51 protein-coding genes and 1 riboswitch (1 of these 52 only partly in view) are annotated in these 57,671 nt (G+C 38.4%); of the genes, 27 read left to right on the top strand and 24 right to left on the bottom strand.

The window, feature by feature from the left end; all coding sequences use genetic code 11:
* From BMW39_RS07075 to pckA, 9 genes are all read left to right on the top strand, one after another.
* Window positions 1-1,598: the 3' portion of a SusC/RagA family TonB-linked outer membrane protein gene (locus BMW39_RS07075; protein WP_051879820.1), read on the top strand. 1,258 nt of this gene lie to the left of the window's left edge; 1,598 of the gene's 2,856 nt are visible here — the last part of the coding sequence; its start codon lies off the left edge, out of view; the stop codon is at window positions 1,596-1,598.
* A gap of 11 nt (window positions 1,599-1,609) precedes the next feature.
* Entirely contained in the window at window positions 1,610-3,109 is a 1,500-nt protein-coding gene (locus BMW39_RS07070) for a RagB/SusD family nutrient uptake outer membrane protein (RefSeq protein ID WP_051879819.1), read from the top strand.
* Window positions 3,110-3,225: 116 nt separating this feature from the next.
* Window positions 3,226-4,590, top strand: a complete 1,365-nt coding sequence (locus BMW39_RS07065) for a T9SS type A sorting domain-containing protein (RefSeq protein ID WP_034973377.1) — start codon at window positions 3,226-3,228, stop codon at window positions 4,588-4,590.
* Window positions 4,591-4,686: 96 nt separating this feature from the next.
* The gene (locus BMW39_RS07060; RefSeq protein WP_034973375.1) at window positions 4,687-6,609 is read left to right on the top strand and encodes a putative porin; all 1,923 of its coding nucleotides are present in this window, start codon (window positions 4,687-4,689) and stop codon (window positions 6,607-6,609) included.
* A gap of 47 nt (window positions 6,610-6,656) precedes the next feature.
* Window positions 6,657-8,339 carry a bacillithiol biosynthesis cysteine-adding enzyme BshC gene (gene bshC / locus BMW39_RS07055; protein WP_311316404.1) on the top strand — a complete coding sequence of 561 codons (1,683 nt, stop codon included), beginning with the start codon at window positions 6,657-6,659 and terminating at the stop codon, window positions 8,337-8,339.
* A 37-nt stretch (window positions 8,340-8,376) separates the two neighbouring features.
* Window positions 8,377-10,389: a LysM peptidoglycan-binding domain-containing protein gene (locus BMW39_RS07050; RefSeq protein WP_051879818.1), complete on the top strand. Its 2,013-nt coding sequence runs from the start codon at window positions 8,377-8,379 to the stop codon at window positions 10,387-10,389.
* Between the two features lie 122 nt (window positions 10,390-10,511).
* Window positions 10,512-11,387, top strand: coding sequence for an ACP S-malonyltransferase (gene fabD, locus BMW39_RS07045; RefSeq protein ID WP_034973374.1), 876 nt, complete (start codon window positions 10,512-10,514; stop codon window positions 11,385-11,387).
* A 162-nt stretch (window positions 11,388-11,549) separates the two neighbouring features.
* Window positions 11,550-12,452 carry a GYDIA family GHMP kinase gene (locus BMW39_RS07040; protein WP_034973373.1) on the top strand — a complete coding sequence of 301 codons (903 nt, stop codon included), beginning with the start codon at window positions 11,550-11,552 and terminating at the stop codon, window positions 12,450-12,452.
* A gap of 118 nt (window positions 12,453-12,570) precedes the next feature.
* Complete coding sequence (pckA, locus tag BMW39_RS07035) at window positions 12,571-14,184, top strand: phosphoenolpyruvate carboxykinase (ATP) (protein ID WP_034973372.1); 1,614 nt, start codon at window positions 12,571-12,573, stop codon at window positions 14,182-14,184.
* 49 nt (window positions 14,185-14,233) lie between these two features.
* On the opposite strand, the gene BMW39_RS07030 is transcribed toward pckA, so the two are convergent.
* Both BMW39_RS07030 and BMW39_RS07025 read right to left on the bottom strand, forming a co-directional pair.
* Window positions 14,234-14,986 (bottom strand): hypothetical protein, encoded by a 753-nt coding sequence (locus tag BMW39_RS07030; RefSeq protein WP_034973371.1) that lies wholly within the window; start codon window positions 14,984-14,986, stop codon window positions 14,234-14,236.
* A gap of 12 nt (window positions 14,987-14,998) precedes the next feature.
* Complete coding sequence (locus tag BMW39_RS07025; protein ID WP_034973370.1) at window positions 14,999-15,637, bottom strand: MBL fold metallo-hydrolase; 639 nt, start codon at window positions 15,635-15,637, stop codon at window positions 14,999-15,001.
* Window positions 15,638-15,681: 44 nt separating this feature from the next.
* Here BMW39_RS07025 and BMW39_RS07020 point away from each other — a divergent pair, with 44 nt between their 5' ends.
* The 3 genes from BMW39_RS07020 to BMW39_RS07010 are packed head-to-tail and all read left to right on the top strand — an operon-like array spanning window position 15,682 to window position 17,763.
* A complete protein-coding gene (locus BMW39_RS07020) occupies window positions 15,682-16,893 on the top strand; it encodes a type IX secretion system plug protein (RefSeq protein ID WP_051879817.1) in 1,212 nt (403 codons plus the stop codon).
* 12 nt (window positions 16,894-16,905) lie between these two features.
* Entirely contained in the window at window positions 16,906-17,415 is a 510-nt protein-coding gene (locus BMW39_RS07015; protein ID WP_034973369.1) for a hypothetical protein, read from the top strand.
* A 54-nt stretch (window positions 17,416-17,469) separates the two neighbouring features.
* Window positions 17,470-17,763, top strand: a complete 294-nt coding sequence (locus BMW39_RS07010) for a GNAT family N-acetyltransferase (protein WP_034973366.1) — start codon at window positions 17,470-17,472, stop codon at window positions 17,761-17,763.
* Between the two features lie 77 nt (window positions 17,764-17,840).
* Here BMW39_RS07010 and rho read toward each other — a convergent pair whose 3' ends face one another.
* Window positions 17,841-19,622 (bottom strand): transcription termination factor Rho, encoded by a 1,782-nt coding sequence (gene rho / locus BMW39_RS07005; protein WP_034973365.1) that lies wholly within the window; start codon window positions 19,620-19,622, stop codon window positions 17,841-17,843.
* A 173-nt stretch (window positions 19,623-19,795) separates the two neighbouring features.
* Between rho and BMW39_RS07000 the strand changes: the two genes are divergently transcribed.
* From BMW39_RS07000 to BMW39_RS06990, 4 genes are all read left to right on the top strand, one after another.
* A complete protein-coding gene (locus tag BMW39_RS07000) occupies window positions 19,796-20,185 on the top strand; it encodes a DUF4293 family protein (protein ID WP_034973364.1) in 390 nt (129 codons plus the stop codon).
* A 141-nt stretch (window positions 20,186-20,326) separates the two neighbouring features.
* On the top strand, window positions 20,327-20,509 hold the full coding sequence (locus tag BMW39_RS19490) for a hypothetical protein (protein ID WP_245750462.1): 183 nt from the start codon (window positions 20,327-20,329) through the stop codon (window positions 20,507-20,509).
* Between the two features lie 103 nt (window positions 20,510-20,612).
* The gene (locus BMW39_RS06995) at window positions 20,613-21,248 is read left to right on the top strand and encodes a M28 family metallopeptidase (RefSeq protein ID WP_245750461.1); all 636 of its coding nucleotides are present in this window, start codon (window positions 20,613-20,615) and stop codon (window positions 21,246-21,248) included.
* 57 nt (window positions 21,249-21,305) lie between these two features.
* Window positions 21,306-23,144 (top strand): ABC transporter ATP-binding protein, encoded by a 1,839-nt coding sequence (locus BMW39_RS06990; protein ID WP_034973363.1) that lies wholly within the window; start codon window positions 21,306-21,308, stop codon window positions 23,142-23,144.
* Between the two features lie 11 nt (window positions 23,145-23,155).
* Here BMW39_RS06990 and BMW39_RS06985 read toward each other — a convergent pair whose 3' ends face one another.
* The 8 genes from BMW39_RS06985 to BMW39_RS06950 form a co-directional block, all read right to left on the bottom strand.
* The gene (locus BMW39_RS06985) at window positions 23,156-23,923 is read right to left on the bottom strand and encodes a hypothetical protein (protein WP_034973358.1); all 768 of its coding nucleotides are present in this window, start codon (window positions 23,921-23,923) and stop codon (window positions 23,156-23,158) included.
* A 73-nt stretch (window positions 23,924-23,996) separates the two neighbouring features.
* Complete coding sequence (locus BMW39_RS06980; RefSeq protein WP_034973356.1) at window positions 23,997-24,341, bottom strand: tRNA-binding protein; 345 nt, start codon at window positions 24,339-24,341, stop codon at window positions 23,997-23,999.
* Between the two features lies 1 nt (window position 24,342).
* Window positions 24,343-24,864, bottom strand: coding sequence for a hypothetical protein (locus BMW39_RS06975; RefSeq protein WP_034973354.1), 522 nt, complete (start codon window positions 24,862-24,864; stop codon window positions 24,343-24,345).
* Window positions 24,865-25,106: 242 nt separating this feature from the next.
* Window positions 25,107-26,414, bottom strand: coding sequence for a Fe-S cluster assembly protein SufD (sufD, locus tag BMW39_RS06970; RefSeq protein ID WP_034974218.1), 1,308 nt, complete (start codon window positions 26,412-26,414; stop codon window positions 25,107-25,109).
* Between the two features lie 39 nt (window positions 26,415-26,453).
* On the bottom strand, window positions 26,454-27,197 hold the full coding sequence (sufC, locus tag BMW39_RS06965) for a Fe-S cluster assembly ATPase SufC (protein ID WP_034973352.1): 744 nt from the start codon (window positions 27,195-27,197) through the stop codon (window positions 26,454-26,456).
* Window positions 27,198-27,229: 32 nt separating this feature from the next.
* Entirely contained in the window at window positions 27,230-27,646 is a 417-nt protein-coding gene (uraH, locus tag BMW39_RS06960) for a hydroxyisourate hydrolase (protein ID WP_034973349.1), read from the bottom strand.
* Window positions 27,647-27,655: 9 nt separating this feature from the next.
* On the bottom strand, window positions 27,656-29,104 hold the full coding sequence (sufB, locus tag BMW39_RS06955) for a Fe-S cluster assembly protein SufB (RefSeq protein ID WP_034963268.1): 1,449 nt from the start codon (window positions 29,102-29,104) through the stop codon (window positions 27,656-27,658).
* A gap of 95 nt (window positions 29,105-29,199) precedes the next feature.
* Entirely contained in the window at window positions 29,200-29,529 is a 330-nt protein-coding gene (locus tag BMW39_RS06950; RefSeq protein WP_034973347.1) for a HesB/IscA family protein, read from the bottom strand.
* Between the two features lie 229 nt (window positions 29,530-29,758).
* On the opposite strand from BMW39_RS06950, the gene BMW39_RS06945 reads away from it, so the two are divergent.
* Together BMW39_RS06945 and BMW39_RS06940 are read left to right on the top strand one after the other, a co-directional pair.
* Complete coding sequence (locus tag BMW39_RS06945) at window positions 29,759-30,709, top strand: GLPGLI family protein (protein WP_034973345.1); 951 nt, start codon at window positions 29,759-29,761, stop codon at window positions 30,707-30,709.
* A gap of 1 nt (window position 30,710) precedes the next feature.
* Window positions 30,711-31,535: a GLPGLI family protein gene (locus tag BMW39_RS06940; RefSeq protein WP_034973343.1), complete on the top strand. Its 825-nt coding sequence runs from the start codon at window positions 30,711-30,713 to the stop codon at window positions 31,533-31,535.
* A 34-nt stretch (window positions 31,536-31,569) separates the two neighbouring features.
* On the opposite strand, the gene BMW39_RS06935 is transcribed toward BMW39_RS06940, so the two are convergent.
* From BMW39_RS06935 to BMW39_RS06900, 8 genes are all read right to left on the bottom strand, one after another.
* A complete protein-coding gene (locus BMW39_RS06935; protein WP_051879816.1) occupies window positions 31,570-33,492 on the bottom strand; it encodes a tetratricopeptide repeat protein in 1,923 nt (640 codons plus the stop codon).
* A gap of 4 nt (window positions 33,493-33,496) precedes the next feature.
* On the bottom strand, window positions 33,497-34,048 hold the full coding sequence (lptE, locus tag BMW39_RS06930) for an LPS assembly lipoprotein LptE (protein WP_034973341.1): 552 nt from the start codon (window positions 34,046-34,048) through the stop codon (window positions 33,497-33,499).
* Window positions 34,049-34,071: 23 nt separating this feature from the next.
* Entirely contained in the window at window positions 34,072-35,370 is a 1,299-nt protein-coding gene (locus BMW39_RS06925) for a sigma-54 interaction domain-containing protein (protein ID WP_034973339.1), read from the bottom strand.
* 71 nt (window positions 35,371-35,441) lie between these two features.
* Window positions 35,442-36,239, bottom strand: a complete 798-nt coding sequence (locus BMW39_RS06920; RefSeq protein ID WP_034973337.1) for a tetratricopeptide repeat protein — start codon at window positions 36,237-36,239, stop codon at window positions 35,442-35,444.
* Window positions 36,211-36,714: a hypothetical protein gene (locus BMW39_RS06915; RefSeq protein ID WP_051879815.1), complete on the bottom strand. Its 504-nt coding sequence runs from the start codon at window positions 36,712-36,714 to the stop codon at window positions 36,211-36,213. Before BMW39_RS06915 ends, BMW39_RS06920 begins: the two co-directional genes overlap by 29 nt.
* 36 nt (window positions 36,715-36,750) lie before the next feature.
* Window positions 36,751-38,184 (bottom strand): tRNA (N6-isopentenyl adenosine(37)-C2)-methylthiotransferase MiaB, encoded by a 1,434-nt coding sequence (gene miaB, locus BMW39_RS06910; RefSeq protein ID WP_034973335.1) that lies wholly within the window; start codon window positions 38,182-38,184, stop codon window positions 36,751-36,753.
* 174 nt (window positions 38,185-38,358) lie between these two features.
* Complete coding sequence (locus BMW39_RS06905) at window positions 38,359-39,099, bottom strand: energy transducer TonB (RefSeq protein ID WP_034973333.1); 741 nt, start codon at window positions 39,097-39,099, stop codon at window positions 38,359-38,361.
* Between the two features lie 21 nt (window positions 39,100-39,120).
* Complete coding sequence (locus BMW39_RS06900; protein WP_131474270.1) at window positions 39,121-39,531, bottom strand: energy transducer TonB; 411 nt, start codon at window positions 39,529-39,531, stop codon at window positions 39,121-39,123.
* A gap of 188 nt (window positions 39,532-39,719) precedes the next feature.
* On the opposite strand from BMW39_RS06900, the gene BMW39_RS06895 reads away from it, so the two are divergent.
* Entirely contained in the window at window positions 39,720-40,142 is a 423-nt protein-coding gene (locus BMW39_RS06895; RefSeq protein WP_034973331.1) for an OsmC family protein, read from the top strand.
* Window positions 40,143-40,186: 44 nt separating this feature from the next.
* On the opposite strand, the gene BMW39_RS06890 is transcribed toward BMW39_RS06895, so the two are convergent.
* Both BMW39_RS06890 and BMW39_RS06885 read right to left on the bottom strand, forming a co-directional pair.
* Window positions 40,187-42,793: an MGH1-like glycoside hydrolase domain-containing protein gene (locus BMW39_RS06890; RefSeq protein WP_034973329.1), complete on the bottom strand. Its 2,607-nt coding sequence runs from the start codon at window positions 42,791-42,793 to the stop codon at window positions 40,187-40,189.
* Between the two features lie 429 nt (window positions 42,794-43,222).
* The gene (locus BMW39_RS06885; RefSeq protein WP_034973327.1) at window positions 43,223-44,029 is read right to left on the bottom strand and encodes a glucose 1-dehydrogenase; all 807 of its coding nucleotides are present in this window, start codon (window positions 44,027-44,029) and stop codon (window positions 43,223-43,225) included.
* Window positions 44,030-44,191: 162 nt separating this feature from the next.
* Window positions 44,192-44,299: riboswitch (SAM riboswitch) on the top strand.
* 52 nt (window positions 44,300-44,351) lie between these two features.
* Between BMW39_RS06885 and BMW39_RS06880 the strand changes: the two genes are divergently transcribed.
* The 6 genes from BMW39_RS06880 to metF all read left to right on the top strand — a co-directional run bounded on the left by BMW39_RS06880 (window position 44,352) and on the right by metF (window position 53,190).
* Window positions 44,352-45,299: an alpha/beta fold hydrolase gene (locus BMW39_RS06880; RefSeq protein WP_034973325.1), complete on the top strand. Its 948-nt coding sequence runs from the start codon at window positions 44,352-44,354 to the stop codon at window positions 45,297-45,299.
* Window positions 45,299-46,837 carry an ACT domain-containing protein gene (locus tag BMW39_RS06875; RefSeq protein ID WP_034973323.1) on the top strand — a complete coding sequence of 513 codons (1,539 nt, stop codon included), beginning with the start codon at window positions 45,299-45,301 and terminating at the stop codon, window positions 46,835-46,837. Before BMW39_RS06880 ends, BMW39_RS06875 begins: the two co-directional genes overlap by 1 nt.
* 134 nt (window positions 46,838-46,971) lie before the next feature.
* Window positions 46,972-48,138 (top strand): O-succinylhomoserine sulfhydrylase, encoded by a 1,167-nt coding sequence (locus tag BMW39_RS06870; protein ID WP_034973321.1) that lies wholly within the window; start codon window positions 46,972-46,974, stop codon window positions 48,136-48,138.
* Between the two features lie 306 nt (window positions 48,139-48,444).
* The gene (locus BMW39_RS06865; protein ID WP_034973319.1) at window positions 48,445-49,455 is read left to right on the top strand and encodes a homocysteine S-methyltransferase family protein; all 1,011 of its coding nucleotides are present in this window, start codon (window positions 48,445-48,447) and stop codon (window positions 49,453-49,455) included.
* A gap of 76 nt (window positions 49,456-49,531) precedes the next feature.
* Window positions 49,532-52,195: a methionine synthase gene (gene metH, locus BMW39_RS06860; RefSeq protein WP_051879813.1), complete on the top strand. Its 2,664-nt coding sequence runs from the start codon at window positions 49,532-49,534 to the stop codon at window positions 52,193-52,195.
* 38 nt (window positions 52,196-52,233) lie between these two features.
* Window positions 52,234-53,190: a methylenetetrahydrofolate reductase [NAD(P)H] gene (gene metF / locus BMW39_RS06855; protein WP_034973317.1), complete on the top strand. Its 957-nt coding sequence runs from the start codon at window positions 52,234-52,236 to the stop codon at window positions 53,188-53,190.
* A gap of 34 nt (window positions 53,191-53,224) precedes the next feature.
* Here the strand turns inward: metF and BMW39_RS06850 are convergent, their stop codons facing one another.
* Window positions 53,225-53,890: a hypothetical protein gene (locus tag BMW39_RS06850; RefSeq protein ID WP_034973315.1), complete on the bottom strand. Its 666-nt coding sequence runs from the start codon at window positions 53,888-53,890 to the stop codon at window positions 53,225-53,227.
* A 137-nt stretch (window positions 53,891-54,027) separates the two neighbouring features.
* Between BMW39_RS06850 and hutI the strand changes: the two genes are divergently transcribed.
* A complete protein-coding gene (hutI, locus tag BMW39_RS06845) occupies window positions 54,028-55,254 on the top strand; it encodes an imidazolonepropionase (RefSeq protein ID WP_034973314.1) in 1,227 nt (408 codons plus the stop codon).
* The gene (locus tag BMW39_RS06840) at window positions 55,251-55,874 is read left to right on the top strand and encodes an HAD family hydrolase (RefSeq protein WP_034973312.1); all 624 of its coding nucleotides are present in this window, start codon (window positions 55,251-55,253) and stop codon (window positions 55,872-55,874) included. The genes hutI and BMW39_RS06840 overlap by 4 nt, the downstream gene beginning before the upstream one ends.
* Before the next feature lie 58 nt (window positions 55,875-55,932).
* Here BMW39_RS06840 and BMW39_RS06835 read toward each other — a convergent pair whose 3' ends face one another.
* Complete coding sequence (locus tag BMW39_RS06835) at window positions 55,933-56,499, bottom strand: DUF2911 domain-containing protein (protein WP_034973310.1); 567 nt, start codon at window positions 56,497-56,499, stop codon at window positions 55,933-55,935.
* Window positions 56,496-57,659, bottom strand: coding sequence for a methionine aminotransferase (locus BMW39_RS06830; protein ID WP_034973308.1), 1,164 nt, complete (start codon window positions 57,657-57,659; stop codon window positions 56,496-56,498). The genes BMW39_RS06835 and BMW39_RS06830 overlap by 4 nt, the downstream gene beginning before the upstream one ends.
* Between the last annotated feature and the right edge of the window lie 12 nt (window positions 57,660-57,671).

Genomic DNA, 57,671 nt, shown 5'->3' with positions numbered 1-57,671 from the left:
CGGATGGTTTTGCTAACGGCGGTTATGTTTTGGAAAGCAGAACTAGTGCTTTTGACTGGAACTGGAACAACTCATTGAGCTACAAAAAAGTTTTTAATGACAAGCATGACCTTGAGGTTTATGGAGGTATGGAATATCAGGAACATAAATATTTTGTTTTAGGTGGACAAGGTAACAATCTTTCCCAGCCATTACCATATTTGACGTTTGCAACGCCGCCATTCCTTCAATCTTTTGAGGATAGATTAAAGTGGACTCAGATCTCGTATTACTCTAGACTAAACTATACATTCGATTCAAAGTACAATGTTTCCGCTAACTTTAGAAGAGATGGTAACTCTACACTAGGAACAACGAAATTTGGTAATTTCTGGTCAGTAGCTGGAGGATGGAACTTGGAAAAAGAAAGCTTCATTCCAGAATTTTTCGAACAATTGACACTTAGAGCGAATTACGGTGAATTAGGAAATATTCCTTATGCAGACCAATGGGGTCCACAGTACAATGCACTATCACTAATTAGACCTGCTTCATTGTATGCCGCTGATACTGCTGCAACCATCAGTAATCCAGGTAATGAAGATCTGAGATGGGAGGTTTCAAAGCAATACAATTTTGGATTAGACTTTACTATTCTTAACAATGGTATCAATGCTTCAGTAGATGTTTATCAAAGAAGAACTGTTGATGCGATCAACCCCTTCACAACAGCTACAACAACTGGTGGTCCAGATAGTTATTTGATCAATGTTGGAGACATCCTTAATAAAGGAGTCGAGGCGACTTTAAGTTTCAAACCTTTCAACAAAGAATTCAAATGGTTAATAGATGCCAACTTTGCTTACAATAAAAATACGGTTGAGAAACTTTCGTCACCTGATCAAATTGATCTGGATGGAGGAACTGGAAATAATATGAGAGCGCTTGCGCAAGGTCACTTACTGGGAGAATATTATACTTATGATTGGGCTGGTGTAGATCCTACAACTGGTGCTGGTTTGTTCTGGACAGATGCTTCGCATACAGCTACAACTACCAATAGAACAGAAGCAAAAAGAGTATGGCAGGGTAAATCACCTTTCCCTAAGTATACCGCTGGTATCAAAAGTGAATTCAGATACAAAGGTGTGTCACTTAGTTTGTTCTTTACAGGACAGTTCGAGTACTCTGTTCACAACAGATGGACGAACTATATCATGTCTGACGGTTCAGCGATCAATAACCAGATCACAGATGCATTGTATGACAGTTGGACTCCAAGTAATACAACTGCTTCCAATCCTATCCAGCTTGCAAACAATCCTTCAAATGCAGCAGGACCTTCTTCTAGATGGATGAGAGACGGAGATCATATCAGGTTGAAAGAAGCTAAATTATCTTACAGTTTTGGACCTTTGTTGAAAGATGCAGGAATTGATAACCTGACTATCTATGCAAGAGGGATGAATCTTTGGATCTATACATTTGACAAAAGTTTGACATTCGATCCAGAATCAAACTCCAATGCAGGTGGTGCATCTTGGGTAGGAAAAGGATTGTATGATTACACATCACCACTTTTGAGAAGTATTTCTCTTGGTGTTTCATTAGATTTTTAAAATTATACATTATGAAATTAGTTAAATATTTTATAGCGGCAAGTTTTGCTGCAACTCTATTTTCCTCTTGCTCAGAGGAAAGGTTGATTGAAAATCCGGTAGACCAATTTCCAATCGATCAAGCTATCACCAAGGAAAGTGATATGAGAAGTGTTCTGAATGGTATTTATGACCAATACTCTACTTCGCAAGGGTTTGGAGCCGACATATTGGCCTTTGGTGATTTGATTTCCGATAATGTTTTTATCACATCGACCAACACAGATGTAGCTTACAGGAACACAGGATTTTTGAACTGGTCATCTGATATTTCTGACTTTGCGATGCTAGACGAATTGTATGATGGGATCATCTTATCTAACTTGGTGATCAACAACAATTCTCTTGAAGAAACACCCAATGTTATAAATTATAAGGGAGAGGCGCGTATTGCAAGAGCTCTAGGTTACTATTATGCGGTTAGCTATTATTCTCCAAATCCTACATCTGGAGTAAATCAAGAGTATGGAGTACCTTTGAATCTAGGAGTGTATGATCCACGTATCAAACTACCTAGAGCGAGTGTAGCTGAAGTATACGATCAGATAGTTACGGATCTTACCACGGCGCTTTCAACTATGACTGTGGAGAGTGGTCAGGATAAAGGTTACTTAAGCAAAATGGCTGCGAGAATCTTACTATCCAGAGTTTACCTTACAAGAGGTGCTGCAGGAGATTATCAAAAATCGATTGATTTAGCTGATGAGGCTATAAATATGGCTAATCCAAATGTTGGCGTTTTTGATTTTGTGGGAACAGATCCAGATCCATTAGCAGATAACGCAGGCAGTTACTACAATTATTTTGCTTCTCCTGATAAAGCCTTATCAGCAAATCAAAAAGAAACGGTGTGGGAAATCAATATGGATCAAAACCCTAGTGAAAATCCAGGGGTAAACAATGCATTGTCATCATTCTATGCAAATAATGGTTCAAAGAAGAGATTCTTATTTACGGATTCATTCTTCAAATCATTTCCAACAACAGATTTTAGACAAAAGCTCTTCAATGCTGTTGGAACACCTAATGAGGGAGCAGGTGTACCAAGGGGAGTATGGACAAGAAAATATGTGGTAGGTGTAACAGTTGGAGGTTCCAACGCTCCGCATACACAGAACGTCAAAGTTTTAAGAATGTCCGAAGCGTATCTGAACAAAATAGAAGCTCTTTTCAAACTAGGTCGTTTGCCGGAAGCACTTACTCAGCTTAATGCTTTTGCTGCATCTAGAAAAGGTTCAACTTACACAGCAGCCACACTTGCTAATATTCTTACCGAAAGAAGAAAAGAATTTTTTGGCGAAGGACAAAGATTTTTTGATTTGAAGAGAAATAATTTAGGATTTACAAGATCTACAAATTGCTACAGCATCGTTTGTTCTGTGGAACCAAATAGCAAATTATTTGTAATCCCAATGCCTCTAAGAGAAATGAATGTTAATCCAAATATGGAGCAATATCCAGATTGGAGATAAAATCTATATCACAGCAAAATCAATTTTGCTGTGATATAATTATAAAAATATAGACCATAAGGTATATATTTAATTAAAAAAAAATCATATATTTGAATATTATAAATTATTATATTATGAAAAAAATACTATTTTCTTTAGCACTAGTTTCAATGGTAGGTGTTTCGCAAGCTCAGTCTTGGGTTACAAAAACTACCGGAGCTTCTAGCTTACACTTTGTAAATTCTTTGAAAGCTGTTAATGCAAGCACTATTTGGTTTAGCGATGCAATCAGTACTACTGCTCCGCCACCAGATACTGGTAGATATATTGGCTTGTCAACTGACGGTGGAAACACATGGGCGAACAAGTTGATCAGTGGTCCATCAGCATCAGCTACAATTGGTGACCTTCACCCAGTTTCTGCAACCACAGCTTGGATTGTAAGTTCTGGAAGTGGAGCTCAAAACGGTATTTGGAAAACTACAAATGCTGGAACATCTTGGACAAAGCAAACGACTGCATCTTTTAGTTCTGCAATATCTTTTGCAAACGTTGTACATTTCTGGGATGAAAATGCTGGATTCTGTGCAGGAGATCCTTTCGGAACTGGAGCAAACTTAAGATTCGAAATGTATACAACTACAAATGGTGGTACTACTTGGACCAATATTCCTACTGGAACAGCTCCTGCTCCTTTGAACGGTGCTGAATTTGGCTATACTGGCAAAATTACAGTGCAAGGTAACAACATCTGGTACGGGACAGATCTTGGTAGAGTACTTTACTCTCCAAATAGAGGTGCTTCTTGGCAAGCTTTCCAAACGCCTGCCGTTGATTTTGGAGGTGTAACAGTAACAGGATTTACTGCTGATGTTGCATTTAGAGATTCAACTAACGGATTGTTGATCTCTGACGAAGATGGAGTTTCTTTATTATACTCTTCTACAAACAGTGGAGCTAGCTGGACGCCAATTACTCCAAATGGTCCTTTCTACTCTAATAATATAGAATATGTTCCAGGAACTGCCAATACATATGTAAGTTCAGGAGGTGATCTAGGTTCTTCTTTCTCTACAGATGGTGGTTTGAACTGGACAGAGATCGGAAGTGATCCAACAACGCCAGGTAAATATTATGGAACTCTAGAATTCCTTAGCCCAACTGTAGGTTTTGCAGGTGGTGTAAGCCAGGCTCAAGTAGGTGGTGCTGCAGTACCAGCTTTCAGTGTATTATCAGGAAGTGTTTCGTTAGCTGTTTCTGAAGCTGATGCTAACAAACTGAAATTATCTGTTTTCCCTAATCCAGTATCTGAGGTGTTAAATTTGAAATCTGATAAAGAAATTACTGGTGTTACAGTGATCGATCTTTCAGGAAAGATCATCAAAAGAGAAAAAGGTGCTTCTCAAATCAACGTTTCTAACTTAGCAAAAGGAACTTATGTAGTTCAAGCAGCTTACAAAAACGGTTCTGTTGAAAACACTAAATTCATCAAAAAATAATCAACATTATTTTTAAATATGATCCCGTCTCGTTTTATAATGAGACGGGATTTTTTATTTAAGTTTAATTAGTATTTTTGTACTCAAATTTCCTCGATGAAATATTTATTAGTACTGTCGTTTGTTTTTAGTGTTCTTATAAACGGGCAACAGGTCAACAAAACAGATTCCAACACGATTTCTTCTGATACCCTCAAAGTGGATTCTGGAGAGAAAGATTCTTTAGAGATCTACAAACCCACGATCAATGATTATTTGGTAAAGACCAGATTTTCTGAGAAGAAGATCTACGATACCACTTTCACCATCGAGCGGTCCTATATTGCGACGCAGTACAACAAGAAAGATAATTTTGGGAAAATTCCGGCATCTAATATCGGGTCAGGATTTCAGAATTTGGTCTACGAAAAAAATGCTGAGCAGAACTTGACGTTGCTCCCGGAAAATAAGTCCTTCTACATCAAAGGCGAAAATGACATCAACTACTACGATGTCAAAACGCCAACCACCACCTTCTTTTACAACAATGCGATGAGAAATGGTGGACAACTGCAAACCACCTACACGCAGAATGTTGGAAAGAATTTCAACTTTGCGCTGGAATATATGGGACTTAGATCGCAAGGTCTTTACAGAAACAGTTTGGCGTCCAGCAACAACACTATTTTCAGTGGGAACTACACTTCACCAAATGGAAAATATGTAGCGTACGCGCATTACATTCATCAAAATGTCAACAATCAGGAGAATGGCGGGATTGCCGATATGGATGTTTTCCTCAGCGGAGATTCCAGATTCAACAACAGACAAAACATCGAAACCAATCTCGAAGGCGTGGAGTCGCGTTATTCTTACAGACGTTATTACTTCAGCCAGGAGTTTTCACCCTTTGATCCTGCAAAATATCCTTTCAAGCTGAGACATACCATTTTTCATCAGGGAAACAAATATTATTTTAACGAAACTGCTGCGAACACAGATTTTTTTCAATCCGAAAACATTACCAATTTTCCACTTTATAATAAAAAATTCACCAACAATCTGAGCAACACATTCAGCTTGCTTTGGGACAACGAGAAATTTAAATTGGATGCTGGTTTCCGCCATCAATATTTGGTATTTGGAAACAAAAATGCGTATCCGATCCTCAATATTCCAGGCTATTTCAAAGAACAAAGAATTGGCGCAGTTGGCAATTTGCAAATTAAACTATTAGACAAAATCCAGCTTAAGTCATTCCTAGAGATTTCCAAAGGCTCAGAGTTTGGCGATTACATCAAGACCACAAATCAATTGGTCTTCGAGCCGATCAAAGATTATTTGGTAGAAGGCCGCATCAATTTCCAGTCGGCTTATCCAAGCTTCAATTATTTGGTGAACTCGTCACATTACGTAGAACATAATTATTATCTTCAAAACCCTAATAACGAGGTTGTAACCCAGCTGGGAGGAACAGTAAGATTGGCAAAATGGTTTGACACAAAGGTGTTTGTAGATTTCTTCAAGATAGATAATTACACCTATTTCGACAACCTTTCAAAACCACAGCAGAGTTCATCAGCGCTCAATATTTCCCAGATTGGAGGAGAAAGCACCGTAAAATATGGCAAATTCAACCTGAACGGAAAAGTTCTTTTCCAAAAAGCCTTGAGCAATCAGGCACTTTTACCAATGCCGGATTTCATTGGAAGAATCAATCTGTTCTACCAAGCGCCAGCCTTCAAAAAAGCGGCTGAAGTGCAAGTTGGTGTCAAGTTGTACTACTTCACAAAATTCGATTCCAGAGAATATTCTCCAATATTGAACGAATATATTTTGCCCGGAACCAACTCGTACGCGATTGGTGGACAGCCTATTGCAGACGTTTATTTCAATATGAGGGTCAAAAGGATGTTTTTCTACATAGAAGGTCAGCACATCAATCAAACCTTTATGCAAAACAAATCCTTCACGTCGCCCAATTATCCAATCTACGATTTCAGGCTCAATCTGGGCATTGTCTGGTATCTTTTCCATTAATTTAATTATGGCAGCTATTTCCGCCTTCCGTTCCCAATCTTTTTGCCTTGCTTTTCCAGCAACAAAAAGGATTTCCACTCAAGTCGGGCTGCAGTTTCAGTATAAAAGAAGATTTGTCATCAGAAAGAACAATCAACCAACAACCACCAACCAAAATGACGATTGATTTCGAAAATATAACCAGCATTCCAAAACTCATCAAAGATTTTTTAGGAAAAAAGCTGGACGGATTTCAGAACAAAATTTTTGACCTGGAAAACTTCAAAATTCAAATTGCTGAAAAACAAAATTCATTTTCCGATGAGAAGAGGGAAGTTCTTTACAACACCATATTTTCACAAAATCAAGAATCGCAACTGTCACCCAAACAATTGGAATTTCTTTTCTCTCTGAAGGAAAGCAATACATTCACGATCACCACAGGACATCAGCTCAATCTTTTCACAGGACCGGTTTTCTTTGTGTACAAGATTTTGCAGACCATCAAAACCGCAGAGTTCCTAAAATCTAATTTCCCGGATCACAACTTCGTTCCCATTTTTTGGATGGCCACAGAAGACCACGATTTTGAGGAGATCGACCATTTCAAAACTCGCGAACATTATTATGAGATCAAAGGCATTTCTGGTGGCGATGTCGGAAATATCAAGATTGACGATCAATATTTCATTCAGGAATTCGAGAAAGAATTCAAAGACCATCTCTATGGAACCGAATTGATCCTTTGGGTCAAAAATGCTTACAAAAAAGGAAATTCCCACACGCAAGCGATTCGATATTTGGTCAATCAATTGTTTGCAGATTACGGGTTGTTGACAATCGATGGGAATGCGAAAGAATTGAAATCTCAGGTCAAAGATATTTTCAAGAAAGAATTGTTATCAAACCAACTCTTCGAAACCACAAAAACGCAAAGAGAATTTCTTGAAAAAGAATATCACAAAGTTCAGGTAAATCCGAGAGAGATCAATTTATTCTATCTTTCAGAAACCAGAAACCGCATTGAGAATGTCAGTGATGAATATCAAATTCTCGACACCGATTTGAAATTCACTCAAGAAGAAATTCTAAATGAACTGGAAAATCATCCAGAGCGATTCAGTCCCAATGCAGTTCTGCGTCCGGCTTATCAGGAATCAGTTTTGCCCAATCTCGCTTACGTTGGCGGTAATGCAGAAGTTATGTATTGGATTGAGTTGAAAGATTATTTTGAATCCATCAATCTTCCTTTTCCGATTTTGATTCCGAGAAACTCAATGCTTTTCCTTGAAGAAAAAACGTTTAAGAAAATTGAAAATTCAGGGTTGGAAATAGAAAACTTCTTCGAAAACTTCGCCGAAGTGTTGAATCAAAAAATTCTTGAGAACAACGATATCAAACTACTTCTGACAGAAAAAGAACTTCAATTGATCAGCTCATTTTCAGAACTTAAAAACAAAGCTTCCGAAACAGAAAAAACGTTCCTCAATCTTGTAGAAGCAGAAGAAACCAGACAACTGAAATCTTTCAAAAGAATGCAGAAACGCCTTCTGAAAGCCGAAAAAACAAAACAGTCGGAACGCTTTGATCAGATGCAAAGTTTATTTCTGAAAGTTCATCCAGGCGGAAATTGGCAAGAGCGGGTTTTCAATTTTAGCGTGTTCTACGCCGATCTGGGCAAACAATGGATCGACGAAAGCTACCAAAAAATGAATGTTCAAAAATCCGAATTAATAATTTCGCCCATTTAATCTGAAAGCATTATTTTTGTATCATTATTAAAAAAGAATGATAAACAAAATTTTCATTTTATCCGCAGTAGCTGCCTTTTTAGGCCTTTCAGCACAGAAAACGCACACCGTTGCTCCAAAGGAAACGCCTTATGGGATTTCCAAACAGTACGGATTGTCCATCGATGAATTGTACAAACTGAATCCTTCCAAAAAGGATAGTGGTTTGAAGATCGGAGATGTTTTGGTAGTTGCTAAAACTGGAAGCTCGCCTAAAACCGTTGCTACAACCGCAGCGCCAGTGAAAGCTGCGCCTGCAACTTCCGGGACTGGTTCTGCTAAAACAGGAACGATCACTTTGCAGCCAAAGCAAACCGTTTACGGCATCACAAAACAATATAAGATCTCAGAAGCTGACCTCAGAAAACTAAATCCTCAATTGGATTCAAATCTGAAGATCGGCGACAAGATCAATCTTCCTTTGGAAAATATCCTGAAATATGGTGATTCCTCTTCCACAGCTGGTGCCCAAACGACAACTGTTGTAGATAAAACGCCAGAAGTAAAAACGGTGACTAAAACTGAGACTGTTGCTTCTGAACCTGCAAAAGGAATGTACGTTGTCCAGACAAAAGACAATTATTATAAAATTTCCAGACAGTTCAATCTGACGCAAAAGCAGTTGTTTGCACTGAATCCTGGCTTGGAAGCTGCCGGTCTGAAACCTGGAGAATCGATTAGAGTTTCTGGGTCAGAATCCAATGCGATCAATGTTGAAGACAATTCTCAAAATAATTCTACTTCGACTCCAGTGACGAAAACCGTTACCACAACGCAAACTTCTGCGCCAAGTGCAACGTCTTCGGCTTCAGGAAATACTTCTACTTCAGAGGACGATTACGTGACCTACACGGTTCAAAGTGGTGACACGATGTTCAGCATCATGAATCATTTCAACGTGACTTTGGATCAATTGATCTCACTAAATCCAAATCTAGTTGACGGATTAAAGGCTGGAATGACCTTGAAGATCAAGAAACAAGATCCGATGTACTCCAAAAAAGCAGGCGATGTTTTGAGCGTGGTTTTGATGTTGCCTTTCGGATTTGATGCGAATGATGCGAAGTACAGAACAATGTCCATGGATTTCTTGACCGGAGCAAAATTAGCGGCGGAAAGAAATGCAAAATCAGGACAGAAGTTAGATATCAAAGTGATTGATGCAGGAAACGAAGTAACTTTTAAAAACAGCCTTTCTCAGATCAACCAAGATAATACGGACCTGATCGTTGGACCATTTTTCAAATCGAGTATTCTGGAGGTCCTCAATTACGTCAAACAAAAAAATATTCCTGTAGTAGCACCTTTTGCAAACTCTCCGGATCTTTTTGATTACAACAATCTAATTATCATCGAGACAGAAAATTCGGTTTATTCAGACAGAATTGTGAAGGAAGTTTCGCAGGTTTACCAAGATCAGAAGATCTTCATCGTTGCAGATAGTTCCAAAGCGAACGCCAATGCGATCAAAACAGGATTGGAGAAATCTTTAGCGAAAGCAAATATTGTAATTGTCAATTCAGCAAGCGAGATCCAGTTGGAAAACAACATGATGACAGGACAATCTGTTCCTGTGATCGCTGTTTTGGCAGACGATGATGATGCGGCAGGAAGTGCATTTGCATCCAAGATCATTGCACTCGGAAAACAAACCGAAGGAATCAAAGCCTTTAGTATGTTTTACAGTCCTAGTTTCGAGAAGAATGTGGATGACCTTTCCAGATCTAGTTTGGTTTATCTGATGGACAGAAAGATCAATTACGATGGCGATTTTGAAAAGCAAGTTCTTGCAGATTACAAAGCAAAATATTGCAAAGCACCATCCAAATATTCTGTCATCGGATTTGATGTGATGAATGACATGCTGACAAGAGAAAACAAAAAAGGAGAGATCTTCAAACAGATCGGTAAATCACAGACTCAGCTCGCTACGAAATTCGAATTTGTAAAAGCGAAACCAAACGGTGCGTACATCAACAATGGTTACCGAGTTGTCAGATTGATGCAGTAGATTATAGTTGATAAGCGATGAACGATAGACGATTCAGGATTCGTAATCTCAAGATCAATATTAAAATAAAATTTAAAACATTGATGAAATAATCATTCATCAATTATCATTTATATAAAAATATGAAAGCACTTGTATTTCCTGGTCAGGGTTCACAGTATGTAGGAATGGGAAAAGAATTGTACGATTCCCGAAAAGATGTGAAGGACTTGATGGATTCTGCCAATGAGATCCTTGGTTTTGACCTTGTTTCAATGATGTTCAACGGGACAGACGAAGATCTGAAAAAGACCAGCGTCACTCAGCCAGCCATTTTCCTACATTCTGTTGCAGCAGTGAAAGTGGTCAACGGATTGGGCGCCCAGATGGTAGCAGGACATTCTTTAGGAGAATTTTCCGCGTTGGTTGCCAACGGTGTTTTGTCTTTCGAAGACGGACTGAAGTTGGTCTTCGAAAGAGCTCAGGCCATGCAGATGGCTTGTGACATCAATCCAAGTTCTATGGCCGCCATTCTGGGTCTGGAAGATTCTAAGGTTGAAGAGATCTGCGCAGGAATAGAAGGGATTGTGGTTCCTGCCAATTACAACTGTCCTGGACAATTGGTGATCTCTGGCGAAACAACTTCTGTAGAAAAAGCGTGTGAAGCTTTGAAAGCAGCCGGTGCAAAAAGAGCTTTGATCCTGCCTGTCAATGGCGCTTTCCATTCACCTTTGATGATGCCTGCGCAAGAAAGATTGGCAGCAGCCATTGAGAATACGAAATTCAGAAATGCGACCATTCCGGTTTATCAGAATATTACAACCACAGCAGTTTCTGATCCAGAAGAGATCAAGAAAAATCTGATCGCACAATTGACTGGCCCTGTAAAATGGACTCAAAGTGTACAGAACATGATCAAAGATGGCGCAGATAACTTCGTGGAAGTTGGTCCTGGCAAAACGCTTCAAGGTCTGATCAAGAAGATCAATTCCGAAGTTTCCGTTGCGTCTGCGATTTAAAGTAATAATTTGACTACGTTGACACTTTGTTAGATTTGGGCAGCTTTTCCGCGCTCCGTTCCCGCTATTTTTGCCAAGCCAAGGCCACGCAAAAAATGAGCTCCACTCAGCTCGGGCTGCAGATCCAACATTGAAAGACGTTATCACTATAATTAGAAAGATATGAACAGAATATTTTCACCCGGAAAGCTGATGCTGACCTCAGAATATGTTGCTGTTGATGGTGCTCTTGTCCTGGCTGTTCCCACAAAGCTAGGACAAGAGCTTTTTTTTACTGAGGAAAATAATGAGAAATCATTGATCTATTGGAACGCTTATCACCAAGACCAATTGTGGCTGGAAACCACCATTGATTATAAAACTTGGACAATTCTCGAAACCAATGACCAGAAAGCATCTGAGTTCATTCTAAAAGTTTTGAAGAACGTTCAGGAACTTTCTCATGTTAAATTCAAATCCAATAATACTTACCATCTTAAAACCAATCTCCAGTTTCCCTCAGATTTCGGATTGGGCAGTAGTTCTACGTTGATGAGCAATCTTGGCGAATGGGCAGAGATCGATCCTTTTGTCCTTAATGAAATAAGTCTTGGCGGAAGTGGCTACGATGTGGCTGTGGCAAAGGAAAAGTCGGCAATTCTATACAGCCGTTTTCCAGAAAGAGTGTATGAAAAAGTTGTCTTCGATCCACCTTTCAAAGATGATCTCATCTTCATCCATCTCAATCAAAAACAAGATACGCGAGAGGGAATTTCGCATTACAGGTCAAAGCCAACTTCAACAGAATTAATCAATGAATATTCTGAATTAACCAAATTGATCCTCAACAGCAAAAATTTAGAAGAATTTTCGCAATTGATGACCATTCACGAGCAAAAACTTTCCGATTTTCTCGGAATTCCAACTGTGAAAGAAAAATATTTCCAAAACTGTCCCAGCTTTGTCAAAAGTTTGGGTGCTTGGGGCGGAGATTTCGTTCTCACGTCCAAATTTGGAGATTACGAAGCCTATTTCAAACAGCAAGGTTTCAGTAAAATATTTTCTTGGCGAGATTTAATTAATTGATTGTTAATTAATTATGAATAAAATTTAAACTGATGAAAATCAGTTAATAAAAACTTTCATAGTTCGCTGATATTTTTACATTTGTCCCAACACCTTTAATCTTCAAAAAAAATTAAAAATGGACAAGCTAAAATCTTATCTTGAACGTCAGGGCATTTTCAATCCCAAAGAAATCCTCCACAATCCAACTTACGAAGAAATTTTCCAGGCAGAAATGGATCCAAAAAATTCTGGTTTCGCCAAAGGCGTTTTGACCAGGTCTGGAGCTGTTGCCGTGAAAACAGGGATTTTTACTGGAAGATCGCCAAAAGACAGATATATCGTCAACGACAGTATTACAAAAGATACGATTTGGTGGGACGGAACCATCAACCGCCCAACAACTGTAGAAGTTTTTGATGAACTGAAAGACATCGTCACCAAAGACCTTTCCGACGAAAGTATCTACGTGGTCGACACTTACTGTGGATCCAACGAAGACACCAGACTGAAAGTAAGATTCATTACCAAAGTCGCGTGGCAAGCACATTTTGTGATGAATATGTTCATTCGTCCTTCCAATTATGACCTTCAGAATTACGGTGAGCCAGATTTTGTGGTCATCAATTCTTCTGAGTCTGTGAATCCAAATTGGGAACAACACGGCTTGAATTCCGAAGTTTTTGTAATGTTCGATTTGACTAAGAAAATGCAGATCATCGGCGGAACCTGGTACGGTGGCGAAATGAAAAAGGGAATGTTCGCCATCATGAATTATTACCTTCCTTTAAAAGGAATGGCATCAATGCATTGTTCTGCAAACGTTGGTGAGAAAGGCGATGTTGCTGTTTTCTTCGGACTCTCAGGAACTGGAAAAACGACGCTTTCTGCAGATCCAAAACGTTATCTGATTGGTGATGACGAACACGGTTGGGATAACAATGGTGTTTTCAACTACGAAGGTGGATGCTATGCGAAAGTGATCGATCTTAGCAAAGAAAAAGAACCGGATATTTATGGCGCGATCAGAAGAGATGCGCTTTTGGAAAATGTGGTGACAGATGACGAAGGAAACGTAGATTACACCGACGGTTCTATCACAGAAAATACAAGGGTTTCTTATCCAATCTATCACATCAGCAAAATCGTTCTGCCTTCAAAAGCCGGGCATGCAAGTAAAATTATTTATTTGTCAGCCGATGCTTTCGGGGTTTTGCCTCCAGTTTCAATTTTGACAGAATGCCAGGCGCAATACCATTTCCTTTGTGGTTACACTTCCAAATTAGCAGGAACAGAGCGTGGAATCACAGAACCAACGCCATCTTTTTCTCCAGCATTTGGTGAGGCATTTTTGACACTTCATCCAACGATGTATTCTAAAACGTTGATCGGAAAAATGAAGGAGCACAACGCAAAAGCTTACCTCGTAAACACAGGCTGGAACGGAACCGGAAAAAGAATTTCTTTGAAAGATACAAGAGCAATCATCGATGCGATTATCGATGGAAGTATTGATAAAGCCGAAACGGACCACGTTCCAATCATGAATCTGGAATTCCCGACTTCTCTTCCGAACGTTTCCGAACATATTTTGGATCCAAGAGATACTTATGAGAATAATTCTGACTGGGAGAAAAAAGCGAAAGATCTTGCTGCGAGATACATCAAATATTTTGAACAGTTTGCAGATAACGATGAAGCAAAAGCATTGATTCCGTCGGGACCTGTGCTGTCAGAAGTTCATCAACATTAAAATAAAAATAATTGTAAAAAAAAACGCTTCCAACTCGGAAGCGTTTTTTTTATTCTAATAATTTCCCATCTTGCTGTAGGATCGTTTTGCCTTTTTGCTCAACGGTCAGTGAGATTTCGGCTGCATCTTTTGCACCGATGATTCCTCTGTAAATATTGTATTGATATTCCCCTTTTTTGAAAGTAATGGTGTGATTGCCACCGCTTCCATCGAACTTAAGTTCGCCATTTGATAAGATTAAATCGGGTTTTGAAGCTTCAGATCTACCGATTTTCCAGGAAGCATATCTGTATTTTTCATTTGCCAATTCATCGATCCTGATCAGATAACTTTTTGTTTGGATCTTGTAAGTTGGAGATTTGAAAGTTTTAAGAGATGAATGCAATTTACTTTTGTCATTAAGCATTAGATTCTTTTTTTGAGTCAATTCAAAATTGCTTTGATAGTTGACAGCTGTAATTTTTCCATCGGATTCTATCCAAATATCGCCTCTGTTCAGCATGATGCCGCGCCAGCCGACTTCTGACCATTGGTCGATCTTCGAATTTGAGATCATATCAATGATTTTTTTATCAAAGATCTGGTTAAATCTTTTCTTCAGGTCAGCTTCGTTTTTAACCGCTGGGATTGGATATTCTCTATTCAAAGGATAACTGATGATCTTTGAAATTTCATCTACGTTTTTAGCTTTAAAAAGATCGGTCAACTTTTGAATACTCTCAATTTCCGTTTTATCCAGGTCATTTTGGGCGAACGATAGATTGAAAATCAATAAAAGAAGAATCAGGATTTTGTATTTCATCGACTTAAATATTTATTTCAAAAATGAATTGTGTGCTTTCTCAAAACCGATCGTCGTCGATTCTCCGTGTCCGCTGAACACTTTCGTGGATTCTGGAAGCGTCAGTAATTTGGTTTTGATACTCGTGATCAATTGGTCATAATCGCCTTTATAAAGGTCTGTTCGGCCAATGCTCATCATAAAAAGTGCGTCTCCGGAAATCACGAAGTCATTTTCTTTGTTATAGAAAGCCACACTTCCAGGCGAATGTCCAGGAACATCAAAAATTTGGAATGCGTCAGAACCCAATTTCAATTCGTCGCCTTCTTTTATGTTTTTGATATCGCCTGTGAAAGCCGGGAAAAAGAAACCGTATTTCTTCGCCGTGAAAGGTGCCTGTTCGAGGATTTCGATTTCATTAAGATGAACCAAAACCGGAACTTGAAACGCATCAAAAGCCCACTGCAAACCGATAATATGGTCGATGTGTGCATGTGTCAGAAGGATATTTTTGATTTTAAGTTCTTTGGATTTGATGAAGTCACCTAAAACTTTGGTTTCCGCGTCGGGCATATTTCCCGGATCGATAAGAAAAGCTTCCTTTTCATCGTTATAAATGAGGTACGTATTTTCGGAAAACGGATTGAAAGTGAAAGATTCTACGTGTAACATTTTTTTAATTTATCTGTAAAAATATAAAACATTAACTTAGCAAGATGAAGGTATTTAGACTATTTATTATTTTTTTTAGTGCATTTTTTTTTGCGCAGGAGATCCAAAGTATTCAGCTTTTCAATCCAAAGACCAATGACGAAACGCCTGTGATTGCACAAGGTCAACAGTTGATCCTCAGATTCGATGACCTTTCCAACTCCAGCCAGATCTATCGCTATACTTACAAACATTACAATAGAAATTGGGAAGAGGACGGCCTTTTCTTCACAGAATATGCAAACGGAAGTATGAACGCGTTGATCGACCAATTCCAATATTCCTTCAATACTTACCAAAAATACACGCATTACGAATTGACTTTTCCGAACGAGAAGATCCAGCCAAAAATCTCAGGGAATTACGAGATCATCGTTTATAAGGATTCTCAGGAAAAGCCTTTGTTCAAAAAGAGATTTTCAATCTACGAAGATGGAGCGAATCTGGGAATCAATGTCACAAGATTCATCGATGCGAAAAATCCAAATGCTAGACAAAGAGTCGAAATTCAAGCGACTGGAAATGGCGCGGGAATTACCAATAATCTGTCTTCCTTATCATTAAGTGTGATCCAGAACAACAATTGGGGAATAGCGCTTAACAATATCCGACCAAGTTCCACTTTGGGAAATCAACTTCTTTTCCAACAGTTAGGCTTGGCTTTTCCAGGAAATAATGAGTTCTACTATTTTGATAACAAAGTCATGAACCAAGCCTTGGATATGGTTGCCAATACGGAAAACATCGATGGGAAAAATTATACCTATCTTCATCCGGTTTGGGCGTATCCAGGTGATTATCAATATCAGCCAGATGTGAATGGCGCTTTCTATTTCAGACGGAATGACCTTGGCATTGAGAGAGATGCGGACAGAGAAGGCGATTATTCCTGGGTTTATTTTGCACTCGACAGTCAGAAATCGGATAAAGAATTCTATGTCCTTGGTTTGTTCAATGATTACAAAGCTGATGCAAAAAGTCAAATGCAATACGATGAGAGATCACAGAAATATTTGGCGAAGATCTATCTGAAGCAAGGTTTTTACAGTTACATCATTGCCACAAAAGGTGCGGATGGAAAACTGAATTATGGCGAGGTCAACGGAAACTTCTGGCAAACAGAAAACCTCTATCAAGCCTTTTTGTATTACACACCATTCGGCAGAAACTTCGATGGACTCATAGGTTACGGTGAATTCCGAACGCCGGTTAGATAATTTTTTGATTCAATGAACTCGTATCAGGAAAAGATCAAATACCTTTTTTATTGGGTCATCATTTTCGTCGTTGCAGGCTCCATGATTATTTATGGACTTAGCAAACCTATTCAATTTCAAAGCTTTAAAGATTCCACAAATTTGAATGTCTCGGAAGGTCACAAGTTGATGTGGACCTTCTATTCCTATTCGTTGGTTTATCCGATAATCATTGGCATTTTTGAAGTCTTAGGTGGAATATTATTACTGTTCAATCGCACCAGAGTTCTTGGCTGCATCTTGCTTACGATTATTTTGTCTAATATCATTTTGCAGGATTATCTTTATGAGATCACAGCTTTGAATTCGGCGATCTATTATCAGATCTTAATATTAATACTCTTAGTTTTCAATCATAAAAAAATAAAAAACACCATCAATGAAATTCTGAGATCAGAAAAGCGAAATAGAAATCTAACCTTGATGATAATAGCCTTTTTGATCGCAATCGCGTTGAAATACTTTGAAACCAAAATTATTTGATGAATTAAGATTGTTTGGAATATTTTTAGCTATACCTAAAAAAAATACAATCTTATGGATCTTAGTTTTGAAAATAACAAATCTGGAAATGGTGGTTACATCACTTTAAAAAATAGTGTAGAAGATATCGGACGATTGACCTATACGATAGTTCCTGAGCTTAAAAAACTAATTGTGAGCTATGTGATGGTCTTTCCAAAATTTGAAGGTCAAGGCCTTGGAAAACAATTGGTGGAAAAGTCAGTTGATTTTGCCAGAAAAAATGGCTGGAAGATCAAAGCACATTGTTCTTACGCACATTCTGTTTTGAAGAGAAAATCAGATGTCGAAGACGTTTTTATGAATTAATGGTAAAGATTTTTACTTTACTATAAAGTTACGGCTCGCATTTGCGAGCCGAACTTTTTTTTATTTTAAGGATAAGATTATCTATTCATAGACATCAGGAACTCTTCATTATTTTTTGTTCCTTGGATTTGTTTCTGTACAAATTCCATTGCTTCCAGAGGGTTCATATCAGAAAGATATTTTCTCATGATCCACATTCTCTGCATCGTTGCCTCGTCCAAAAGAAGATCATCTCTTCTTGTGCTGGATGAAACCAGGTCTACAGCTGGATAGATTCTTTTATTGGCAATTTTTCTATCCAATTGCAATTCCATATTTCCCGTTCCTTTGAACTCTTCGAAGATCACCTCGTCCATTTTGGAACCTGTATCGATCAAAGCGGTTGCAATGATGGTCAAAGATCCGCCATTTTCGATTTTTCTGGCTGCACCGAAGAAACGTTTTGGTTTGTGAAGCGCATTGGCATCCACACCACCAGAAAGGATTTTCCCGGAAGCTGGAGTAACGGTATTGTAAGCTCTTGCCAATCTTGTGATTGAGTCAAGAAGGATGACAACATCGTGGCCACATTCCACCATTCTTTGTGCTTTTGAAAGAACCAAGTTCGCGACTTTTACGTGCTTATCTGCTGCTTCATCAAAAGTAGATGCAATCACTTCCGCGTTCACACTTCTTTGCATATCCGTAACTTCCTCAGGACGTTCGTCGATAAGAAGGACCATCATATAGGCTTCTGGGTGATTGGCAGAGATGGCGTTGGCAATATCTTTTAGTAAAATCGTTTTACCGGTTTTTGGCTGTGCAACGATCATTGCTCTTTGTCCTTTTCCAATTGGAGCGAACAAGTCAACAATCCTTGTAGAAAGTGTAGAACCTTTTCCCGCCAAATTGAATTTCTCCTGAGGGAAAAGCGGCGTCAAATATTCGAAAGCCACTCTGTCCTTAATGAAAGCCAGATCGCGTCCATTAACTTCAGTCGGTTTCAAAAGTGAGAAATATTTCTCGCCTTCTTTTGGCAATCTTACAAATCCTTTTACGGTGTCTCCCGTTTTCAAACCATAATTTCTGATTTGATTGGTAGAAACGTAAACGTCGTCTGGAGAAGAGATATAACTGAAATCTGAAGAACGAAGGAATCCGTAATTGTCCGGAAGGATTTCCAAAACACCTTCAATCGTGATCAATCCATCAAAGTTGAATTCTTTCTTTGGCGAATTGTCCTGTTGGTTTTCGGATGGTTCTTTTTGATTGTTTTGTTGGGAAGAATTGGGATTTTGTGTTTTTTGCTGACCTCTATTATTGTTATTGGTCTTTTGCTGTTGCTGACGGTTGTTTTGCTGTTGAGGCTGTCTTTGTTGAGGTTTTGTTTCCTCTGGTTTTTCGTCAGTCTTAGGCTCTGTTTCTATTGGCTGAGGCGCTTCTGCTGTTTTAGCTTCGGCAACGACCTCTTGGTTTTCGTTGGCTACAACTCTTGTTCTTTGTGGCTTTTTCTTCGGTGGATTTGGTTTTTTCACTTCCTCCGTTGCTGCCGGCGCTTCTACCGCTACAGGAACATCTTCTTTTGCAACCTCTGTTGTAGGAATCTCTGCTTCTTGCTTTGGCTTATCTGCAGGTTTTCTGCCTCGTTTCTTAGCAGGAGCAGCTTTTTCCTCAGAATTGTCTTCTGTGTTCTTATTCATATTTTCCTGATTGGCGTTTAGATAATCTTTAATGATTTTTGGATTTGAAGCCTGATAGTCCAGAATTGCGAAAACAGTGTCTTCTGGAGAGCTTTTTTTTGCCAAATTGACGCCTAGATCTTTAGAAAGTTTGGTCAATTCCTCATCGGATTTTGACCTTAGCGTTTCAATATTAAACATATAATGCGTAAAAAAGTAAATTATTTTTGTAAAAGTAAGAATGAAAATCAGGCGATTATCATTTTTAATAGGTGATTACAATGCAAATCTACATTAATTTTTGAATTACGCAAAAATTATTTTATTTTTGCAGACAATTTGTTCCCTTTCTAAAAAGGAATCAATCAAAAAAGATGTTACAAAGAATACAAACAATCTGGATATTATTAGCTGTGTTAGGCGCTTTGTTCCTAAACCTGACAGCTCAGGACTTTGATGTGTTAGGTGGAAATCTAATTATCAATATTTCTACGGTCTTATTAATATTATTGGGATTGCTTAGTATCTTCAGTTTCAAAAACCGAAAAAGACAGATCTTGCTGAATAACATCAGTATTTTCATAAACGCTTTGTTGCTTGGTTTTTTGATTTATTGGCTACAAAACTTATCCGGAGGAATTCAGTTTCCTGAGAAGGGTATTGAGCCGGTTTTCTCAGTGATTGCGATCGTATGTTTGCTCTTGGCAAATGTATACATCAAGAAAGATGAGAGGCTCGTAAAATCTGTAGACAGACTTCGATAAACTTGACGACGATTTTTTTGAGTAAGAACAGCTTCCTTTTTGGAGGCTGTTTTTTTTATTTTTATTAAGGCTAATGGTAACAAATCCAAAGAATCAATGACTTATCAATCATATCTTTGTTCTATTAATAAATTTACCATTATGAAAAAACTGATCACCGCAATTGTGCTTGCCCAATCATTCCTGTCATTTGCCCAAGAGATCTCCAAAGAAAGAGTTGTCAATATTGTTTCAACTCTGGCTTCTGACGAGATGAAAGGAAGAAAATTCGGAACACCCGAAAACGACAAAGCTGCCGAATACATCGGAATTCAAAAAAGATAATCTCGATTACTGTTTTGGCAATTCATATCTGATTCCATTTGAGTACAAAGGACAGAAAGGTTTCAACGTTTGCGGCATCAAAAAAGGGAAATCTGAAAAAAGTTTGGCTTTCTCAGGACACTTTGATCACATCGGAACCAATAATAAATCTGGCGACAATATCTACAATGGCGCGGACGACGATGCCAGCGGAATTGCTACAGTCATTGGAATGGCCGATTATTTCAAAGATAAAAAGACGGATTACTCATTGGTTTTCATGGCATTCAATGCTGAGGAAATTGGATTGAAAGGCTCGAAAGCACTTTCTGACAACAAAGATCTGAATCCCGTTTTCAATAATATCGCCGCACTTTTCAACTTCGAAATGTTGGCTACAGAATCTCAATTCGGAAAAAATGCTGTGTTTATGACCGGCGACGAGTTTTCTGACTTTGATGAATTGATCAATGCCAATGCGGTCAACGGTTTGAAAGTTCATTCCGATCCATACCAAGGTCAACAATTGTTTTACCGCTCAGACAATGTGAATTTCGTTAAAAAGAAGATCATTGCACACTCGATCTCAACGGTTGATATGAACAAAGCGACGCATTATCATGCTGTGAATGACGATATTAACATTGTTGATGCAGATAATCTGACGAATATTATCAACAATTTTGCAAAGACCATCGAAAAATTCGACACCAAAAACTTCACTCCAAAATACAACGATAAAGTAAATTTCAATTTCTAGCGTCTGGATAAACTAAGCTATTTATTTTCCGTAATTTTGCATTTCCAATTTTTTTGAATGAAACCATTTCAACGTATTCTCAGTATTGCCAAGCCACATCAAAGATTTTTGTGGGGCAGTATGTTTTTCAATATTCTTTATTCACTTCTTCAGATTGCTTCTATTGGTACCTTATTGCCAATTCTTAGCGTGATGTTCGGAACTGTCGAAAAAGTTGATACTTCAAAAGTTCCTGTTTGGAGTGGTAGAATTGCTGATTATTTTGGCTACGTAAAGGATTGGGCCTACTACACGATCCAGATCAATATGGACGAACACGGAGGCATCAAAGTTTTGGCTGTTCTTTGTTCGATTACTGCGGTTGCATTTTTATTGAGAAATATTTTCAGATATCTTGGTTCTTATCTATTGGTCAATTATCGTGTTGGGATTACGCGTGATCTTCGTACTTCGATGTATGATAAATTTCTGAAGTTGCCAGTTTCCTTTTTCACAGAACAGAGAAAAGGCGATATGATGTCCAGGATCTCCAATGATATTGGCGCTGTAGAAGGTGGGATTATGGGATCTTTGGTCGATATTGTGAATTCGCCGTTTATGATCTTGTCATCATTGACCGCCTTGTTTTTATTATCTCCAAAACTGACACTTTTCTCATTGGTTGTATTCCCGATCATGGGTTGGATCATCTCCTGGGTCGGAAAAAGTTTGAAGAAGCAAGCACGATTTGCCCAGGAAGAATTGGGAAATCTCTTTTCTTTGGTTGATGAAACCTTGAAATCTTCAAAGGTCATTAAGATCTTCAACGCAGATAAGATCCTTAAAAATAGGTTTAATAAAACCACCAGTCAATGGCAACACCACGCCATTTCGATGAGCCGAAGACGTGAGTTGGCTTCTCCGATGAGTGAATTCCTTGGCTCGGTTACCATGTTGATCATCACGTATTATGCAGGTATGGAGATCATCAATGGAACCAACAAGGATCCTGCGACTTTTCTTGCATTTATCGGTGTTTTCTTTCAGGTGTTAGATCCTGCGAAACGATTGTCTAATGCAATTTCAGCTATCCAAGGTGGAATGGCGAGTTTGGAAAGGGTTTCGGAAGTATTGGATTATGATCTAAAAGTGGAAGAAATAGCTAATCCAACACCAATTTCAGAAATCAAAGATAAAATAGAATTCAAAAATATTGGTTTCTACTACGAGAAATCAAACTTGATCCTGAAGAATGTTTCTATTACTGTTCCAAAAGGAAAAACGGTTGCTTTGGTTGGACAATCTGGTAGTGGTAAAACGACGATTGCCAATCTACTAGCAAGATTCTACGATGTTTCTGAAGGCGAAATATTGATTGATGGTCAGAACATCAAAAACTTAAAACTAACCGATTACCGCCAGCTTCTCGGAATGGTAACTCAGGAATCTGTTTTGTTTAATGATTCGGTTTATAACAATATCTTGATGGGAAATCCAGATGCAACCGAAGAACAAGTGATAGAGGCCGCAAAAATCGCCAATGCACATGAATTCATTTCTCAGCTTCAAGACGGCTATTACACCAATATTGGTGACGATGGAAACAAACTTTCCGGTGGACAAAAACAGCGTGTTTCCATCGCCAGAGCGGTTCTGAAAAATCCACCAATTATGATTCTGGATGAGGCGACTTCTGCCTTGGATACTGAGTCCGAAAGATATGTTCAAGACGCGCTGGAAAAAATGATGGAGAACAGAACGTCATTGATCATCGCTCACAGATTATCAACGATTCAAAAAGCCGATCACATTGTCGTGATGGAAAAAGGCGACATCATCGAGCAAGGTTCTCACCAGGAATTGATGGAAAGAAACGGAACTTACAGAAAGCTGGTCGAGTTGCAGAATTTTGATTAATTAAATGAATATTAAGGTGTTTCTTCTGGAGTAGGTTCTTCCGAATCTTCCTGATATTCATCCGATCCACCATTTTCTCTTTCTTTTTGGTTTTGAGTCAGATCTTCGTTGGTATATTGATAAAATTCGTCAAAGGTTTTAGAACTTTCGTTATAGACCAATGCATATTTGGAGTCTTTGGATTTGATGATCAAGCCATCTTTTGGCGATGGTTTCAAAGTTTCACCTTCCATAAAGATCTTACTTCCTTTCTTGAAGGAATTGATGATTGGCGCGTAGCTGTAATCCTTTCGGAAAAGCACATCTCTGTCACTGGAAATGATGAATAGCTTACTTTCGTAGGCATCTTCAGACTGGATAAGGAATGCCATTTCTGGCTCATTGTTTTTGGTTTGCCCCGTAAAATCACCGAACGCATATACTTTTGAAGCTCTGTCTTTGATCTTCGTCATAGAAAACCTTTTTTCACCTTCAGCAGGTTCAAAAAGACCATTGTCGCGAAAAACCTTCATTATGCCTTCCCGATAGTTTTGCGAGATGCCATCATATTCATTAATGTCGAATAACATTTTATTGTAATAGTCATAGTTCTCTGTATCTGGGTACAAGGTTGAAGTTACTCCCGTGGTAGTTTCATAACCCTCATCGGCAGATGTTCTGTCCTGGTAATTTTGCCAAACAAAATATCCGATAACTAATAAAAAGATCACCCCAAAGATGATGTAGATTACTTTGCTTTTTTTTTTGGTCTGTTTTTCTGTCAATTGATTTGTTTCCATAGCGTGTTTTTTACGAATTTGCTAGTTTTTATTTATCAAATGTCAAATTTTTTAGCAAATATGATAAAAATAACTAACCAATATTTAGACCATTTTTCACAGGCAAACTTGATGTCAAAAGGGTTACTTCATTTTTATTTTCGCCATAAACACCCATCACTAGACACTCACTGAAGAAATTAGCAATTTGTTTTTTCGGGAAGTTGACAACGGCCATAATCTGTTTTCCAATCAAATCCTCTTTTTTATATAAAGCTGTAATTTGAGCTGCAGATTTTCTGATTCCCAGATCTCCAAAATCGATTTCCAGCTGGTAAGAGGGATTCCTGGCTTTTTCAAAATCTGTTGCGGAAATTATCGTTCCAACGCGGATGTCAATTTTCTCAAAATCCTGCCAGGTTATTTCGGGTTTTGTCATTTTATTTTTCTTTGTTAATTAAATCTTCTAATAGTTTTTCAACTTCCAATTTTTGTTCAGCATACTTTAGTTGAAGTTCACTTCCTTCACCCATTCTTGAGTAATAGAGCAATGCTTTTTCTCCGAAAAATTTGAGATAGTAATCAGAAAGCGTCGGGATTTGAGGAAAATTGGTGTGGAAAAGCATTTCGTAGTAAGCTTGCCATTCGCGTTCGTTCTTGTCCAAAATCATCATTCTCGGCGATTTCTGGCGAACGTGCAACATCTCGTGAGCCAACATATTTAGAACTAAGGTCAAATCAAAATCAAAGAGGTTTTTGGGAATCATCACGTGTTGCAATTCTCCAAGTTCTCCATTTGCGGTTAAGAGAATGGAATTCTTTTCTAATTCATCACGGAAACCAAAGCCTGCAAAGTTGTCGTCGTCCAAATCGAATTGGTGAATGAGGAATTTTGCGGCATCTAGGATCTCGCCTGTTTCTTTGTAAGCGTTGAGGTTGAATTGTAGTTGTTCGTAGTTCATTTGTGTTTTTTGTAAATCTTAATTTAATCAAATTTACAATTTAAAGACAAATGTTCAAAATAGGTCGTCACCGCGCCCCGACTTGAGTGGAGCTCTTTTTGTCATTGCGTTTGCTGAATCGTTCTATGGATTGCTTCCCGTCTTTCGCAATGGCAAAAAAGCGGGAACGGAAGGCGGATAAAGGCGCCCAAAAATAAAAAATCCCAGAAAATTCCGGGATTTAGATTGTTTATGTTGAAGTTTTAAAATTCCATACTTACCTCCAGCTTTTCAGCGAGTAATTTGGAAACTTTTACTTTTAATGGCTCAATATCAATGTTTTGCATCGCATCGTTGGCGAACGCGTAAAGCAAAAGTGCTCGGGCTTCTTTCTTGGAAATTCCTCTCGCTCTCAGGTAGAACATGGCGTCTGCGTTTAGCTGTCCAACGGTACAACCGTGCGAACATTTCACATCATCTGCGAAGATCTCCAACTGAGGTTTTGTGTCGATGCTTGCGCCTTCGTCCAGAAGGATGTTGTTGTTTTGCTGATAAGCATTGGTTTTCTGAGCGATCTTGTTCACGAAAACCTTTCCGTTGAAAACACCGTGTGATCTGTCTTTGAAGATCCCTTTGTAGTTCTGGTAAGATTCACAATTTGGCGTGTTGTGGTGCACGGCCGTGTGGTGATCCACCAATTGGTCTTTTCCGATGATCGTGATCCCGTTCATAAACGAGTTGATATTCTCACCGTTGTGGATGAAATCCAGATTGTTACGAACCAATTTTCCTCCAAAAGTGAAGGTGTTCACCGTTGTCAAACTGTCTCGTTCCTGCTTCGCAAAGGTGTGATCTACAAGGTAAGACGTGTCGTTGTCGTTTTGCAATTTGTGCCAATCGGTTTTCGCATTTTGATAAGTGAAAATCTCTGTCACAGAGTTGGTTAGCACGAAAGATTCGTCCAAATTGTGATGACTTTCGATGATCTCCACTTTGGCGCCTTCTTCTACGATCAAGAGATTTCTTGTGTTGTAGAACGTGTTTTCTTCCTGATTTTGAGAAAGATAGAAAACGTGAATTGGTTTCTCGATCACCACATTTTTCGGAACTCTCAAGAAGAATCCGAATTTGCAGTAAGCTGAATTCAAGTTCGTGAAAGCCAGATCTTTGTTGGCGATCGTGTTGAAATATTTGTCGAAAACCTCTTTGTGAGCCGCATCATTCAATGCGTAATTGAAGGAAAGGAACTCGGCATTTCCAATGGAGATCTTAGAAAATTCTTTGTGAAGTTTTCCGTTGATGAAAACGATCCGGTCAAAGTTTTCCTCGCCCAAATGAAGCGCATCCAATTGCTCTCTCGAGATGTGGTGCTCCTCTGTCGGGAAAAAATTGTAGTTTTTCTCCGTGATCTCTTTTAGGTTGGTGTATTTGTATTCTTCGTCTTTTTTGGTTGGAAAACCTTTCAAAGCGAAAGCCTCAAGAGCGGTTTTTCTGTCCTCGTCCAAAAATCTGTGACGAAGTGTTCCCAAAAAATCTGAATGTTGATCTATTGTCTGTTCAAATAAAGCCATTGTAATGGTTTGATTTTGCATCTGTTAGAAGATTTGTTTTTAGTTTAAAAGCCAGTCGTAGCCTTTTTCTTCCAATTCTAGTGCTAGAGATTTATCTCCTGTCTTAATAATTTTCCCGTCTGCCAAAACGTGTACGAAATCTGGCTGAATGTAGTTCAAAAGTCTTTGGTAGTGGGTGATCAAAAGAACCGCGTTCCCTTCATTTTTAAATTTGTTAACACCATCAGCAACGATTCTCAAAGCATCGATATCAAGTCCGGAATCGGTCTCATCAAGAATGGCCAATTTGGGATTCAGCATCATCATTTGGAAGATCTCGTTTCTTTTTTTCTCACCTCCGGAGAAACCTTCGTTTAGAGATCTGGAAAGGAAATCTTTTTTGATGCCCAATTGCTCAGATTTTTCACGGATAAGGCCAAGCATTTCTTTTGCGCCCATATCTTCCAGGCCATTTGCTTTTCTGGTCTCATTAAGCGCTGCTTTGATGAAGTTGGTAACAGAAACGCCAGGAATCTCAACCGGATATTGGAACGAAAGGAAAATCCCTTTGTGCGCTCTTTCCTCTGGTGCATCTTCAGCGATATCTTCACCTTCGAAAAGAATGTTTCCTTCGGTCACTTCATAATCTTCTTTCCCTGCGATCACAGAGGAAAGTGTAGATTTTCCAGCACCATTCGGTCCCATAATTGCGTGAACCTCGCCTGGTTTGATCTCAAGGTTGATTCCTTTTAATATTTCTGCGCCATCTTCAATTTTGGCGTGTAAGTTTTTGATTTGTAACATCCTTAGTTATACTTTTCTTTATGTCAATTATATTAGCTTCCTCTGTAAGTTGAATATCCAAACGGTGATAATGTGATCGGCACATGATAGTGCTTGTCATCTTTGATTTGGAATACAACTTCAATGAATGGATAGAAGCTTTCTACTTTTTTATTTTTAAAATAATCTTCCGTTAAGAATATCAGTTTATATTTTCCGTAATTGCTTTTTAAGTCTTTAGAATATGGTAAAAAATCGGCAATCCTACCATTCTTGTCCGTTTGTTTTTTGCCTAATGAAACCCATTGTTTTGTAGTCTCATCAAACTTTTCCAACTGAACATCTACTTTCTCGACAGGTTGACCAACGGTGATGTCAAGAATGTGGCTTGAAAGCTGAAATTCTTTCTTTTCCTGAGCCGAAACGCTGGTAAATAATATGACGAAAAATAGATATAAAAACTTTTTCATTATTTCTAATTATCCTACTGAACCTTCAAGCGAAATCTCCAATAATTTCTGAGCCTCGATTGCAAATTCCATTGGAAGCTTATTCAAAACTTCTTTACTGAATCCATTCACAATCAATGCAATCGCTCTCTCTGTATCGATTCCTCTTTGGTTGCAATAGAAGATCTGATCTTCACCGATTTTCGAAGTTGTAGCCTCGTGTTCCAATTGTGCTGTAGGATCTTTGATCTCGATGTATGGGAAAGTGTGTGCGCCACATTCGTTACCCATCAACAAAGAATCACATTGGGAGAAGTTACGCGCTCCTTTTGCAGAAGGCATCACTTTTACCAATCCTCTGTATGAGTTTTGAGATTTCCCAGCAGATATTCCTTTAGAAATAATTGTTGATCTGGAATTTTTACCAATGTGGATCATCTTTGTTCCTGTATCGGCGTATTGATGATTATTCGTCACTGCAATCGAATAAAATTCTCCAATTGAGTTATCACCTTTTAAGATACAAGATGGATATTTCCAGGTTACGGCAGAACCAGTTTCTACCTGAGTCCAAGAGATCTTAGCTCTGTTTTCACAAAGTCCTCTCTTCGTCACAAAATTGAAAACACCTCCTTTTCCTTCCTCATTTCCAGGATACCAGTTTTGAACGGTCGAATATTTGATCTCAGCGTCATCCATTGCAATTAATTCCACAACAGCAGCGTGTAATTGATTTTCATCTCTTGATGGTGCCGTACAACCTTCCAAATATGAAACATAACTTCCTGCATCAGCGATGACCAAAGTTCTCTCGAACTGTCCGGTTCCTGACTGATTGATTCGGAAATAAGTTGACAATTCCATAGGACATTTAACACCTTTTGGAATGTAGCAGAAACTTCCGTCAGAGAAAACTGCGGAGTTAAGTGCTGCGTAGAAGTTATCGCCTCTCGGAACTACTTTTCCAAGATATTTTTTAACGAGGTCTGGATGATTCTTGATCGCTTCTGAAATAGAGCAGAAGATCACACCTTTCTCCAACAAAGTCGCTTGGAAAGTGGTTTTCACAGAAACAGAATCCATTACGATATCAACTGCTACGTTTGAGAGTCTTTTTTGCTCTTCGATGTTGATTCCTAGTTTAGCAAAAGTTGCCAAAAGCTCTGGGTCAACTTCATCAAGACTTGCCAATTCCGGTTTTTTGGTCGGAGCAGCATAATATCTTATCGCTTGGAAATCCGGTTTTTCATATTTGATGTTGGCCCAATCCGGTTCTGTCATTTTCTGCCAGATTCGGAAAGATTCCAAACGCCATTCCGTCATCCATTCTGGCTCTTCTTTCTTTGCAGAAATAGCGCGCACGATGTCTTCATTCAGTCCAGTCGGGAAATCATCATACTCGATATCGGTATAAAAGCCCGCCTCATATTCTTTTGTTTTAAGGTCTTCCCTTAAATCGTCCTCTGTATATTTTGCCATTATATTTTTAACGCAAAGCGCGCTAAGATTTTTTAATATTATTTCTTTTTAAGCTCAAAACTTAATAAAGCAAATGTCTTCGAAGTTTCTAATTTTTAAAGACTGAAACTCTCTCCGCAGCCACAAGTTCTTGCAGCATTTGGATTGTTAAAAATAAAACCTTTCCCATTCAATCCGCCAGAATATTCCAGAACTGTTCCTGCAAGATAAAGGATGGATTTTTTCTCAATAATGACTCTTACGCCGTTATCTTCGAAGATTGTGTCGGTTTCATTTTTTATATTATCAAACTTCAAGACGTATTCTAGTCCGGAACAACCGCCACTTTTTACGCCTACTCTTATATAGTCAGTCTCAGGGTTGAAGCCTTCTTCGGTCATCAACTGAGCCGCCTTAGATTTTGCCTGATCGCTTACTTGTATCATTGTTTTTATTTAGACTGATTTTAGTCTACAAAAGTACGAACTAATTTCCGCAATCTCAAATCGATGACATCTATTTTGATGATTTTCTATGATGGACCAGTAATGCTTTAGTAATGAGAAACAGTTTGTTAATGTTAAATTGTTGTCAAAAAATGAACAATTATTAATTCTGATAATTCTTATAATTAACTTTGCTTGATTTTGTTAATCAAACAATCAGTTTTAAATTATGAAGAAGCTCCTCATTTTGATGCTTATGTTTTCCTTTTACGGAAAAGTTTTCAGTCAAACCGAAAGATACATTTACCAGACAGAAGTGAATCCAGATACCATCAACCTTGTGAATATGAAAGTTGAGAACACGTTTTTGGACATCAAAGGCAATCAATCACTGTTCATCAGCGAAAGCAAATTGCTGAGAGATTCTTTGACCACAGTTCTAAGACAACAAGGCATTACAGAAACTAAAAAATCTAAAAAAGACAAATCCGAATTTCCAAAATTGCCCAATGGAAAATCCATCCAACCAACATTCTTCGATTATTTCATTACAAAAAATAGGGATGACAGATCGGTGAATTTTGTGGAAAGCATTGGCTCGAAGCAAGTTTATTATCAGGAAGACCGAAAAATGAATTGGGAAATCTCCACGCAAGTCTCTGATTTTAATAATCATAAAGTTCAAAAGGCAACAATGAATTTCGGTGGTAGAACTTGGACTGCTTGGTTTGCGCCAGAAATTAAAATCGCTGATGGACCTTATAAATTCCTTGGTCTTCCAGGTTTGATCTTAAAATTGGAAGATGACAAAGGCGATTACAGATTCAGTTTTGTGAAGAAAATTAATATTGAAAAAGCCTTTTCGGAAATCATAAAACCAGAAGCCAGAAAATCGACAAGGATCAACTTTCAAGGTGATAAAGCTTCTGTGCGAATGGAAATGGTAAAGAATAAAGACCCAGAAATCAACTTCGACAGCTTCAACCGAATGAATCAAAGAAACGGCGGGATGAACGGCGGTTTCGGCGGTCAACAAGGTATGAATGGAATGCCAAACGGCGATATGGGCGGGCAACCAGATATGCAAATGGGAAATCCTTCTTCGCAATCTCCGTCGAACAGTGGAAGTGTGATGAACTTCGGAAATACAAATCCAATCGAACTAAGTAATAAATATTAATATGAAAATTTTAAAAATATTAAGCTTACTTGCAATGCCACTTGTAATGGCTCAGCAAAGTACTCGTTTCGTCTATCAAGCCACATTGACGCCCGATTCTACCAATGTTGAGAAGAAAACCGAATTGGCCTACCTCGATACAGACGGCAAGAGATCTATTTTCTACGCCGAGAATTCGATGAAGAGAGATTCTGTAATGGAAAGAATGCGGGCAACGAAGAATTTTGACCGCAGCCAAATGGAAAACTTGAGAAGCAATCTGCAATTCACAATTGAGAAGGATCTGGCCAATCAAAGTTTGGTCTACAAATCCAGAATCGGAAGAGATAATTATTCTTATCCAGAGACGCCGGTCTTTCAATGGAATATCTTACCAGAAACTGTAAAAATCGGTGATTACCAAACACAGAAAGCAGAAACCAAATTCGGTGGAAGAACTTGGTATGCGTGGTTCACGCAGGAAATTCCTTTGCAAGACGGCCCGTATAAATTTTCTGGATTGCCTGGTTTGATTGTGAAAGTTCAGGACGAAAAAGGTGATTACTCTTTCGATCTGATGCAAACAAAAAAAATATCAGAGTTACATCAACCTTTGAATCGAGGACAATTCATTACACTCTCCAAATCAAAATATGCAGAGATGGAAAAGAAGATGCAAAAGGACCCAGTCAGCTTTTTCACAGCTCAGAGAAGTGGCGGCAGTGGAAGAGGACCAGCTGGCGGTGGCGGCAATAGACCGGGAATTGACCCGAAACAAATGCAGGAATTCCAAAAAAGGATGGAAGCCGAGGCAAAAAGTAAGAACAATCCCATTGAATTGAAATAAAAAAAATCAGGAACTTAATTCCTGATTTTTTGTTTTATGATTTTCTGATCTCTTTGACTTCCTCGATTTTTTCTTTGAAGTAATCCTCTTTTTGCGGATGCTTCTCGATCAAGGTTTCGTAGGCTTTGATGGCTTTGGAATAGAGCTTTTGTTCCACATACAGCTTTGCCAAAGTCTCTGTCATCAGGTGCGAAATGTCATCTTTTTTCTCTTTCACCACGAAGTTGACTTCGTCTTTTAGTTGGGAGATCTTAGGATTTTTTTCTATGAATTGGTCGATGATCTTTTCTTTGACGACAATCGTTTTTTCTGGAATATCTTCAGATTTTGCTCTGTCGATCTTCAGCCAGCTTTGCCAAGTATTAATGAAGGTTCCAACGTTGCTGTCTGGGATTTCTTCAGCTTTTGGTTTGTCGAGAATTGATGGGATCTCTTTTTCTTCTTTGATCTTTGAAACGTCATTTCCGAAAAATGAAACATTCATCACAGGTCGTTCGTTATCAGTGGTTTGATGTTTTTCATCTTCTTCTTCTTCTTCTTCTTCTTCAATAGGTTGTTCATCGATGATGATTTTCTCTTTCACTACAGGCTCTTCGACTTTTTCTTCAATCTTGATCTCCTGTTTTGGCTTTTCGACTTCTGGCGATTTTCCAATCAAGGCGTCTGGCGTGTTTGCGGAGAATGACATTGGTTTCCAAGTAGAAACTGGCTGTTCTGCAGGTGTTTGCTCTTCAATAGCTGCATTTTCAGTTTCTCGATTTGAAGTCTCAATCACATTTTTCTCTGGTTGAGAAACTTCAAAAGTTTGTGTGTTTTCAAAACTGATTTGATCCTCAGTGGCTTCTTCAGCAATTTGATTTACCTGAACTTCCGCTTCCTCTATTTTTTCAGATTCTGAAACTTCGAAAGATTGCGTGTTCTCAAAATTGACCTCATTTTCAGTAGCTTTTTCTTCGTTTTGATTTTCAATTACTGTTTCAGTTTTTTTACCTTCAACAGGTTTTGAAACTTCAAAAGCTTGTGTTTCTCCAAAACTGATCTGGCTGTTGTCAACTTCTTCTTCACGGATTTCCGCAGCAACTGGAGCTTTATATTCTGATTTTGAAACAGGCTTCTCTACTATTGGATTTTCCTCTTTCCTGATTTCTTTTTTTGGTGGATTCAGGTAATCCAAATGATTTTTCGGAACAGAGAATTTGACTTGAGGTAAAAACTCTTCGATGCCGTTGAAGCTCACATTTCCAGAAGAATCTTCATCCTGAACTTGAGTATCAACGTTGGTTTCGGGAACTTTTTCGATAGGCGTTTCTATCACTTCTTCAACATTCTTGTGCTCAGAAATCGTCTCTTCGGAACGATTATCATCATTGACAATCAGATTTTCCTTAACGTCCAGATCATCCTTAACTGTGATCACGCCAGATTCTTTGGTTGCTTCGATGTCGATCTCCTGAGATTTTTCTTCGAGGAAATTCTCTTCACCTTCATACAGCAAACGATTTTTCTCGCCTTCTACAACTATGAATTCTGAGTTGTCCTGAGTTTCAGATTCAATTATTCTATCAACATCAAACTTATTGAGAACAACAGAAGTATTCTCCATTTCTGTGGCATTCTCATTGGTTTTTTCAATGATATTTGCCGCAGTGGTTGTTATGTTAGGAATTTGATTTTCAGTAACTTGTTCAGTTGTCTTATCAACAGACGTTTCTTCTTTTTGAGTGATTTTCTGAGAATTGATAAATTGATAAAGTATCTTTTTATCAGTCGTGTAAGCAGCTGTTTTTGAGAGGTTTTCTTTGTAATTTTCTGATTGATAAAGATTGATCCCATAAAGATAAAGTGCCTTGATGCTTTGTGCGTAAGGCATTTTTTCCGACTCCGATTCCAAGATATAGAGATCGGATTCGGTAATTATTTTTGGATTCTTTATTAACTCTAAGATTCTAGTATTCATATGTTTACCAGTTGGCGACAATGTCGTTGTAAATTTTGTTGATGATCCTCTCGTTCACAATTCTCACTTGTGCAGTTTCAATCGTATTGAGGTCCAGATCACTGTTGAAAACAGCTTCATCACTGTAAGTTCGGTCAAAACTAAGCGTTGGGTCTTTGCTGTTTTCATAATGTACCTTTATGGTGATGGTCAATTTATTTTGCAAAGCCTGTATCGTATTTCCAGTTGTGGTCGTCGTAGCTGCACCAACACTGGTTGGCGTAATGTTGTAATCACTGATTTCACCTTCTATCAAAAGATCCGGATTTTCGACTGCGCCCTTCAACGTCGTTCTCTGGAGAAATCGGTTTTGTAAAGCTACTGTAAAGTCTTGACTCAAACTTGGCAGGTTGTTCGCTGCATTGTTCGGAAAAGTGTTGATTTTCACGGTTTTCATTTCTGGACTCAATGAAGATCCTGTAAAACTGTAACAGGAAGACAGGAAGCAGCAAACCAGTAAAAACAGACCAGTTTTGAAATGATTAAATGAAAATTGATTATTAAATGTAGAGGTCATTTTGATTCTTTTTTCTAGAGTTTTTATTCCTCTAGATTGTATTGTTTAATTTTTCGGTAAAGCGTCCTTTGGGAAATTCCCAATTCGTCGGCCGCTTTGTTTCTTCTGCCTTTGTGTTTTTCTAAAGCTTTGATGATCAAATCCTTTTCATTGTTTTGAAGGGATAGCGATTCTGGTCTGCTTTCTTCCAGTTCGATATCTTCCACATCGTTGTAATGATGGTCTTCATTTTCAGAAACAATCATTGGGTGATGAACTTGATTCTGCTGATGGTTCTGATTGTTTTCAAAATAAAGCAAAGAATTCGGACTTGCAGATTGCTGTGTTTCAGGTGTGTAAATTCTGTTAATGAGATTTTTTTCCTGCAGACTAAGATCCGTATTTCCCTTGTTTTTTATGAGTTCCGAAGTTAAGGATTTTAAATCATTAATATCGCTACGCATATCGAAGAGGATCTTATACATGATGTCACGCTCTGATCCAAAATCTGCAGATGTTCCGCCTCCAGTGGTTTTAGAGATCACAGCTGGCAAATTCGCATTCATCGGAATGTATTCAGCCAATTTTGTGGAATTCACTTCGCGGTTTTGCTCCACAACGGTCATCTGCTCTACCAAATTTCTCAATTGACGAACGTTCCCCGGAAAAGCATAGTTTTCCAAATATGAAACCGCATCGTCTGTCAATTTCAATTCTGGCATTCTGTATTTCTCAGCAAAATCTATCGCAAACTTTCTGAATAACAAATGGATATCGCCTTTTCTCTCACGAAGCGCTGGCATATCGATCTGAACCGTATTCAATCGGTAATAGAGATCTTCACGGAAACGATTGTCTGTGATCGCTTTCATCATGTTGACGTTGGTCGCAGCCACGATCCTTACATTTGTTTTTTGAACTTGGGAAGAGCCTACTTTCATAAATTCGCCACTTTCCAAAACTCTCAGCAAACGAACTTGCGTCTGAAGTGGTAATTCTCCAACTTCATCAAGGAAGATCGTTCCGCCATCAGCCACTTCGAAGTAGCCTTTTCTGGTAGAAGTTGCGCCTGTAAATGCGCCTTTCTCGTGTCCGAATAATTCTGAATCAATCGTTCCTTCTGGGATTGCGCCGCAATTGACGACAATGTATGGTTGGTGTTTTCGTCTGGATTCGCCGTGGATGATCTTTGGGATAAATTCTTTCCCAACACCACTTTCACCCATTACCAAAACCGAAATATCTGTAGGTGCCACTTGGATTGCCTTTTCCAAAGCGCGGTTGAGCGCCGGGAAATTCCCAATAATTCCGAAGCGTGCTTTTATGGATTGTAATTCTGCCATTTTTTTAATTTTTGTCCGATGTCCGATGAAGAAAGTCGGAAGATTTTTTGTTTTGAATTTTTAATTAAAATTTACAGTTCAGCAATTTGCTTTCTGTAAATTTTGTTGAAATGATGGGTGTAAGCATCTTTCATTGTTTTGCCTTCGTCATATGACTTCAAGGCTAGACTTTTCAAATCCAAATAATCTTTATTTCTGATTTTAGAAACTTTACTTCTAAAATAAATATTTTCTGCAAAATCGTAAACTTTGCTTTGCTTTTCAAAATTTTCTAAGGCTTTGTCGTATTTTCCAGTTTCGAAATACATAACGCCCAGTTGATAATAATCGTAAAGTCCAAAATGGTAATCTTTAGTTTTAAAAAGATCTTCTAAAACCTGAATCGCTTTTTCTTTTTGATTTAAAGCGCTGTAACAAATCGCTTTTGCGACATATAAATTATAATCCCCATTTGCTGAATAGCCGATATTTCCAGGTCTGTATTTTTCAAGTAGATCAAAATCCTGAATTGCGCCTTCGTAATCTCTTAAAAATTGAAATTTGCACCAGCCTCTGTAATCCAAATGATTATTAGGGCTAAGCTCTACAGCCTTATCAATTAGTTTTTTCCAAGTTAGAAAATCTCCTCTTTTCAAGTAAGGAACTGCTTTTTCCATATAAGCATGGGAGAAATTCGGACATAGGTTTATAGCCTTATCAAAACTTTCCTGAGATTCACGAGATCCTTGGGAACCGGAATTGCTATTGTAGATTTCGCATGCTTTTTTGCACCTTTCGCCCTCAATTGCATTACAGTTTACCTGCGCTTGCACATTAGCATAAATAACCAGTATAAGAAAGCTAAGGAAGTATTTCGGAAACTTTTCCATCTTTTATTTTAAAGGTTAAATATTGATAATAATTTATTTTTATTCCTAAATATTCTTGCGGAATCCATCCATTTAAACTTTTCGTAAAGTCTAAAAGCTGATTAATGAATTTCTTGTCAAACACTTTTTCTTTGTAGTTCTCATCCATTTGTTGAACTCTGAACATTCCAGTTTTTCCTTCACAATTCACTACAAAACGAATTGTAATGTACCCAGTTGAATTTTTGTCACTTATTAGATTTGATCTTTCTAATTTTTTTTCTATTTCTAATTTTTCGCCTTTATATTGAAATCCATCAAAATTATAATATTGGAAGGAAAAAGGATCAACAAAACATTTTTTAAAATTGGAATCATCTAACTTTTCATCAAGTTCGATATCCCCAACTTGGTTTGGATAGACATTAACTGCTTTCTCAGACTGGCAGCTAAAAAGAATTGGCAGTAGAAATAATATGTAAAAAATATGCTTCAATCTTAATTCAAATAAGAATTCAATTAGTATGAACTATCAAACCGTTTCCCCCAAAAGCGTTCCCTGCGTATTGCCATGCACAAAAACAGACACAATGTCGCCCAATTTCTGACCTTCTTTCATATCAAATACACAAACGGCGTTTTGGGAATTTCTGCCTTTCCATTGGTTTTTATTTTTCTTGGAAATACCTTCAATCAAAATTTCGTGTACTCTTCCCACATAACCTTGCATTCTTGTTCGGGAAAGTTCGCCCTGCAAAGCAATCACTTCCGCGAGACGACGTTGTTTTACATCGGCTGGAATATCGTCTTCCATCTTTTTATGAGCCGGCGTTCCAGGTCTCGTGGAATAGGAGAACATATAACCGTAATCATATTCAACCTCACGCATCAAGCTCATTGTCAATTGATGGTCTTCTTCGGTTTCCGTACAAAATCCGATAATCATATCTTGTGAAAACGAAATGTCGGGAACGATTTCTTTTCCTTTTTTTATTAAATCTAAATATTCCTGACGCGTGTGTTGGCGATTCATCAACTGGAGAATTCTGTCGCTTCCACTTTGAACGGGAAGATGCACGTAATTACAAATGTTATCGTGTTTTGCAATCATTCTGAAAACTTCTTCCGTCATCTCATGCGGATTGGAAGTTGAGAATCTGATTCTCATTTTCGGAACTGTAACGGCAACCATATCAAGTAATTGTGCAAAATTAATTGCTGTCAGCTTCTGCATTTCTGATGCTTTGGCGAAATCTTTTTTCGGACCACCGCCGTACCAAAGGTAAGAGTCAACGTTTTGCCCTAAAAGTGTAATTTCTTTGTAGCCATTGTCCCAAAGACTTTGACACTCCTCAATGATAGAATGCGGGTCACGACTTCTCTCACGTCCTCTCGTAAAAGGAACCACGCAAAAAGTACACATATTATCGCAACCTCTTGTAATGGTTACGAAAGCCGTCACGCCATTTCCACCCAAACGAACTGGATTGATGTCGGCATAAGTTTCTTCTTTCGAAAGAATGACGTTGATGGCATCTCTTCCATCTTCAGTTTCTTTCAATAGATTGGGTAAATCTCTGTAAGCATCGGGACCTACGACCAAATCTACGAGTTGTTCTTCCTCTAAGAATTTAGTTTTCAATCGTTCCGCCATACAACCTAAAACGCCGACCGTCATATTTGGACGTTCTTTCTTCAGATTTTTGAATTGCGCCAGACGCATTCTCACGGTTTGCTCAGCTTTCTCGCGGATGGAGCACGTATTCAATAAAATCAAATCTGCTTCTTCCACGTTCAAAGTGGTGTTGTAGCCTTGCTCGTTTAGGATGGATGCAACAATCTCGGAATCAGAGAAATTCATCTGACAGCCGTAGCTTTCTAAGAACAGTTTTTTGCCGTTTTCAGGTTTTTCGAGAATGGCAAAAGCTTCGCCTTGTTTGGTTTCGTCTATATATTTTTCTTGCACTATAATTAAATTTAGATTTTGAAAATCAAATTCAAAATTGGGTGCAAAGATACAAAATATTGTGACAGAATGGCAGGATTATCTTTAAAAGAGATTATTTCTATAACGATGAAAAACGTTTTAAAATCGAAAAATTACATTGTGATTATAAACAGATTTAGTTGAAAAAATCTCTTATTCACTATCGGTGATGGCCTTGAGTGTGAGTCTATATCTAAAATCAATAGGTTGCCCATTGATACTTGCTGGAGTCCATTTTTTCTTCATTCCCTTAAAAGTTAAAAGAATCATTCTATCAAATTCCTCAAGTCCGGTCTTTTTGGTCAATATAGCATCTTCCAATTTCCCTTCTTTGGTAATTGTGAATTCTGTCTCTACGGTGAAAATATCATTCCAGCTAAATCTTCTCAAGTCAAATCTGGCAAGCAGTTCCTTGCGGAAGCGAACAATATGGTCGTCGCCATAATTATTATAAACAGGCGATGTGAAAATTGGAACATAACCTTCCCTGTAATTACTGAACAGGTCATCTGGAAAAATCATAAATCTTGCAACAGCACTTTGATTGATATTATTTACCAAAGCAGGGTTCCATCCTTTTTGATACTTTGCAACTTCTCTTGCAAGGTCATGAGCACATTTATTTGACTCAACGATTTTTGGATTCAGATCTTTGATGAATTGTATTGAGGAGTCAGGGCGAATTAAAACACTGAATTGATAGATCTCGTTTTTATTGGAACAAGGTTGAAGTTTTTTATCGACTATAATATCGTGAAAGTCTTTGTAGTAGGCTTCGTAACCACCTTTGTAAGGAAGCTGATAATCAGGATATCTTTCCAGAATTTGAGTTTGGGATTGTACTATGAAAAAGTTGAATACAAAAAGTAAGGTTATGAGTAGTTTGTTTTTCATGGCGAGGTATAGTTTTTTCAATTAATATTCCTCGTCAGAATGATCTGATGTGAAATTTATATCAAAAATAATATTAGAACTCACTGGAGCGCCATTTTGGATGGCAGGCTTCCACTTTTTCTTGATGCGTTTCATAGCGAAGTTCATATCTTGCTTAAACTCTTCATCGAATTTCACCTTTGGATAAATCTTCAGTTCGCTCATTTTTCCTTTTTCATCGATGGTCAATACAAAAGTGAATTTACCGTTCACGGCGTAAGCAGTAATGTCGACATACGCATGGACCATTTTCATAAACTCATTTCGGAAAGCGGTTTGTCCGCCGGGAAATTCTGCTTTTGAATTAGAAAGAACAACGGGTTGAGTGGTTTCAGTTTGGGAATATGCAGATGAGCTCATCAAAAAAGTCATTGCTAATATTAAGATTTTCATGGGGTAAAAGTTTTTCAAATATATTAAATTGAAGACAGAAATTAAGCTATCCTATTTTGATTTTGTAAATTTGAATTAAATTTCGGAAAAATCTTATCTGAACGAAGTGGCTCTGTGAACCTCAAAACAATGAATTTCTATAAAAGCTTTGTGCGCTTCGTGTTCAAAAAATAACAATACAATTAAAAATGAAAATTACACTCAATAGAATCAACGACGATTTCCTTTTCGAATGTTCCAATGAACAAGGGAACTCAATTTTACTCGACAATACAACTTTGCCTGGCGCAAAAGGTGTTTCGCCAATGCAATCTTTATTAATGGCAGTGGCTGGTTGTAGCGGAATTGATGTGGTGTCAATATTAAAAAAACAACGCCAAACCATCACCGATTTCAAAGCGGAAGTCGAAGGTGAAAGAGTTCAAGTGGATGAAGCCAAACCGTTCAAATCCATCAAAGTTAAATTCTTCCTCGAAGGTGAAATCGACCCGAAAAAAGCGAAGAAAGCGGGAGAATTATCTTTCGAAAAATATTGCTCAGTTTCCAAAACACTGGAACCAAATGTTGAAATTACTTACGAAGTTCACGTGAATGGAAATATTGTAGATTAAAAAAAAGAAACCTTCTCAAATCGAGAAGGTTTCTTTTTATAATTTTATCTATGCGTCAACCTCGGTTGAATCAACTTAGCTACCGTAGAAGTCCATCCGGTTTGATGGGAAGCACCAACGCCTCGTCCATTGTCACCGTGGAAATATTCGAAGAACATAATGTAATCCTTGAAATGCGGGTCGTTATTGAATTTATCAACACCACCGTTGAACGCTCGGTTTCCATTTTCGTCTTTTAGAAAAATATGACAAAGTCTGTCGCTGATGTCTTTGGAAACTTCTTCCAGATTTTTTTGAACGCCACTTCCTTTCGGATATTCAATCGTCAATGCGTCGCCGAAAAAGAAGTGGAAACGTTGCAAACTCTCTACAATCAGGAAGTTAATCGGGAACCAAATCGGTCCTCGCCAGTTGCTGTTTCCACCGAACATTCGGCTGTCACTTTCTGCAGGTGTGTAATAAACAATGTGTTCCTGGTCGTGAACGGTAAATCGGAACGGATTTTCTTCATAGAACTTGGACATCGCACGGATTCCATAATCACTAAGAAATTCGGATTCATCCACCAATCTTGTTAGAACTTTTGTCAATCTGGTTTTTCTGAGGATACTCAAAAGGTGTTTGTTTCCTTCACCTTCCACATACCATTGGGAAACGAGTTTTGTGAGGTCTTGCTTGTTTTTCAGAATCCATTCCATTCGTTTTTTGAACTCTGGCAATTTCTCCAACATACTGTGTTCCACAACTTCGACTGCAAACATCGGAATCAATCCAACGATGCTTCGAAGTTTCAGACTCACACTGTCTCCATTGGAAAGCTGAAGCACATCGTAGAAAAATCCATCTTCCTCATTCCAAAGACCTTGCTTCCCATCACCGATATTTTCCATCGCTTCTGCGATATAAAGATAATGTTCAAAAAACTTAATCGCCATATCTTCGTAAACTGGATTATGGATTGCCAACTCCATAGAAATACGCATCATATTCAGCGCATACATCGCCATCCAGCTGGTTCCGTCGGCTTGTTCCAAGTGCTCGCCTTCATTGAATTCCATATTCCGGTCAAAGGCTCCGATATTATCAAGACCCAAGAATCCGCCACCAAAAATGTTGTTTCCGTTGTAATCTTTTCGGTTCACCCACCAAGTGAAATTCAGTAATAATTTTTGGAAAACCCGTTCCAAGAAAGCTAAATCCGGTTTTCCATTATTTTTTTCATCAATTTTAAAAACCCGGAAAGTTGCCCACGCGTGAACCGGTGGATTCACGTCATCGAAGTTCCATTCGTACGCAGGAACTTGCCCGTTCGGGTGCATATACCATTCTTTCGTCAGCGTAATCAATTGGTTTTTAGCAAACTCCGAATCAATCACACAAAAACTCACGCAATGGAACGCCAAATCCCAAGTCGCATACCAAGGATATTCCCATTTGTCTGGCATCGAGATGATGTCTTTGTTGTGAAGGTGCTCCCAATCGCTGTTTCGGACGTAGCCTTTTCTTTGAATCGGGAAATTCGGGTCGCCTTTCAGCCATTTTCCAACGTTATAATGATAGAACTGTTTATTCCAGAGCAAACCTGCAAAAGCCTGTCTTTGGACATTTCTTTCGTCCTCGTTCTCAATATCTTTCTGGATGTTCGCATAGAAATCATCCGAATCCTGCTTTCTGTGGTTGATGATTTCATCAAAATCCCAAAACGCATCCTCCATAATGTGCGGAGACAATCGGAATTCGAAAACCTTGTTGCTGTGCGCTTCCACGATTTCTTCGCAATGCAAAGACGCTTTGGTTCCTGTTTTCTTTGGATTAATCGTATCTAATCCTTTCGTAATATATTGATTGATTCCATCTTTAAAGAATCCTTCAGTCTTAGGAAGATTGAAAAGTCGCGCTCTATTCGTTTCATTTTCACAAAACAAAGCATCCACATTTCTGTTTCTGGAATATAATTTCTTGATGCTGATGCTATCGTGGTGAATGTCAATCTCACCTTGCTTGGAAAAACCAAGATTCGCCTTGTAATCATTATAGCCCCAAACCCAATTGTTTCGGTACCAAACCGTCGGCAAAACCACGATTGGCGCTGGTTTATCACTTCGGTTATGAACATCAATCCTGATTAAAAAATCATCTTCTCCAGCTTTTGCATACTCAATGAAAATGTCAAAATATTCATCGTTGTCGAAGATTCCCGTGTCAATGATTTCATATTCCATCTCATTTTTGGAACGCTGACCATTCACATTGATGATTTCTTCGTACGGAAATTCATTGATTGGATACTTGTAAACCATCTTCATATAGCTGTGAGATGGCGTGTTGTCCAAATAATAAAAAATCTCCTTTATATCTTCCCCGTGATTTCCCTGATGATTGCTCAGCCCGAAAAAACGTTCCTTAATTCTAATATCCTTTTTGTTCCAAAATGAGAAAGCAAAACACATCTGTTGCTTCTCATCCGAGATTCCTGCGATGCCTTCCTCGGCCCATCTGTAGGTCCACGCTTCTGCTGTGTCGTGGCCTGTAAATCCCCACGCATCGCCATTTGTACTGTAATCTTCCCGCACATTTCCCCATTGGCGATGGCTCACATAAGGTCCCCATTTCTTCCAACGCGGATTCCTCAATTTTTCTTCCTCGTTCATATGTTTCTAATTATTTTAAAGAATAATTATTCGTTTTTCTTATTTGGGAGCATCACGTTTCTACATTCGTTCCACGTTTCCAACCCGCTGTCCACTATATCTTTTTTTGCTCAGACGATTGGTCATCCAAAGAAAACTTTCTCAAAAGCAAAAAAAGGATGCCGTTCCCATCGGGGCTATGTTGAGGTTTTGTCATTCTCCGACGATATAAATGATAGTTGATAATCGATAAATGATATAAATGAAATTGAAACTTTTAATGCCTCAAAATAAAGATTCACAAAAATTTCCACCAGCTCCAAAATTCGATTCATCGAAACTTTGCTCACTTAAAAATTCTTAAATCTCAAAAAATCTTTGCGTTTAAAATTCCACAAAAATTATTTTCAGCAAAAAAATCATTTATCACCCATCATTTATCATTCATACTCACCCGTTATCCGCAAAACTCTCCAGCGTCGTCATTCCACCATCCACATAGATACTCGCTCCCGTAATGTAATCCGAATAATCACTCGCCAAAAATACGGCTAAATTTCCAATGTCTTCCGGTTGCCCGATTCTGTCGTACGGAATCAGCGTCATCAGCGCATCCAGAGACTCCTTGTTGTCCCAAGCCGGCTTGTTGATTGGCGTTTGAATCGCACCTGGACAAATATTATTCACACGGATTTTATCCTTCCCGTATTCCTGCGCCAAAGTCTGCATCAACATTCTCAGCGCACCTTTGCTGGACGCATAATTCGCGTGTCCAGCCCACGGAATCGTCTCGTGAACACTGCTGATATTAATGATTTTTCCCAAAGCTTTCGATTTGTCATTCATTCCGCGTTTCAAAAATTCTCTAATGGCTTCTCGTGAACAAAGAAATTGTCCCGTCAAATTCACATCAATTACTTTTTGCCATTGCGCCAAAGTCATATCGATAAAAGACGCATCTTGTTGCAAACCAGCATTATTAACAAGAATATCAACAGTTTCATATTTCTCAATCGTCGTTTGAAACATTGCCTGAACCTGGTCTTCCTTACTCACATCACATTGGATGATGAATCCTTCGCCACCATTTTCCTCAATGGTTTTCAAAGTTTCTTCCGCTTCCGGACGGGAATGTTCAGATGAATGATTTATGATGGTGATGGCGCCGGATTTTGCCAAACTAATAGCAATTCCTTTCCCGATTCCACTGCTGGAACCCGTTACGATGGCGACTTGTTTATTTAGATTGATTTCCATAATTTATTTGTAAAAAAAAATTTTTAATACAAATATTATACGCAAGTTCTGGGAAAATAGAATATTAACAAATAATTATTTTAGAAATTTCAAGCGAAATTTGGAAAAAGTAAACTTTGTGAAGTATATTTGCAGTCAGAATTGTTCATTTACATATTGAAAATGTTATCGAGAAAGGTGGAGAGATTAGACTCTGTGAAACCTTGGCAACCCTTCGGAAACGAAGAAGGTGCTAAATTCTATCCCAAATTATTAGGGAAAAGATAACCAAACATTTATTCTACATTTCCCCGTAGCATTTTCAATTTTTTATCAGATAAAATTGGAAAATAAGTTACAACATCTTCAGACATTACATTTCACGACACAAGCCGGAAAGGTTTATGAGATTCCATTAAGCTATCAGCTTTTTGGAAAAGAACTGTTTTCTGCTCCAATCATTCTGATAAACCACGCTTTGACAGGAAACTCCGACGTTGCGGGCGAAAACGGCTGGTGGAAAACCTTGGTCGGAGAAGGAAAAGTAATCAACACAAACCGCTTTACAGTAATTTGTTTCAACATTCCAGGAAACGGTTTCGATGGATTTTTCATTAATGATTATGAAAACTTTATAGTTCAGGACATTGCCAAAATTTTCATCGAAGGTTTAAAGATTTTGAAAATCGACAAACTGTTCGCTTTAGTTGGCGGTTCAGTCGGTGGTTCTATTGGTTGGGAAATGCTCGCTTTAGAAAATAATTTAACAGAAAGATTTATTCCAATTGCAACAGATTTCAAAACCTCGGATTGGTTGCATTCTCAATGCTTGGTTCAGAAATATCTTTTGGAATCAGAGGAAAGACCTTTAGAAAAAGCCAGAGTTCACGCAATGTTGTGCTACAGAACGCCGGAATCGCTTAACTCAAGATTCAAAAGAGAGACAGATTTTGAAAAGCAGATTTTAAAGTCCCACGACTGGCTCAATTTCCACGGGAACCGATTAAACGAAAGATTTAGTTTAAAAGCTTACAAACTCGTGAATCATCTTCTGATGAACATAAACGGAAAGGAAAATGAACTGGAAAACATCAATGCAGAAATCCATTTGGTTTCGGTTGACTCAGACCTTTTTTATCCGGCTTTTGAGATTAAAAATACTTACGATTTTTTAAAACATAAAAATAAAAATGTTCACTACCACGAAATCAAATCCATCCACGGACACGACGCTTTCCTGATGGAATACGAACAGCTGAACACAATTTTAACACCTCTATTTTTGAACTGATGACAGACAAGAACGCAATTAATATTTATAGAAACAAGGCTTTGGTCAACTTCGAAGGGAAAAATTTCCTTGGACAAATCGGCGTGGATTCACGCATTTTTCAAGCTTTGAATGGAGGAGGAATCAGCGTTGGCGTTATTTCCCAGCAAGCGATAGAAAACGGAATTTCTGTTCTTGTCGATGAAGTTGATGCAGAAGATGCGGTGAAGTTTTTGAAAAAAGAATTCGAACAGGAAACGAAGGAAGGGCACGTTAATAATATTTATAGTATTGATAGTCTTAGTGTTATCGGTTTTGTGTCAGATAATTACAATAAGATTTTGTCGGAACTTCAGCGCAATAAGATTTTTCCTTTATTATTAAGCCAAATCGCGTCTGCCGGAAGAGTGAACATCGTCGTAACCGAAAACCAAACCGAAATCACCAAAAACATCATCGAAACCGAAATCTACGGAAAACCAAAAACCGTTCACCTCGCTTTGATTGGTCACGGAAATGTCGGCGGAACTTTGGTAGAGCAAATTTTAGATTCGGCTTATGACATTCTGAAAAGAAAAAGAGTCGATTTAAAAATCGTTGCAATTGCGAATTCCAAAAAAATCGCTTTCAACCAAGCCGGTTTCGGAAGCGATTGGAGACAGAGAATCAAATTTTCCCAAACAGATTCCAGCGTAGAAAAACTGGTTGAGTTCGCCAAAGAACATCACTTGGAAAATCTTGTAATGGTCGATAATACAGCGAGCAAAGATTTTGTAAAACATTATCCAACTTTTGTAGAAAATGGTTTCGATGTAGTAGGTTCCAACAAAATTTACAATACTTTACCAATTTCAGAATACCGCGATTTCAGAAAATTACTAGAAAAAAACAAAAAGAAATACCTTTACGAAACCAATGTCGGCGCAGGTTTGCCATTGATTGACACGATTAAACTTCTCCATCTTTCAGGTGAGAATATCACAAGAATCAAAGGTGTTTTTTCCGGAACTTTGAGTTACGTTTTCAATAATTTCTCTCTTCGAAATGACAAATATTCTGTCATCATCCGTGAAGCTATGGAAAAAGGTTTCACAGAACCAGACCCACGCGAGGATTTATCCGGAAATGATGTTGCGAGAAAATTGTTGATTCTGGCAAGAGAGTTAGATTTGATTAATGAGTTCCAAGATATTAACATTCAAAATCTCGTTCCACAAAACCTTTTGGATATCAACAAAGATGAGTTCATTTCCAGATTGGAAGAATTAGATTCAGAATATCAAAACATCAAAGAAAATCAGAAACCTGACCACGTTTTACGTTACGTCGGCGATTTGCACGGAAATCTTCAGGAAGAAAAAGGCGAATTGGACGTAAAATTGATTTCCGTTCCAGCAAACTCCGCACTCGGACAATTGAAAGGTTCAGATTCCATCTTCGAAATCTACACCGAAAGTTACGGCGAAAATCCAATCGTCATTATGGGCGCCGGAGCCGGTGCAAAAGTCACTGCCCGAGGCGTTTTCGGAGATATTTTAAGACTGAGCGAAACAAAATAAAAAGCAGGAAGTTGGAAGTCAGAAGCCGGAAGTCTTCGAGTTCCACAGGAACGACCGATGTTATAGCGTTGGAATTCATTCCAACGATAATAAAAAATGGAACAAACAATTCCAACCATTAGAAAAATTAAAAAATGGAAAATCAAAATTTCGAAACATTAGCCATCAGAACCCAAACCGAAAGAACTCAATTTGACGAACATTCCACACCTTTATACCTCACTTCGAGCTTCGTTTTCGAAGATGCGGAAGATATGCGCGCGAGCTTTGCGGAGGAAAAAGACAAAAATCTTTACAGCCGTTTCAGCAACCCAAACGTCACAGAATTCGTAGATAAAATCGTGAAAATGGAAGGCGCAGAATCCGGTTATGCTTTCGCGACGGGAATGGCTTCTATTTATTCCACATTTGCGACCTTGCTCAACGCTGGCGACCACATCGTAAGCTGTCAGTCGGTTTTCGGTTCCACGCACACCTTGTTCACGAAGTATTTTCCAAAATGGAATATTGAAACCACCTATTTCAAAGCCGAAGACGCCGAGAATATTGAAAAATATATCCAACCAAATACAAAAATATTGTACTTGGAAACGCCGACAAATCCTGCAATCGAGATTTTAGATTTAGAATTCTTCGGAAAAATCGCCAAAAAACACAATTTGATTTTCGTTGTAGACAACTGTTTCGCAACGCCTTACTTGCAACAGCCGATTAAATACGGCGCAGATATTGTCGTGCATTCCGCAACGAAACTCATTGACGGTCAAGGTCGTGTGCTCGGTGGCGTTGCCGTTGGGAAGGCAGATTTGATTCGTGAGATTTACCTTTTCGCAAGAAACACAGGTCCCGCGATGTCGCCGTTCAACGCTTGGGTTTTGAGTAAAAGTTTGGAAACTTTGGCGATTCGTGTCGAGAAACATTGCGAAAATGCGTTCAAAGTGGCTGAGTTTCTGGAAAATCATCCGAACGTAGAATTGGTAAAATATCCTTTCCTAAAATCTCATCCAAGCTACGAAATCGCCAAAAAACAAATGAAATTGGGCGGAAACATCGTCGCTTTCGAGGTCAAAAACGGCATCGAAGGCGGTCGCAATTTCCTCAACCGAATCAAGATGTGTTCCCTCTCTGCAAATCTCGGAGACACAAGAACGATTGTCACGCATCCTGCTTCTACAACGCATTCCAAGCTTTCCGATGACGAGCGAAACGAGGTCGGAATCACCGCCGGATTGGTGCGTTGCTCCGTCGGATTGGAAAATATAGACGATATTATCAACGATTTGAAACAAGCTTTAGACTAGTGTCATCCTGAGCGGAGTCGAAGGAAGGAGCAACAAGTTTTCGTCTTCGAATCACGATTCCAACCCGCTGTCCACTATATCTTTTTTTGCTACGACGATTGGTCATCAAAAAGAAAATTCAGTCAAAGCAAAAAAAGGATACCGTTACCATCGGGGCTATGTTGAGGTTTCCTCTTTCAATCGACGATAAAAATAGTTCCGTAGGAACGACCGATATTCTAGCGTTAGAATTTATTCTAACGATTAACGAAAAATAGATAACAAACGTTGGAATTCATTCTGACACGTTAACGGAAAAATGAAATAATGAAAAATTCAGAACAATTATATAAAGCCATTTCCGAACGCATCCTGATTTTGGACGGCGCAATGGGAACAATGATTCAGCGCTACAATTTCTCGGAAGAAGATTATCGCGGCGAGCGTTTCAAAGATTGGGAATCTTCACTCAAAGGAAACAACGATTTGCTCTCTTTGACACAACCAGAAGCAATTGAAGAAATCCACAAACAATATCTGTCAGCCGGCGCAGACATCATCGAAACCAACACATTCTCAGGAACTACGATTGCAATGGCCGATTATCATATGGAAGATTTGGTTTACGAACTCAATTACGAATCAGCCAAAATCGCCCGCAAAGTCTGCGACGAATTCACCGCTCAGAATCCCGACAAACCAAGATTTGTTGCAGGTTCCATCGGACCAACCAACAGAACGGCAAGTCTTAGCCCAGACGTGAATGACCCAGGTTATCGTGCAATCACTTTCGACGAATTGAGAATTGCGTACAAACAACAGGCAGAAGCTTTGCTGGACGGCGGTTCCGACATTCTGTTAGTAGAAACCATCTTCGACACATTGAACGCCAAAGCCGGACTTTTTGCCATCGACCAAATTCAGGAAGAAAGAAATATTAAAATCCCCATTATGGTTTCCGGAACAATTACCGATGCTTCCGGAAGAACTTTGAGCGGACAAACCGCCGAAGCTTTCCTGATTTCTGTTTCTCATCTTAACTTATTAAGTGTCGGATTCAACTGTGCTTTGGGTGCAAAGCAATTGACACCTTATTTGGAAGCGATTTCTTCCCAATCAGAATTCGGAATCTCGGCTTATCCAAATGCCGGCTTACCAAACGCTTTCGGTCAATACGACGAAACTGCGAGCCAAATGGCTGAGCAGGTGCAGGAATATCTAGAAAAAGGACTAATCAATATTATCGGCGGTTGTTGCGGAACAACGCCGGAACATATCAAAGCGATTGCTGATTTGGCAAATAACTACGAACCTAGGACAATCAATGTAACAATATAACAATGTATCACTTTACCAATATGTTGCGAGCTCAAGATTGTTACATTGGTAAATTGATATATTGGTAAATTAACTTATGAAATACTTAAAATTATCAGGTCTAGAACCTCTAATTATAACGCCAGAATCCAACTTCATCAACGTTGGGGAGAGAACCAATGTGGCCGGTTCCAAAAAATTCCTTCGATTAATCAAGGAAGAAAAATTTTCCGAAGCGCTCGATATTGCCCGTCATCAGGTGGATGGTGGCGCACAAATCCTGGATGTCAATTTCGATGACGGATTGATTGACGGAAAAGCATCAATGATAAAATTCCTGAACTTAATTGCTTCAGAACCGGACATTTCCAGAATCCCAATTATGATTGATTCCTCGAAATGGGAAATCTTGGAAGCTGGATTGCAGGTTGTTCAGGGAAAAGCGGTGGTCAATTCCATTAGTTTAAAAGAAGGCGAAGCAGAATTCATTCATCACGCAAAAGCAATTAAACGTTATGGAGCTGCTGTCATCGTAATGGCTTTTGATGAGGTTGGACAAGCGGATAATTTTGAAAGAAGGTTGGAAATAACCAAACGTTCTTATGATATTTTGGTCAATCAACTGGATTTTCCGGCAGAAGATATTATTTTCGATTTGAATATTTTCCCTGTTGCCACGGGAATGGAAGAACACCGCAGAAATGCTATCGATTTTATCGAGGCGACGCGTTGGGTTCGCACCAATCTTCCTTATGCATCTGTGAGTGGTGGCGTTTCCAACGTTTCATTTTCTTTCCGAGGCAATGATTCTGTGCGTGAAGCGATGCATTCCGTTTTCCTTTATCACGCGATAAAAGCGGGGATGAATATGGGAATCGTAAACCCCACGATGTTGGAAGTTTATGACGAAATCCCGAAAGAACTTTTGGAATTGGTTGAGGACGTGATGCTCGACAGAAAAGACGATGCAACTGAAAGATTGTTGGATTATTCCGAAAGAGTAAAATCCACCAAAAAAGAAAAAGCCGAAGATTTGGCTTGGCGCGAAATGCCTTTGCAAGAGAGAATCACGCATTCTTTGGTTAAAGGACTTGACCGTTTTATCGAGGAAGATACGGAAGAAGCCAGATTGCAATCCGAAAAACCACTTCACGTCATCGAAGTTAATCTAATGACAGGAATGGGCGTTGTCGGCGACCTTTTTGGAAGCGGAAAAATGTTCCTGCCACAGGTTGTAAAATCGGCTAGAGTAATGAAAAAAGCAGTGGCTTATCTTCAACCTTTTATCGAAGCTGAAAAAGACGGAACAAGGCCAGCTAACGGAAAAATCTTAATGGCAACCGTAAAAGGCGACGTTCACGACATTGGAAAAAATATTGTGAGTGTGGTTTTGGGTTGCAACAATTACGACATCGTTGACCTCGGTGTGATGGTTCCGGCGGATAAAATTATCCAAACGGCGATTGATGAAAAAGTGGATATCATTGGCTTAAGCGGATTAATTACACCAAGTCTGGACGAAATGGTTCACCTCGCTTCAGAATTGGAAAGACGAAATCTTAGTTTTCCATTATTGATTGGTGGTGCAACAACTTCCAAAGCGCATACAGCTGTTAAAATCGCTCCGAAATATGCGAATACAGTTGTTCACGTGAACGATGCTTCCAGAGCAGTTGGTGTGGTAAGTTCGCTTTTGAATAAGGACAAATCCAGCGTTTATTCTTTGGAATTGAAAAAAGATTATGACGATTTTCGTGAGAAATTCCTGAACCGACAAGTCGATAAAGAATACGTGACAATTGATGAAGCGAGAAAACAGAAGTTCAAAATCGATTGGGAAAATGAAGAGATTCATAAGCCAAATAAATTAGGGATTACTATTATCGAAGACCAAGATTTGGATGAATTGGTAGAATTTATCGACTGGTCGCCGTTTTTTAGAAGCTGGCAATTGTTTGGGAAATTCCCAGATATATTGACGGATAATGTGGTTGGCGAGCAAGCGACGATTTTGTTTAATGAAGCCAAAGCAATGCTCAAGAAAATCCTTCAAGAAAAAAGCTTTAAAGCCAAAGGTATTTTCGGAATTTTCCCTGCAAACGCCACTGAACGTGATGATATTTTGGTTTATGATGACAATCAAAATGTAATTTCAACTTTCAGAACTTTGAGACAACAACATAAAAAATCTGAGGGCAAAGAATATTTCGCATTGTCAGATTTCATTGCTCCTGAAAATTCTGGGAAAGAAGATTATATCGGTGTTTTTTGTGTTTGTACAGGTTTTGGTGCGGATGAATTGGCGAAAGAATACGAAGATAAAATGGACGATTACAATGCAATTATGGTAAAAGCTTTGGCCGACCGTTTTGCAGAGGCTTTCGCAGAATTTCTCCACAAAAAAGTCAGAACCGAATATTGGGGTTATTCAGAAAATGAAACTTTGACCAATGACGATTTGATTAAAGAAAAATATTTGGGAATTCGCCCCGCTCCGGGCTATCCGGCTTGTCCAGACCATCTGGATAAATTGACGATTTGGGATTTGCTTAAAGTTGACGAGAAAATCGGAGTGACATTAACCGAAAGTTTAGCGATGTGGCCAACCGCGGCGGTTTCCGGTTATTATTTCGGCAATGAAAAGTCAAAATATTTCGGTGTTGGAAAGATTGATGAAGACCAATTGAAAGATTATGCAGACAGAAAAAATGTCGATTTGGAATATGCGAGAAAATGGCTGAGCCCGAATTTGGCTGATTAGACTTTGAATTTTAAACCTTGAATTTTTGAATTAAAATAATGAAAATTACTGACCATATAAAAAACGCCAACGGAAAAACACTTTTCTCTTTTGAAATTGTTCCGCCACAGAAAGGCGTCGGAATCGCAGATTTATACAAAAATATTGACCCGTTGATGGAGTTCAATCCGCCTTTTATTGATGTTACCACGTCCCGCGAAGAGTACATTTTTCTGGAAAGAGGAAATGGTTTGATGGAGCGTAAAATCACCAGAATGCGTCCTGGAACTTTGGGAATTTGTTCCGCGATTCAGAATAAATATAACGTCGATACAGTTCCACACGTGCTTTGCGGAGGCTTTACAAAAGAAGAAACCGAATATCTTTTGGTAGATTGTATGTATTTGGGAATCAATAATATTGTTGCTCTTCGTGGCGACGCGATGAAAGGTGAAAAATACTTTGAGCAGTCAAAAGGCGGACACAAATATGCTTCGGATTTGGTAAAACAAATTCACGATTTGGGAACCGGAAAATATCTTCACGAGGAAATTGTGTCTGATGACAATAGCAGTTTCTGCATCGGCGTTGCAGGTTATCCGGAAAAACATATCGAAGCACCATCTATGAATTACGACCTTCAAATGTTGAAGAAAAAAGTGGAAGCTGGCGCGGATTACATCGTTACTCAAATGTTCTTCGATAATCAAAAATTCTTTGACTTCGTAAAACAAGCCAGAGAAATCGGGATTGATGTTCCAATTATTCCAGGCATCAAACCAATTGCAACCAAAGGTCATTTGCAAATGTTGCCACAAGTTTTCAAAATCGATTTGCCTGAGAATTTAATCTCAGAAGTTTTGAAATGCAAAACCAACAGCGATGTTCGCGAGGTCGGGATAGAATGGGCCATCAACCAGTGCAAAGAATTGTTGGATTTTGGAATTCCGGTCTTGCATTTTTACTCGATGGGGAAAAGCGATAATATTTTGAAAATTGGAAGAGAAGTTTTCTAGAACTAAAAAGAGATGCAAATTTGCATCTCTTTTTTTATTTGTTAAGGAAAGTAACCATTTTTACTAAGGATTCTTCTTGTTTTACGTTTATTTTATTAGCTTTCATAAAGTCCTCTAATTCTGATTTTTTCTCAGGAAAATAGCTGAGTAATTCCTTGTTATTTTTTGGTGCTTTCATTATTTTCTGGTCGGATACAATGAAATAGGTGGGACTTATTCTCTCAAATTTGGAATAGCCTTCTTTAATTGTCGAATTCGGTTCGACAGATGTTTTGGTCACCTGAAGTTTAATTGTTTCTTTTTTCAACAGTTGATTTTTACCTTCAACCAGTCTGAAAAAATAGCCATTATAATCTTTCAAATAAACGATGATAACACCAGTGGTTGTCAATTTGAATCTGGAAAGCTCCTCACTTTTTGGAACTTCATAAACTTTACCATCATTTAAGACCTCAATTTTATCTGAATAAGCATCATAACGGATTTGCACCACTTCCTGGGAGTCTCCAACCAAAGCAGGAACGAAATTAGCCGTTAAGTAAGGGCTTCCTAGCACGTCTTTTCCTAAAGGTTTAAAATCTGTATTGACCGAAGCAAGTGGTCCAGTGAAGATTTTGTAATTTTGCTGACAATAGATTTGGTTCATAGTACAAATCATCACCAAAAGAACAAGCTGTTTTAACAAAAATCTTTGAGTCATAATTATTAAGTTTATGTAAAATTAAATAAAATGCTCAAATATCTACATATAAAATAATAAGTTTAATCCACACCTATGTTTTAATAGATTTGAGACATTATTTTCAAAAACTTTATTTTTACATCACAAGCTTTAATATGAAATTATCAGGACCATTCAAACAAATCATCACACTGAATCAGCTTCCATTGAAAGGACAATTAAATGATGAACAATTGGAAATCATCATTGATGGCGGAATTTTGACCGAAAACGGAATTGTTCTACAAGTTGATAACTTCGAAGTTTTAAAACAAAAATTTCCCGATTCAGAAACTGATTTGATTGAAAATGAGCAAATTGCACTTCCTGCTTTTGTGGATGCGCACACACATATTTGTTTTGGAGGAAATCGGGCAAATGATTTTGCAATGCGAAATGCCGGAAAAACTTATCTCGAAATCGCAGAATCAGGCGGTGGAATCTGGAGTTCTGTGCAACACACCAGAAAAGCTTCTGAGGAAGATTTGATTGATGGAATCTTGGAACGTATCAATATTTTATTAAATCAAGGCATCACAACCATCGAGATTAAAAGCGGTTACGGATTGAATGTCGATGAGGAACTGAAAATGTTGAGAGCCATCAAAAAAGCTCAGTTAAAAACCAAAGCCACCTTGATTCCAACTTGCCTTTCAGCTCATTTGAAACCACGAGATTTCGAAGGTTCTTCCGAGGATTATCTTAATTATATTATTAATGAAATTCTACCAAAAGTAAAAGAAGAAAACCTCGCAAACCGAGTTGATATCTTCATCGAGAAATCAGCTTTTCAGCCGGAAGAAAGTAAAAAATTCCTTTTGAAAGCTAAAGAATTAGGTTTTCAAATAACGGTTCACGCAGACCAATTCACGGCTGGAAGTTCAAGGATTGCGGTGGAAGTTGGCGCCAAGTCTGCCGACCATTTAGAAGCAACCATTGATGAAGATATTGAGTTTCTTGCCAATTCAGAAACCGTTGCGATTGCACTTCCAGGCGCAAGCTTAGGCTTGGGCGAACCATTTTCACCAGCCAGAAAAATCCTCGACAAAGGCGGAATCCTCGCCATCGCAACAGACTGGAATCCAGGTTCTGCACCAATGGGAAATCTCGTGACGCAAGCTTCAATCTTAGCAACTTATCAGAAATTGACTACGGCTGAGGTTTTGGCTGCGATAACTTTCCGTGCCGCTTACGCCTTAGATTTAGAAGACAGAGGAATCTTGGCAAAAGGAAAAAAAGCAGATTTTATCACTTACGAAACAGATAATTTTCAAAATATATTTTACAACCAAGGAAGTTTAAAACCTTCAAAAGTTTACATCAACGGAAAATCGATTATATGATAGAAGAAAGAGATAGTCTAATTTTTGACCTGGACGGAACACTTTGGGACGCTTCGGAAACTGTTGTCAGAGCCTTCAATGACAGCATTGTAGAAATTGGTTTTGATATCAATTTAAATGCTTTGGACATCAGAAATTTCTCAGGAATGAAGATGGATGATATTTTTGCCCAGCATTTCAATTTCATTCCAAAAGAAAAACTTCAGAATTTTGAAGATATTTATAGTTCGAGAGAGAAGAAATATCTCAATGAATCGGGCGGAAGATTATTCCCAAACGTCCGAGAAACTTTAGAAAAGCTCAGCAAGATACATCGTCTTTTCATCGTCAGCAATTGCCTTTCCGGCTACATCGAGAGCTTTTTGGATTTTTACGACTTAAATTCATATTTCGAGGATTTCGAATGTTTTGGAAATCGGGGTTTGCCAAAAGATGAAAACATTCGATTGATTGTCACAAGAAATGACCTTCAAAACCCAGTCTATGTCGGCGATACGATTTGGGACATAGAATCTTCCGACAAAGCTGGCGTCGATTTTATTTATGCCTCTTATGGTTTTGGAAAAATAGAAAATGCTGAATATCAAATAGAAAAATTCGAAGATTTATTAAAATATTAGTCCACAAAAAAGCCTTATCAAAATCTGATAAGGCTTCCTTTTTTTTAAATCTCGGTCATTACTTGAACTCAATCGGGAATTTAACTTGTGTATTGTCCCAACCAGCGTACAAATCTGCGCCTGTTTTGGTCTGTACAAAAGTAATTGAGAAAAATTCAACAGGAGAAGTCGTTTTCTCAGCCGGAACATTGAATCTCACCACATCCTTGCTCTTATCATAAGCATATGCGCCCCATTTGTCAACATCAGAATTGAGAACGATGGTCCATTCTTTTTCGTTTGGAACAGCGAATAAACTGTAAGTTCCAGCCGGAATATCTTTTCCATTGATTTTCACTGGCGTATAGAATTTGATTTCCGTATTTTCATTCGCTCCCATTCTCCAGATTTCTCCGTATTTGATAAGATTACCGAAAACAACTCTGTTCTTTTTCTGAGGTCTTGAATAAACAACTTTCACTTTTGGCGTTTCTGACTTTGAAGAAAGCACCTGAAGCGGATAATAGGTCGCATCCATTGGACTTGCGTCTGCAGGCAAATAATTTAGTTTTGTCGCATCTAATTTGGCTTGAGAGTAAGCGCTAACTCCGATTAATAATGAAGCGGCTAAGATTAAATTTTTCATTTATTTATTTTTAATTTTATTAATTGTTCAATGGCTTTGTCCAAAGTTTCCTGTTTTTTGGCGAAACAAAATCGGATGACCTTTTCATCAGTTTTATCTTTGTAAAATGCTGAAAATGGAATTGTTGCGACTTTGTATTCTTTTGTGAGCCAATAGCAAAAATCCTTGTCTTGCATATCAGAAATCGAACCAAAATGGGCGGACAGAAAATAGGTGCCTTCACAATCCAACAATTCAAATGGCGTTTCCGATAAAGCACTTTTCAAATAATTTCTTTTCTCTTCAAAGAATGTGGAGGTTTGAGAAAAATCCTGAATGTTTTGAAGATATTTTGCAATCGCAAATTGAGCAGGCGTATTCACGCAGAAAACATTGTATTGATGGACTTTTCGGAACTCATTCATCAGTTGTTCGGGCGCGAGAATATAACCGATTTTCCAACCCGTGATGTGAAGCAGTTTTCCAAATGAGCCAACAACAAAAGTGCGTTCCTTCAATTCTGAATATTTGGCTAACGTCAAATGAGATTTTCCGTCAAAAGTAATGTTTTCATAAACTTCATCGCTTAGAATAATGATGTTGGTGTCTTTTACAATTTTAATTAATTCCTCAATGTCATTTTGTTTCAATATTTTCCCAGAAGGATTATTGGGATTGTTAATGATAATCATTTTGGTCTTTTCGGAAACCAGATTTTTCACTTCGGTCCAATTGATTTTGTAATCCGGATAAAGCATTTTGACATTTTTCACGATTCCACCATTCAGAATAATCGCAGGTTCGTAGCAATCGTACGCTGGTTCGAAGATAATCACTTCATCATCTTTTTCAACAAACGCAGAAATCACGGTGAAAATTCCTTGCGTTGCGCCAGCTGTAATATTAATTTCAGCATCCGGATGATAATTAACCTGATATTGCGAACTGAACTTCCTCGAAATCTCTTCCCGAAGTTCCTTGATTCCAAACAACGGTGCATATTGATTGTAACCTTCTTTGGCAAAATCGCCCAAGTATTTCAGAAGATTTTCATCAGCTTGATAATCCGGAAATCCTTGCGAAAGATTGACGGCGTTTTCCTGTTGTGCCAACAAAGACATTTCTGTGAAAATCGTGGTTTTCACGTCGGGAAGTTTGGATGCAGATAATCTTAAAGCCATAATGATGGTAAA

The sequence above is a fragment of the Epilithonimonas lactis genome (genome assembly GCF_900110605.1).
GTDB lineage: Bacteria > Bacteroidota > Bacteroidia > Flavobacteriales > Weeksellaceae > Epilithonimonas > Epilithonimonas lactis.
This window is presented reverse-complemented; position numbering and strand designations above follow the sequence as displayed.

Coding starts and splice junctions, on each gene's coding strand:
- BMW39_RS07070 (WP_051879819.1), top strand. CDS start 1,610: ATGAAATTAGTTAAATATTTTATAGCGGCAAGTTTTGCTGCAACTCTA.
- BMW39_RS07065 (WP_034973377.1), top strand. CDS start 3,226: ATGAAAAAAATACTATTTTCTTTAGCACTAGTTTCAATGGTAGGTGTT.
- BMW39_RS07060 (WP_034973375.1), top strand. CDS start 4,687: ATGAAATATTTATTAGTACTGTCGTTTGTTTTTAGTGTTCTTATAAAC.
- BMW39_RS07050 (WP_051879818.1), top strand. CDS start 8,377: ATGATAAACAAAATTTTCATTTTATCCGCAGTAGCTGCCTTTTTAGGC.
- fabD (WP_034973374.1), top strand. CDS start 10,512: ATGAAAGCACTTGTATTTCCTGGTCAGGGTTCACAGTATGTAGGAATG.
- BMW39_RS07040 (WP_034973373.1), top strand. CDS start 11,550: ATGAACAGAATATTTTCACCCGGAAAGCTGATGCTGACCTCAGAATAT.
- pckA (WP_034973372.1), top strand. CDS start 12,571: ATGGACAAGCTAAAATCTTATCTTGAACGTCAGGGCATTTTCAATCCC.
- BMW39_RS07030 (WP_034973371.1), bottom strand. CDS start 14,986: ATGAAATACAAAATCCTGATTCTTCTTTTATTGATTTTCAATCTATCG.
- BMW39_RS07025 (WP_034973370.1), bottom strand. CDS start 15,637: ATGTTACACGTAGAATCTTTCACTTTCAATCCGTTTTCCGAAAATACG.
- BMW39_RS07020 (WP_051879817.1), top strand. CDS start 15,682: ATGAAGGTATTTAGACTATTTATTATTTTTTTTAGTGCATTTTTTTTT.
- BMW39_RS07015 (WP_034973369.1), top strand. CDS start 16,906: ATGAACTCGTATCAGGAAAAGATCAAATACCTTTTTTATTGGGTCATC.
- BMW39_RS07010 (WP_034973366.1), top strand. CDS start 17,470: ATGGATCTTAGTTTTGAAAATAACAAATCTGGAAATGGTGGTTACATC.
- rho (WP_034973365.1), bottom strand. CDS start 19,622: ATGTTTAATATTGAAACGCTAAGGTCAAAATCCGATGAGGAATTGACC.
- BMW39_RS07000 (WP_034973364.1), top strand. CDS start 19,796: ATGTTACAAAGAATACAAACAATCTGGATATTATTAGCTGTGTTAGGC.
- BMW39_RS19490 (WP_245750462.1), top strand. CDS start 20,327: ATGAAAAAACTGATCACCGCAATTGTGCTTGCCCAATCATTCCTGTCA.
- BMW39_RS06990 (WP_034973363.1), top strand. CDS start 21,306: ATGAAACCATTTCAACGTATTCTCAGTATTGCCAAGCCACATCAAAGA.
- BMW39_RS06985 (WP_034973358.1), bottom strand. CDS start 23,923: ATGGAAACAAATCAATTGACAGAAAAACAGACCAAAAAAAAAAGCAAA.
- BMW39_RS06980 (WP_034973356.1), bottom strand. CDS start 24,341: ATGACAAAACCCGAAATAACCTGGCAGGATTTTGAGAAAATTGACATC.
- BMW39_RS06975 (WP_034973354.1), bottom strand. CDS start 24,864: ATGAACTACGAACAACTACAATTCAACCTCAACGCTTACAAAGAAACA.
- sufD (WP_034974218.1), bottom strand. CDS start 26,414: ATGGCTTTATTTGAACAGACAATAGATCAACATTCAGATTTTTTGGGA.
- sufC (WP_034973352.1), bottom strand. CDS start 27,197: ATGTTACAAATCAAAAACTTACACGCCAAAATTGAAGATGGCGCAGAA.
- uraH (WP_034973349.1), bottom strand. CDS start 27,646: ATGAAAAAGTTTTTATATCTATTTTTCGTCATATTATTTACCAGCGTT.
- sufB (WP_034963268.1), bottom strand. CDS start 29,104: ATGGCAAAATATACAGAGGACGATTTAAGGGAAGACCTTAAAACAAAA.
- BMW39_RS06950 (WP_034973347.1), bottom strand. CDS start 29,529: ATGATACAAGTAAGCGATCAGGCAAAATCTAAGGCGGCTCAGTTGATG.
- BMW39_RS06945 (WP_034973345.1), top strand. CDS start 29,759: ATGAAGAAGCTCCTCATTTTGATGCTTATGTTTTCCTTTTACGGAAAA.
- BMW39_RS06940 (WP_034973343.1), top strand. CDS start 30,711: ATGAAAATTTTAAAAATATTAAGCTTACTTGCAATGCCACTTGTAATG.
- BMW39_RS06935 (WP_051879816.1), bottom strand. CDS start 33,492: ATGAATACTAGAATCTTAGAGTTAATAAAGAATCCAAAAATAATTACC.
- lptE (WP_034973341.1), bottom strand. CDS start 34,048: ATGACCTCTACATTTAATAATCAATTTTCATTTAATCATTTCAAAACT.
- BMW39_RS06925 (WP_034973339.1), bottom strand. CDS start 35,370: ATGGCAGAATTACAATCCATAAAAGCACGCTTCGGAATTATTGGGAAT.
- BMW39_RS06920 (WP_034973337.1), bottom strand. CDS start 36,239: ATGGAAAAGTTTCCGAAATACTTCCTTAGCTTTCTTATACTGGTTATT.
- BMW39_RS06905 (WP_034973333.1), bottom strand. CDS start 39,099: ATGAAAAACAAACTACTCATAACCTTACTTTTTGTATTCAACTTTTTC.
- BMW39_RS06900 (WP_131474270.1), bottom strand. CDS start 39,531: ATGAAAATCTTAATATTAGCAATGACTTTTTTGATGAGCTCATCTGCA.
- BMW39_RS06895 (WP_034973331.1), top strand. CDS start 39,720: ATGAAAATTACACTCAATAGAATCAACGACGATTTCCTTTTCGAATGT.
- BMW39_RS06890 (WP_034973329.1), bottom strand. CDS start 42,793: ATGAACGAGGAAGAAAAATTGAGGAATCCGCGTTGGAAGAAATGGGGA.
- BMW39_RS06885 (WP_034973327.1), bottom strand. CDS start 44,029: ATGGAAATCAATCTAAATAAACAAGTCGCCATCGTAACGGGTTCCAGC.
- BMW39_RS06875 (WP_034973323.1), top strand. CDS start 45,299: ATGACAGACAAGAACGCAATTAATATTTATAGAAACAAGGCTTTGGTC.
- BMW39_RS06870 (WP_034973321.1), top strand. CDS start 46,972: ATGGAAAATCAAAATTTCGAAACATTAGCCATCAGAACCCAAACCGAA.
- BMW39_RS06865 (WP_034973319.1), top strand. CDS start 48,445: ATGAAAAATTCAGAACAATTATATAAAGCCATTTCCGAACGCATCCTG.
- metH (WP_051879813.1), top strand. CDS start 49,532: ATGAAATACTTAAAATTATCAGGTCTAGAACCTCTAATTATAACGCCA.
- metF (WP_034973317.1), top strand. CDS start 52,234: ATGAAAATTACTGACCATATAAAAAACGCCAACGGAAAAACACTTTTC.
- BMW39_RS06850 (WP_034973315.1), bottom strand. CDS start 53,890: ATGACTCAAAGATTTTTGTTAAAACAGCTTGTTCTTTTGGTGATGATT.
- hutI (WP_034973314.1), top strand. CDS start 54,028: ATGAAATTATCAGGACCATTCAAACAAATCATCACACTGAATCAGCTT.
- BMW39_RS06840 (WP_034973312.1), top strand. CDS start 55,251: ATGATAGAAGAAAGAGATAGTCTAATTTTTGACCTGGACGGAACACTT.
- BMW39_RS06835 (WP_034973310.1), bottom strand. CDS start 56,499: ATGAAAAATTTAATCTTAGCCGCTTCATTATTAATCGGAGTTAGCGCT.
- BMW39_RS06830 (WP_034973308.1), bottom strand. CDS start 57,659: ATGGCTTTAAGATTATCTGCATCCAAACTTCCCGACGTGAAAACCACG.